At 64.7% G+C, this 54,765-nt stretch carries 59 protein-coding genes and 2 tRNA genes (2 of these 61 only partly in view); 8 read left to right on the top strand and 53 right to left on the bottom strand.

Annotation, left to right across the window (positions count from 1 at the left end):
* From HV765_RS19735 to HV765_RS19700, 8 genes are all read right to left on the bottom strand, one after another.
* A protein-coding gene (locus HV765_RS19735; RefSeq protein ID WP_175170692.1) for a metal-dependent hydrolase family protein crosses the window boundary here: on the bottom strand, positions 1–1,120 show its 5' portion. Its footprint begins 89 nt before the window's first position; the window shows 1,120 of its 1,209 coding nt (coding positions 1–1,120); it begins with the start codon at positions 1,118–1,120; the stop codon falls past the left edge of the window.
* A gap of 25 nt (positions 1,121–1,145) precedes the next feature.
* Positions 1,146–2,876 (bottom strand): ABC transporter ATP-binding protein, encoded by a 1,731-nt coding sequence (locus HV765_RS19730; protein ID WP_054421015.1) that lies wholly within the window; start codon positions 2,874–2,876, stop codon positions 1,146–1,148.
* A gap of 7 nt (positions 2,877–2,883) precedes the next feature.
* Entirely contained in the window at positions 2,884–3,810 is a 927-nt protein-coding gene (locus tag HV765_RS19725; RefSeq protein ID WP_054421016.1) for an ABC transporter permease, read from the bottom strand.
* A 10-nt stretch (positions 3,811–3,820) separates the two neighbouring features.
* On the bottom strand, positions 3,821–4,792 hold the full coding sequence (locus tag HV765_RS19720) for an ABC transporter permease (protein ID WP_054421017.1): 972 nt from the start codon (positions 4,790–4,792) through the stop codon (positions 3,821–3,823).
* 131 nt (positions 4,793–4,923) lie between these two features.
* Positions 4,924–6,531, bottom strand: a complete 1,608-nt coding sequence (locus HV765_RS19715) for an ABC transporter substrate-binding protein (protein WP_054421018.1) — start codon at positions 6,529–6,531, stop codon at positions 4,924–4,926.
* A 356-nt stretch (positions 6,532–6,887) separates the two neighbouring features.
* On the bottom strand, positions 6,888–8,276 hold the full coding sequence (locus HV765_RS19710) for a GTPase/DUF3482 domain-containing protein (protein ID WP_175170691.1): 1,389 nt from the start codon (positions 8,274–8,276) through the stop codon (positions 6,888–6,890).
* Positions 8,269–9,699 (bottom strand): DUF2868 domain-containing protein, encoded by a 1,431-nt coding sequence (locus HV765_RS19705; RefSeq protein WP_175170690.1) that lies wholly within the window; start codon positions 9,697–9,699, stop codon positions 8,269–8,271. The genes HV765_RS19710 and HV765_RS19705 overlap by 8 nt, the downstream gene beginning before the upstream one ends.
* Positions 9,700–9,837: 138 nt before the next feature.
* Positions 9,838–10,728, bottom strand: coding sequence for a helix-turn-helix domain-containing protein (locus tag HV765_RS19700; RefSeq protein WP_175170689.1), 891 nt, complete (start codon positions 10,726–10,728; stop codon positions 9,838–9,840).
* 162 nt (positions 10,729–10,890) lie between these two features.
* Here HV765_RS19700 and HV765_RS19695 point away from each other — a divergent pair, with 162 nt between their 5' ends.
* Positions 10,891–11,790, top strand: a complete 900-nt coding sequence (locus HV765_RS19695) for a DMT family transporter (RefSeq protein ID WP_175170688.1) — start codon at positions 10,891–10,893, stop codon at positions 11,788–11,790.
* Between the two features lie 8 nt (positions 11,791–11,798).
* On the opposite strand, the gene HV765_RS19690 is transcribed toward HV765_RS19695, so the two are convergent.
* The 5 genes from HV765_RS19690 to HV765_RS19670 form a co-directional block, all read right to left on the bottom strand.
* Positions 11,799–12,995, bottom strand: a complete 1,197-nt coding sequence (locus HV765_RS19690; RefSeq protein WP_175170687.1) for an aminotransferase class V-fold PLP-dependent enzyme — start codon at positions 12,993–12,995, stop codon at positions 11,799–11,801.
* A gap of 66 nt (positions 12,996–13,061) precedes the next feature.
* On the bottom strand, positions 13,062–13,535 hold the full coding sequence (locus tag HV765_RS19685) for a RidA family protein (RefSeq protein WP_054421024.1): 474 nt from the start codon (positions 13,533–13,535) through the stop codon (positions 13,062–13,064).
* Between the two features lie 94 nt (positions 13,536–13,629).
* Positions 13,630–14,562: a transcriptional regulator GcvA gene (gene gcvA, locus HV765_RS19680; RefSeq protein WP_175170686.1), complete on the bottom strand. Its 933-nt coding sequence runs from the start codon at positions 14,560–14,562 to the stop codon at positions 13,630–13,632.
* Positions 14,563–14,719: 157 nt separating this feature from the next.
* Positions 14,720–14,795: transfer RNA gene (locus HV765_RS19675), tRNA-Asn, on the bottom strand.
* A 66-nt stretch (positions 14,796–14,861) separates the two neighbouring features.
* Entirely contained in the window at positions 14,862–15,662 is an 801-nt protein-coding gene (locus tag HV765_RS19670; RefSeq protein ID WP_175170685.1) for an IclR family transcriptional regulator, read from the bottom strand.
* A gap of 181 nt (positions 15,663–15,843) precedes the next feature.
* Between HV765_RS19670 and HV765_RS19665 the strand changes: the two genes are divergently transcribed.
* From HV765_RS19665 to HV765_RS19655, 3 genes are all read left to right on the top strand, one after another.
* Positions 15,844–17,265, top strand: coding sequence for an amidase (locus tag HV765_RS19665; RefSeq protein WP_175170684.1), 1,422 nt, complete (start codon positions 15,844–15,846; stop codon positions 17,263–17,265).
* Between the two features lie 30 nt (positions 17,266–17,295).
* The gene (locus HV765_RS19660) at positions 17,296–18,261 is read left to right on the top strand and encodes a Bug family tripartite tricarboxylate transporter substrate binding protein (RefSeq protein WP_175170683.1); all 966 of its coding nucleotides are present in this window, start codon (positions 17,296–17,298) and stop codon (positions 18,259–18,261) included.
* A gap of 135 nt (positions 18,262–18,396) precedes the next feature.
* Entirely contained in the window at positions 18,397–19,785 is a 1,389-nt protein-coding gene (locus HV765_RS19655) for a GntP family permease (protein WP_054421028.1), read from the top strand.
* Positions 19,786–19,881: 96 nt separating this feature from the next.
* Here the strand turns inward: HV765_RS19655 and HV765_RS19650 are convergent, their stop codons facing one another.
* Positions 19,882–20,721 carry an MBL fold metallo-hydrolase gene (locus HV765_RS19650; RefSeq protein ID WP_175170682.1) on the bottom strand — a complete coding sequence of 280 codons (840 nt, stop codon included), beginning with the start codon at positions 20,719–20,721 and terminating at the stop codon, positions 19,882–19,884.
* 27 nt (positions 20,722–20,748) lie between these two features.
* Positions 20,749–21,276, bottom strand: coding sequence for a sugar ABC transporter (locus HV765_RS19645; protein WP_175170701.1), 528 nt, complete (start codon positions 21,274–21,276; stop codon positions 20,749–20,751).
* Between the two features lie 166 nt (positions 21,277–21,442).
* On the opposite strand from HV765_RS19645, the gene HV765_RS19640 reads away from it, so the two are divergent.
* On the top strand, positions 21,443–22,336 hold the full coding sequence (locus HV765_RS19640) for a LysR substrate-binding domain-containing protein (RefSeq protein ID WP_175170700.1): 894 nt from the start codon (positions 21,443–21,445) through the stop codon (positions 22,334–22,336).
* Between the two features lie 53 nt (positions 22,337–22,389).
* Here the strand turns inward: HV765_RS19640 and HV765_RS19635 are convergent.
* The 6 genes from HV765_RS19635 to petA all read right to left on the bottom strand — a co-directional run bounded on the left by HV765_RS19635 (position 22,390) and on the right by petA (position 26,814).
* A tRNA-Thr gene (locus HV765_RS19635) sits at positions 22,390–22,465 on the bottom strand.
* A 125-nt stretch (positions 22,466–22,590) separates the two neighbouring features.
* Complete coding sequence (locus HV765_RS19630; protein WP_054421031.1) at positions 22,591–23,043, bottom strand: ClpXP protease specificity-enhancing factor; 453 nt, start codon at positions 23,041–23,043, stop codon at positions 22,591–22,593.
* A gap of 12 nt (positions 23,044–23,055) precedes the next feature.
* On the bottom strand, positions 23,056–23,667 hold the full coding sequence (locus HV765_RS19625; protein ID WP_006388039.1) for a glutathione S-transferase N-terminal domain-containing protein: 612 nt from the start codon (positions 23,665–23,667) through the stop codon (positions 23,056–23,058).
* 153 nt (positions 23,668–23,820) lie between these two features.
* Positions 23,821–24,684, bottom strand: coding sequence for a cytochrome c1 (locus tag HV765_RS19620; protein ID WP_054421032.1), 864 nt, complete (start codon positions 24,682–24,684; stop codon positions 23,821–23,823).
* 24 nt (positions 24,685–24,708) lie between these two features.
* Positions 24,709–26,097, bottom strand: coding sequence for a cytochrome b (locus HV765_RS19615; protein ID WP_006224519.1), 1,389 nt, complete (start codon positions 26,095–26,097; stop codon positions 24,709–24,711).
* Between the two features lie 75 nt (positions 26,098–26,172).
* On the bottom strand, positions 26,173–26,814 hold the full coding sequence (gene petA, locus HV765_RS19610) for a ubiquinol-cytochrome c reductase iron-sulfur subunit (protein WP_054421033.1): 642 nt from the start codon (positions 26,812–26,814) through the stop codon (positions 26,173–26,175).
* Between the two features lie 140 nt (positions 26,815–26,954).
* Here petA and mscL point away from each other — a divergent pair, with 140 nt between their 5' ends.
* On the top strand, positions 26,955–27,404 hold the full coding sequence (gene mscL, locus HV765_RS19605; protein ID WP_175170681.1) for a large conductance mechanosensitive channel protein MscL: 450 nt from the start codon (positions 26,955–26,957) through the stop codon (positions 27,402–27,404).
* A 28-nt stretch (positions 27,405–27,432) separates the two neighbouring features.
* On the opposite strand, the gene HV765_RS19600 is transcribed toward mscL, so the two are convergent.
* Positions 27,433–28,209 carry a Nif3-like dinuclear metal center hexameric protein gene (locus tag HV765_RS19600; protein ID WP_054421034.1) on the bottom strand — a complete coding sequence of 259 codons (777 nt, stop codon included), beginning with the start codon at positions 28,207–28,209 and terminating at the stop codon, positions 27,433–27,435.
* Between the two features lie 19 nt (positions 28,210–28,228).
* Between HV765_RS19600 and HV765_RS19595 the strand changes: the two genes are divergently transcribed.
* Positions 28,229–29,389: a trypsin-like peptidase domain-containing protein gene (locus HV765_RS19595; protein ID WP_054421035.1), complete on the top strand. Its 1,161-nt coding sequence runs from the start codon at positions 28,229–28,231 to the stop codon at positions 29,387–29,389.
* Positions 29,390–29,503: 114 nt separating this feature from the next.
* Here HV765_RS19595 and HV765_RS32210 read toward each other — a convergent pair whose 3' ends face one another.
* The 26 genes from HV765_RS32210 to HV765_RS19465 form a co-directional block, all read right to left on the bottom strand.
* Positions 29,504–30,043 (bottom strand): helix-turn-helix domain-containing protein, encoded by a 540-nt coding sequence (locus HV765_RS32210; RefSeq protein WP_175170680.1) that lies wholly within the window; start codon positions 30,041–30,043, stop codon positions 29,504–29,506.
* Positions 30,044–30,126: 83 nt separating this feature from the next.
* Positions 30,127–30,918: a twin-arginine translocase subunit TatC gene (gene tatC / locus HV765_RS19585; RefSeq protein ID WP_054421037.1), complete on the bottom strand. Its 792-nt coding sequence runs from the start codon at positions 30,916–30,918 to the stop codon at positions 30,127–30,129.
* Complete coding sequence (gene tatB / locus HV765_RS19580; protein ID WP_054421038.1) at positions 30,915–31,568, bottom strand: Sec-independent protein translocase protein TatB; 654 nt, start codon at positions 31,566–31,568, stop codon at positions 30,915–30,917. Before tatB ends, tatC begins: the two co-directional genes overlap by 4 nt.
* Before the next feature lie 72 nt (positions 31,569–31,640).
* Positions 31,641–31,868, bottom strand: a complete 228-nt coding sequence (tatA, locus tag HV765_RS19575) for a Sec-independent protein translocase subunit TatA (RefSeq protein ID WP_006216828.1) — start codon at positions 31,866–31,868, stop codon at positions 31,641–31,643.
* A 14-nt stretch (positions 31,869–31,882) separates the two neighbouring features.
* Entirely contained in the window at positions 31,883–32,251 is a 369-nt protein-coding gene (locus HV765_RS19570; RefSeq protein WP_006224531.1) for a histidine triad nucleotide-binding protein, read from the bottom strand.
* A gap of 17 nt (positions 32,252–32,268) precedes the next feature.
* Positions 32,269–32,619 (bottom strand): phosphoribosyl-ATP diphosphatase, encoded by a 351-nt coding sequence (locus tag HV765_RS19565; RefSeq protein WP_054421039.1) that lies wholly within the window; start codon positions 32,617–32,619, stop codon positions 32,269–32,271.
* Positions 32,616–33,020, bottom strand: coding sequence for a phosphoribosyl-AMP cyclohydrolase (gene hisI / locus HV765_RS19560; RefSeq protein WP_054421040.1), 405 nt, complete (start codon positions 33,018–33,020; stop codon positions 32,616–32,618). The genes HV765_RS19565 and hisI overlap by 4 nt, the downstream gene beginning before the upstream one ends.
* 2 nt (positions 33,021–33,022) lie before the next feature.
* Complete coding sequence (gene hisF / locus HV765_RS19555) at positions 33,023–33,847, bottom strand: imidazole glycerol phosphate synthase subunit HisF (RefSeq protein ID WP_054421041.1); 825 nt, start codon at positions 33,845–33,847, stop codon at positions 33,023–33,025.
* On the bottom strand, positions 33,844–34,584 hold the full coding sequence (gene hisA, locus HV765_RS19550) for a 1-(5-phosphoribosyl)-5-[(5-phosphoribosylamino)methylideneamino]imidazole-4-carboxamide isomerase (RefSeq protein WP_006224535.1): 741 nt from the start codon (positions 34,582–34,584) through the stop codon (positions 33,844–33,846). Before hisA ends, hisF begins: the two co-directional genes overlap by 4 nt.
* Before the next feature lie 57 nt (positions 34,585–34,641).
* Positions 34,642–35,340: an imidazole glycerol phosphate synthase subunit HisH gene (gene hisH, locus HV765_RS19545; protein WP_054421042.1), complete on the bottom strand. Its 699-nt coding sequence runs from the start codon at positions 35,338–35,340 to the stop codon at positions 34,642–34,644.
* Positions 35,341–35,388: 48 nt separating this feature from the next.
* Positions 35,389–35,976, bottom strand: coding sequence for an imidazoleglycerol-phosphate dehydratase HisB (gene hisB, locus HV765_RS19540; protein WP_006216836.1), 588 nt, complete (start codon positions 35,974–35,976; stop codon positions 35,389–35,391).
* 1 nt (position 35,977) lies between these two features.
* Positions 35,978–37,084, bottom strand: coding sequence for a histidinol-phosphate transaminase (gene hisC, locus HV765_RS19535; RefSeq protein WP_175170679.1), 1,107 nt, complete (start codon positions 37,082–37,084; stop codon positions 35,978–35,980).
* Positions 37,081–38,385: a histidinol dehydrogenase gene (gene hisD / locus HV765_RS19530; protein WP_054421044.1), complete on the bottom strand. Its 1,305-nt coding sequence runs from the start codon at positions 38,383–38,385 to the stop codon at positions 37,081–37,083. Before hisD ends, hisC begins: the two co-directional genes overlap by 4 nt.
* A gap of 54 nt (positions 38,386–38,439) precedes the next feature.
* The gene (gene hisG / locus HV765_RS19525; protein ID WP_054421045.1) at positions 38,440–39,114 is read right to left on the bottom strand and encodes an ATP phosphoribosyltransferase; all 675 of its coding nucleotides are present in this window, start codon (positions 39,112–39,114) and stop codon (positions 38,440–38,442) included.
* Positions 39,115–39,265: 151 nt separating this feature from the next.
* Positions 39,266–40,534: a UDP-N-acetylglucosamine 1-carboxyvinyltransferase gene (gene murA / locus HV765_RS19520; protein WP_054421046.1), complete on the bottom strand. Its 1,269-nt coding sequence runs from the start codon at positions 40,532–40,534 to the stop codon at positions 39,266–39,268.
* Positions 40,534–40,779: a BolA family protein gene (locus HV765_RS19515; RefSeq protein WP_006216842.1), complete on the bottom strand. Its 246-nt coding sequence runs from the start codon at positions 40,777–40,779 to the stop codon at positions 40,534–40,536. The genes murA and HV765_RS19515 overlap by 1 nt, the downstream gene beginning before the upstream one ends.
* A 5-nt stretch (positions 40,780–40,784) precedes the next feature.
* Positions 40,785–41,597 (bottom strand): ABC transporter permease, encoded by an 813-nt coding sequence (locus HV765_RS19510; protein WP_054421047.1) that lies wholly within the window; start codon positions 41,595–41,597, stop codon positions 40,785–40,787.
* The gene (locus HV765_RS19505) at positions 41,594–42,406 is read right to left on the bottom strand and encodes an ABC transporter ATP-binding protein (RefSeq protein WP_054421381.1); all 813 of its coding nucleotides are present in this window, start codon (positions 42,404–42,406) and stop codon (positions 41,594–41,596) included. The genes HV765_RS19510 and HV765_RS19505 overlap by 4 nt, the downstream gene beginning before the upstream one ends.
* A gap of 175 nt (positions 42,407–42,581) precedes the next feature.
* Entirely contained in the window at positions 42,582–43,211 is a 630-nt protein-coding gene (locus HV765_RS19500; protein ID WP_054421048.1) for an MlaC/ttg2D family ABC transporter substrate-binding protein, read from the bottom strand.
* Positions 43,212–43,249: 38 nt separating this feature from the next.
* Entirely contained in the window at positions 43,250–44,050 is an 801-nt protein-coding gene (locus HV765_RS19495) for an MlaA family lipoprotein (protein WP_054421049.1), read from the bottom strand.
* Positions 44,051–44,130: 80 nt separating this feature from the next.
* On the bottom strand, positions 44,131–44,622 hold the full coding sequence (gene mlaD, locus HV765_RS19490) for an outer membrane lipid asymmetry maintenance protein MlaD (protein ID WP_054421050.1): 492 nt from the start codon (positions 44,620–44,622) through the stop codon (positions 44,131–44,133).
* Between the two features lie 12 nt (positions 44,623–44,634).
* Entirely contained in the window at positions 44,635–45,423 is a 789-nt protein-coding gene (gene mlaE / locus HV765_RS19485; protein ID WP_054421051.1) for a lipid asymmetry maintenance ABC transporter permease subunit MlaE, read from the bottom strand.
* Positions 45,420–46,256: an ABC transporter ATP-binding protein gene (locus HV765_RS19480; RefSeq protein WP_175170678.1), complete on the bottom strand. Its 837-nt coding sequence runs from the start codon at positions 46,254–46,256 to the stop codon at positions 45,420–45,422. Before HV765_RS19480 ends, mlaE begins: the two co-directional genes overlap by 4 nt.
* Before the next feature lie 362 nt (positions 46,257–46,618).
* A complete protein-coding gene (locus tag HV765_RS19475) occupies positions 46,619–47,680 on the bottom strand; it encodes an NAD(P)H-dependent flavin oxidoreductase (RefSeq protein WP_175170677.1) in 1,062 nt (353 codons plus the stop codon).
* Positions 47,681–47,697: 17 nt separating this feature from the next.
* On the bottom strand, positions 47,698–48,675 hold the full coding sequence (locus HV765_RS19470) for a Bug family tripartite tricarboxylate transporter substrate binding protein (protein ID WP_054421053.1): 978 nt from the start codon (positions 48,673–48,675) through the stop codon (positions 47,698–47,700).
* Between the two features lie 25 nt (positions 48,676–48,700).
* Positions 48,701–50,017 carry a YbfB/YjiJ family MFS transporter gene (locus HV765_RS19465; RefSeq protein ID WP_175170676.1) on the bottom strand — a complete coding sequence of 439 codons (1,317 nt, stop codon included), beginning with the start codon at positions 50,015–50,017 and terminating at the stop codon, positions 48,701–48,703.
* Between the two features lie 64 nt (positions 50,018–50,081).
* On the opposite strand from HV765_RS19465, the gene HV765_RS19460 reads away from it, so the two are divergent.
* Complete coding sequence (locus HV765_RS19460) at positions 50,082–50,951, top strand: LysR family transcriptional regulator (RefSeq protein WP_175170675.1); 870 nt, start codon at positions 50,082–50,084, stop codon at positions 50,949–50,951.
* A 42-nt stretch (positions 50,952–50,993) separates the two neighbouring features.
* On the opposite strand, the gene HV765_RS19455 is transcribed toward HV765_RS19460, so the two are convergent.
* From HV765_RS19455 to HV765_RS19435, 5 genes are all read right to left on the bottom strand, one after another.
* Positions 50,994–51,632 (bottom strand): OmpW/AlkL family protein, encoded by a 639-nt coding sequence (locus HV765_RS19455; protein WP_054421056.1) that lies wholly within the window; start codon positions 51,630–51,632, stop codon positions 50,994–50,996.
* 135 nt (positions 51,633–51,767) lie between these two features.
* Positions 51,768–52,295, bottom strand: coding sequence for a chromate transporter (locus HV765_RS19450; protein WP_175170674.1), 528 nt, complete (start codon positions 52,293–52,295; stop codon positions 51,768–51,770).
* Positions 52,292–52,864 carry a chromate transporter gene (locus tag HV765_RS19445; protein ID WP_054421058.1) on the bottom strand — a complete coding sequence of 191 codons (573 nt, stop codon included), beginning with the start codon at positions 52,862–52,864 and terminating at the stop codon, positions 52,292–52,294. Before HV765_RS19445 ends, HV765_RS19450 begins: the two co-directional genes overlap by 4 nt.
* A 193-nt stretch (positions 52,865–53,057) precedes the next feature.
* Positions 53,058–54,524 carry a glutamate synthase subunit beta gene (locus HV765_RS19440; protein ID WP_054421059.1) on the bottom strand — a complete coding sequence of 489 codons (1,467 nt, stop codon included), beginning with the start codon at positions 54,522–54,524 and terminating at the stop codon, positions 53,058–53,060.
* 8 nt (positions 54,525–54,532) lie between these two features.
* A protein-coding gene (locus HV765_RS19435) for a glutamate synthase-related protein (protein ID WP_175170673.1) crosses the window boundary here: on the bottom strand, positions 54,533–54,765 show its end. Its footprint extends 4,507 nt past the window's final position; the window shows 233 of its 4,740 coding nt (coding positions 4,508–4,740); its start codon lies off the right edge, out of view — the gene reads right to left on this strand; its stop codon occupies positions 54,533–54,535.

Genomic DNA, 54,765 nt, shown 5'->3' with positions numbered 1-54,765 from the left:
TGGGGTCGCCCTGCACCAGCAGCAGATCAGCGACCTTGCCATCGGCGATGACGCCGTGTTCCGTCAGGCCCATCAGGTCGTGGCCGCGTGATGTGCCGGCAATCAGCGCATCGATGGGCGTCATGCCGAACTCCACCATGTAGGCCAGCTCCATGGCGTTTTCGCCATGCAGGTTGAAGGGCGTGCCCGCGTCCGTGCCCATCGCGATGCGGCCGCCAGCCTTGTAGTACATCTGGAACGACTCACGATGGCGCTGTTCGACGGCGCGCGCCTTTTCCACCGCGTAGGCGGGGATGCCGTTGTCGGCGTTGGCGATGATGTTGCGCACCGCCGCGATGGTGGGCACCAGATAGGTTTCGGCCTCCAGCATTTCGCGCAGGCAATCGTCGTCCATGAAGATGCCGTGTTCGATGGAATCAATGCCCGCACGCACCGCGTTCAGAATGCCCTGCGTGCCTTGTGCGTGGCTGGCCGTGCTTTTGCGAAAGCGTTTGGCTTCATGCACGCCCGCCTTCATTTCGTCGAAGCTGTAGTGCGCATCCATCGGGCTCACGCCTGGCGTCATGACGCCGCCGGTGGCCATGATCTTCACGAGATCGCAGCCGGCGTGGACTTGTTCGCGCACGGCCTTGATGACGTCTTCACAGCCGTCGGCGATGCGGCCGATGCGGTTGCCGTGCCCGCCCGTCATGCAGATGATGCGGCCAGACGCCTTGATGGTGGGGCCGGGAAACACGCCGCGCGCAATCGCGTCGCGCACGCCGAATTCCAGATAGTCCTTGCCGCCGCAGTCGCGCAAGGCTGTGACGCCGCCGCGCAAGCTGGCTTGTGCGTTCTCCAGCGCGGTCAACGTGATCTGGGCCGGCCCTTGTTTGCTTAATTGCGCATTGGGATCGGCGCCGCCCGTGTAGACCAGATGCACGTGGCAGTCCGCCAGGCTGGGCATCAGCGTCATGCCGGTGGTGTTGATCTGTAGCCCGGCATAGCCTTCGAAAGCGCTGGCGGGCGCCACGCGCGCCACCCGCTTGTCTTCGACCAGCACGCCGTGATCGCGCAATACCTTGCCCTCGCCATCAAATACCTGGCCGCCGATGAAGAGGGTCTGTCGTGTCGCCGTCATGTCTCGCTCCGGTTGCGCTCGGGCGTCAGCCTTCCACTACATCCAGCCCCTTACGGGACATGGTTTGCAGGCGGGGCATCAGCCCAAGCAGGTGTTGGCTGTAGGGGTGTTGCGGGTGATCGAACAGGCTTTCCGTTTCGGCCACTTCCAGCAATTCGCCGTAGCGCATGACGCCCACGCGATCGCACATCTGGCGAATCACGGGCAAGTCGTGGCTGATGAACAGCATCGTCAGGCCCAGCTCTTCTTGCAGGTCTTTAAGCAGATTTAGAATCTGCGCCTGAATGGAAACGTCCAGCGCCGATGTGGGTTCATCGCAAATCAGGAATCGCGGACGCGTGGCGAGCGCGCGGGCAATACAGATGCGCTGACGCTGGCCGCCCGAGAACTCGTGCGGGAAGCGTTCGGCGGCGCGGTCGCCCAGGCCGACGACGTCAAGCAGGTTGGCGACGATGCGGCGCGTTTCAGCTTCGTTGGCCGCCAGCTTATGGAAGCGGATGGGTTCGGCAATGATGTCCAGCACGCGCATGCGCGGGTTCAACGACGAGAACGGGTCCTGGAAGATCATCTGGATCTGCCGGCGGAAGGGGTTCAGCTGCTTCTCGCCCTTGAGCGCCGTGAGGTCAGTGCCGCCAAATGTGACTGAGCCTTCGGATGGCGTGTACAAGCCGGAGATCAGCCGCGCCACTGTGGATTTGCCCGAGCCGGATTCGCCCACCAGTCCGAAGACTTCGCCTTCGCCAATGGAAAAGTTCACGCGCTTGACGGCATCCAGCGTGCGCTGGTTGCGCTTGAACAGCGCGCTCTTCAACACGAAGCGCATGGACAGGTCGCGCACCTGCACCAGCGGGCCGCCCGTCTGCACGCCGAAGTCGCGTCGCTGGCCCAGCCAATGCGTGGCCAGGTCCAACGGCTGCGATGGCGTCTTCACGTCTTCGATGTAAGTCACCAGCGGAAAGCGCTTGAGCTTGATGTCGGGGCGCGGCACGGCCGAAATCAGGCTGCGCGTGTAGGGATGATCGGGGTCGCCCAGAATCTTGGCGGTGGGGCCTTGCTCGACAAGCTTGCCGTGATATAGCACTGCCACGCGATCGGTCACATCAGCAATCACGCCCATGTCGTGCGTGATGATGATCATGCCCACCTGCTCTTCGCGGCACAGCTTCTTCAAGAGCTCAAGAATCTGCGCCTGGATGGACACATCCAGCGCCGTGGTGGGTTCATCGGCAATGATGACTTCGGGCTCGCAGCACAGCGCCAGCGCAATCACCACGCGTTGCCGCATGCCGCCCGAGAACTGATGCGGATATTGCTTGACGCGCAGTTCCGGCTGATCGATGCCCACTTGCACCAGCAGCTGCACCGCGCGTTTTTTCGCTTCGGCGTGCGACAGGTTCAGGTGCACCTGCATGGTTTCCACCAGCTGGCTTTCCACCGTTTGCAAAGGGTCGAGCGAGGTCAGCGGGTCTTGAAAGATCATGCCGATGCGGCGACCGCGCACCTTGCGTTTCTGCGCAGGGGTGAGCGTGTCGATGCGTTCGCCGTTCAGCAGCACGGAACCGCCGGCCAAACGCCCGGGCGCTTCCAGCAGGCCGATCACCGCGTTGCCGATGGTGGACTTGCCCGCCCCGGACTCGCCCACCACGCCCAGGATCTCGCCCTTTTCCAGGGACAGCGATACGCCATCCACCGCCACCAGCGTGCCGCGGCGGCTGGGGAATTCGATGCGGATATCTTCAATGTTCAACAGGGCCATGACGTCCTCAGCGCAGCTTGGGGTTGAGCGCGTCGCGCAGCCAGTCGCCCAGCAGGTTGACCGATAGCACCAGCGCCACCAGCGCAATGCCGGGGAAGATCGAAATCCACCACATGCCCGAGAACAGATAGCTGTTGCCAATGCGGATCAGCGTGCCCAGCGACGGCGCCGTAGGCGGCACACCAACGCCCAGGAACGACAGCGTGGCTTCGGTGATGATGGCGATCGCCAGGTGAATGGTGGCGATGACCAGCACCGGGCCCATGACGTTGGGCAGGATGTGGCGGCGCAGGATGGTGAAGGGGCCGATGCCAATCAGGCGCGCCGCCTGCACGTATTCCTTGTTGCGCTCGACCAGCGTGGAGCCGCGCACGGTGCGCGCGTACTGCACCCAGCCCGAGATGCCGATGGCGAAGATCAGCACATACAGCGCCAGCTGGTCGTGCATGTCGCGCGGCAATAGCCCGCGCGCCACGCCGTCGATCAAGAGCGCCACCAGGATGGCCGGAAACGACAGCTGCACGTCTGCAATACGCATGATGAAGCTGTCGATACGGCCCCCGGCGTAGCCGCTGATGAGGCCGAGCGTGACGCCCAGCACCATCGAGAACAGCACCGACGCAAACCCCACCAGCAGCGACACGCGCGAGCCATACATCACGGCCGACAGGATGTCGCGGCCCTGGTCGTCGGTGCCCAGCAGGAAGTCAGGGCTGCCGCCCTCTTCCCAGGCCGGCGGCGTGTTGGCGTCCATGATGCTGAGCGACGCCAGGTCAAACGGGTTGTGCGGCGCGACGACGGGCGCGAACAGCGCACCCAACAAAATGATCAGCGTGACGATGGCGGCGATGATGGCGCCGGGCGAACGCTTGAAGCTGTGCCACAGGTCGCTGTCGGCGGCCCGGGCGAACATTGGAGCGATGCGAGCAATCATGTTGATTCCCTTATTTGCTCTGCACGCGCAGACGCGGGTCCACGGCGAAGTACAGCAGGTCGACGACCAGGTTGATGACCACGAACATGAAGGCGATCAGCACCAGATAAGCCGCCATCACGGGGATGTCGACCATGCTGATGGCCTGGATGAACAAGAGGCCCATGCCGGGCCACTGGAACACCGTTTCCGTGATGATGGCGAACGCGATGATCGAGCCCAGCTGCAAGCCCGTGATGGTGATGACGGGCACCATCGTGTTCTTTAACGCATGGCGGAAATTGATGAGCCGTTCCGGCAGGCCGCGGGCGCGCGCGAACTTGATGAAGTCGGCGCGCAGCACTTCCAGCATTTCGGCGCGCACCAGCCGCATGATCAAAGTCATCTGAAACAGCGCCAATGTAATGGCCGGCATGATCAGCGCGAGCCATCCTGATTTGGTCAGAAAGCCCGTTGTCCACCAGCCCAAACTGACGACGTCGCCGCGTCCGAAGCTGGGCAGCCATCGCAGCTGCACGCCGAACACAAGAATGAGCAGAATGCCGATCAGGAACGTGGGCAGCGAGATGCCGGCAAGCGACACCGCCATGAAGGTCTTGGACAGAATGCCGTGGCGTTTGAGCGCGGTGTAGATGCCCATCGGAATGCCCAGCGCCAACGCCATCACGGCGGACACGAAAGACAATTCCAAGGTGGCGGGCATGCGTTCTTCAAGCAGCTCGCTGACGGGCCGGCGCTGACGGTACGAGATACCGAAGTCGCCTTGCACCGCGTTGCCGACAAAGCGCGCGAACTGCACCACGAAGGGGTCGTCCAGGCCGAGCTGTTCGCGCAGTTGCGTGCGTTGTTCAGGGGTGGTGTCCTGGCCGACCATGCTGGCGATCGGGTCGCCGACATAGCGGAACATGGAGAACGCGATCAGCGCCACCGTCAACATCACCAGCACCGACTGGATAAGCCGTTGCGCAATAAAGGAAAGCATTATCGGGTGCCCTCGTTTGCAGATAACGCCGGGCCGCGTTTGCGTAGAACGCTTGAAAGCGAAGCTGGGCCAGGTGCGCCCGGACGGCTTGCGCCATCCGGGGCATACAACGTCAAAGGTTTACGGCAGGTTTACGGCAACACCACATCGCGCAGGTCGAGCACGTCGTCGGCGCGTTGAATGACCTTGATGTTGTCCTTCACGCCCCACGACATGGGCTGCTGGTGCAGCGGCAAATAACCGTAGTCGCTGCGCACGATCTCGAAGGCTTCCTTGATCATTGCGTTGCGCTTGGTCTGATCGGTTTCAACACCGATCTTGTTGGTCAGGTCGTCAACCTTCTTGTTGCAGTAGCCGCCCAGGTTGAACTGGCCAGCCGCCGTCTTCGCATCACGGCACGCCGCCAGGTTCAGCAGCGCGTTGTGCGCGTCAGTGGAGCTGGGGGTCCAGCCCAGCATGTACATGCTGGTCTGGTTACCGGCTTGCAGCAGGATTTTGCCGAAGTACTTGGACTTGGTCTGCGCCAGCAGGTTGATCTTGATGCCCACGCGCGCCAGCATGCCGGCCACCGCCTGGCAGACCTTTTCGTCGTTGACGTAGCGGTCGTTCGGGCAATCCATGGTGACGGTGAAGCCCTTCGGGTAGCCCGCTTCGGCCAGCAGCTTCTTGGCGCGTTCGGGGTCGGGCTTGTACGGTGCGCCATAGGAATCGGCGTAGCCGTTGATGGCGGTAGCCACCAGCGAGCCCAGCGGCTTTGCTGCACCCCGCATGATCTTGTCGTTGATGGCCTTGGTGTCGACCGCCAGCACGACGGCTTCGCGCACCTTCGGGTCCTTGAACGGGTTCTTGCCCTTGACGTCCGAGAACAGCAGTTCGTCGCGGTCCTGGTCCATGCCGATGAAGATGGCGCGCGCTTCGGGCGCCGTCAGCGGCTTCACGCCCTTGGCGTCTTCCAGGCGCTTCCAGTCTTGCACGGGCACCGGCTGCACCAGGTCCATTTCGCCAGAGATCAGCGCGGCCACGCGCGTGGCTTCCTGCGTGATGGGCTGGAAGATGACCTCGTCGACGTTGGTCTTGATGTTCTTGTTCCAGTAGCCGTCATAACGCTTGAGCACCGTCTTCACATCCGGCTGGCGCGACACCAGCATGAAGGGGCCGGTGCCGTTGGCGTTCAGGTTGGCGTAGTTGCCCTGGTTGTCGCCTTTGACGTTGGTGGCTTCAGTCGTCTTGTTCTTCTCGGCCCACGTCTTGCTCATGATGTACAGGAACACCCATTCGCGCGGCAAGATCGGGTTGGGCGTGGGGGTGGTGACTTCGATGGTGTAGTCGTCCACCTTCTTGATGTCGGAGGCCTTGGCGCCGTAGCCCTTCATGTCGGAGCCAGGGGTCAGGCTGCGCTTCCACGAGAAGATGACGTCGTCCGCCGTGAAGGGCGAACCGTCGTGGAACTTCACGTCTTTGCGCAGCTTGAAGACCCACTTGGTGGGCTCGGGGTTTTCCCAGCTTTCGGCCAGCAGCGGCGTCAGTTTCAGGTTGCCGTCGTAGCCCGCCAGCGTTTCGTAGATGTTGCCCTGGAAGCCCAGCGTGAAGGTCTCGTTCAGCGCCATCGGGTCCATGGATGTGGCGTCACCTTGATACGCCCAGTGGAAGGTCTTGGCGGCCGCGCCGGCGCTGAACGCCAGCGATGCGGCAATGGCGGCCGCCAGCGCAGCTTGCTTTAGGTGGGGAAAAGTACGCATAGCCCTCATGCTCCGTTGGTGCGCGTGTCGCGCGACAGAAGTGACAGGGCCCCGGCCCCTGTGGGACTCGGGGCATGGCGTTGCTGCTTACGACGAAAGACGGTGTTGGACTGGGCGGCGCGCGGCGCGAACTGCGCACAGGCCGTGGAGGGCGATGCCGGAAATCACTGCCGAAGACTTCGACTTCACGATGGACCCAACCCCTTGTGATTGTCATGACGGGGACGGACCCGCGCCGATGCAGATCGAATCTTATAGAGCGATTCGTTTAAGCGTCAATCGGTTTGGATTGGGGTTAGTCCGTGCTTGCCGTCAGCGTTGAATGGTGCGTTTGGCGCGGCTTGCGGCGGGGCGGATCAGGGGGCGGATGGCGGCGCGCTAGCAAGGGTTTTCGCCAAGTCGCGCACCACGCGCTTGCGGCGATCGCTATCTTCGTAGTGCTTGCCCAGCGCCGACCATTCGGGCCGGCTGCGCGCTTCTTTCAGTGCTTCGGGCAATGGGCCTTTGCGCCACGCGTCATCATCCGGAAGACGTAGTGTCAATGGTTCGCGCGCGGCGTGGCCGCGGCGTTCCAAGGCGTCGATCAGTTGCCGCTGGCGTAGCGCCAGCAAGCGCAGCACGGCGTCGTCCACGCTGATCTCGCGCCAGCCGCGCAGCTTGCCGGCCATGCGCTTGCCCAGCTTCTCAACGCCCTGCCACAAGCCGCCTGCCGCCGCGCCAATCAGCATGCCGGTGCCCAGGCTCAAGCCTGCACTGAACAGGTCCACCGCCGCGCCCGCCATCGCACCCGCCGCCGCACCCATGCCTACCTGCACGCCCATGTCTTTCAAGGCCTGCGGATGAAAGAGGTCCATGCCCCAGCGCTCGCCTTGCAGCGGCAGCGCGTCGTCGGTGACATCGGCGGGGCGGAAGTTGTAGAGCGCAAGCAAGGCGTTCACGCAGGCTTGCTCGCGCTGGCGCACCTGATCGCGCAATTGGTTCGATGTGGCGGCAAGCGCGTCGTCGTCGCTGGGGCTGGACAGATGCAGCGCCGCCACATCGATGAGCAGATCGGCCAGCAGTTCGTAGGCGGCGTCGTGGCGTTGGCGGCGTTGCGCGGACAGGCTGTCGGACAGCTTTGCCAGCGCGGCGGCATGGCGGTCGAGCAAGACGCCCAGCTTGGCGTACAGCTGTTGCTCGCCATCCAGCGGCGGCGCAACGGTGTCGAACTCCACCACCGCATGCAGGCCCAAGCGCGCCATCGCGCCACGCCATTCATCTGCGCGGTGCGCGGGCGCGTTGACGAAGTTCAGCACGGGCAGCAGAGGCCGGCCGCAAGCGGCCAGAATCGAGAGTTCGTCGCGATGCTTGCCCAGCACGGGGTCGCGCGCATCAATGACGTACAGCGCGGCGTCGCAGTCCAGCATCTTCGTCAACACGCGAGCTTCTTGCTCGAAGCGGCCGTGCGCTTCGGGCGTATCCAGAAAGCGGCGGATGCGCGCGGGGCCGTCCAGGCGTTCGTCGGGGCTGGCGAGCCGTTCCAGGTATTCCAGCAACGCGATGCTGTCTTCCATGCCCGGCGTGTCGAACCATTCCAGCACGGCGCGTCCGTCCAGCCGCAGGCGCGCGCCTTCGACATGGCGCGTGGTGCCGGGGCTGTCGGCCACTTCGCCAAACGTGGTGTCGCGCGTCAACGTGCGCAAGAGCGAGGTCTTGCCCGTGTTGGTGTGGCCTACCAGCGCGATCTTGATCAAGTCGTCAGCCATGGCCGGACTCCAGCCACGCGAGCGGCGCGGCAGGCGTTTGCAGGATGGCGTCGGCGGCAAGGCCTAGCGCCAGCAGCCGCTCGCGCCACAACGCGGCGCGTGTGGTGGTGTCGGACGGCGCGATAAGCCAGACGCGGGTGTGTTGCGCGTGCGCGGACAGTTCGGCGATCAGCGACAAGGTGCCGCGGTCAGGCGTCTGGCGCGCATCGCAGGCGATGACCAGGCGCGAGGCCGCGGCCTGCGCCAATGCATCCAGCACGCGGTTGCGTTCTTCGCGTGTGTCCAGGTTGCCGGCGACCTGGATGGGCGCAGGCACGTCGGCGGGCGGCCAGGGCAGGTCGGTTGGCAGTTCCAGGCCCAGCAGCACGGGCTGGCCCGCCAGGCCCGACAGCGGCGCCGATTGCACGCGCGGTTCGTGCAGCGGGTCTACAGGGCGGTCGATGCCGGTGGACTGCGCGGGCGGCTCAAGACGATCACGCAAGGGCGCGAAACCGGCCAGCGAAGGATCAATGCGCAAGGCCCGCAGCGCGCGCAGCGTGGCAACGCCGCACAGCGCGCCGGCCAGCAGGCGGGGCAGGATGCCGTAGACAACCACCACGCCGATCAGCCATAGCGACCATTGCACCTGCGCCTCGGCGGCGAGTGTCTGCGTGCCGTCGCTGGCGAGGATGATGGCGGCGTCGGGCATCGGAAAGCCCAGATGCGCGGGCAGCCAGCCGATGGCTTGCGTCAGCCAGACGAAGGAGTCGGGCGCCAGCAGCGTGGTGGCCCAGATGAAGCGGTAGCTGGCGGTGGACAGCACCACCAGCAAGGCCGCCAGCGCGGCGCACAGCGCGGTCAGCCACAGCAGATGGCTGATGGCGCCGAACAGCCAGCGCAACGCGCCTGCCCGCGCCAGCAGATTCAGGAATGCTTGTGGCACCAGCGCGCCGTCGGGGCCGCGCGCGAGCTTGCGGGTGGCCCAGAGCCACAGACGGCCAAGACCTGTCATGGCGGAGGCCCGAAGCAGGAAGCTGGCCAGCCACAACAGGAAGGTCAGCGCGTGCAGGCCGAGCAACGCGCCCAGCGCCCACAACACATTGACGGGCCGGGCGCCGTCGCCCAGCGCGCCCAGGGCCACGCCAATGCCCGACAGCAGCGCAATCACGAACAACGCCGCCAGCATCGCTTTGGCGCTGCGGCTCCAGGTGTCGACGAGCGATGTCAGGTTTTCGCGCTGCGCGAGCAAGCCGGCGCGGGCGAGGATGCGGGAAGGCAGATCGGTGTCCAGCTGCCGCACGCGGCGCACGGCGTCGGCGTCATCCAGCGGACCCCAATGGGTTTCGCGCAGGCGGATGAGTTCAGCCAGCCAATGCGCGCGCAACGGACGCGGCGCGGCGGGGCCGGCCAGAGGATCAAAATCGCGAGAGATCGAAGACGGCATCGCGTCGGGAGCAAGCGCGGTCGGGCCGCGGCGTCAGGCCGTTGAGGCGGTGGGCCATTGTAGACCGCGCAAGTCAGGAGCCGGGGCTGAGCGGGGGAATGGACGCGGGGCTGGACGGGACCCGGACGGCGGCGGGTTTCAGTGCTGGCGGCGGGCGCTGCGGTATTGGCCGGGCGTGACGCCGACTGCGTCGCGGAACACGCGGGACAGGTGGCTGGCGTTGCCGAAACCGCTGGCCTGCGCGATGCCGGCCAGGTCGCCCTTGCCGGCCGCCAGCAAGCGCCGCGCGTGCGCTAGCCGGCGTGCCCGCACCCACGCGTGCGGCGGTTCACCGAACGAGGTGTGGAACATGCGGGCGAAGTGATAGGTGGATAAGGCGGCCACGCCGGCCAGCTCGTCCAGCGTCAGCGCCTCGTGCAGGTGCGCGTCCACATAGTCCATGATGCGGCGGCGCACGGCCGGCGCCAGGCCGCCGCGCGCGGGCTGCGCGGTCTTGCGGGTCACGCCCTGGATCAGCAGGTGGTGCAGCACGGTTTCGGCGGCGCTGCTGGCGGCCAGCCGGTCTGACGGCTGCGTCCAGTCGGTGCCCAGCAGCTGCCGGCACACATCGATCAGCGAGTCGTCCTGGATGTAGGTGCGGTCGCGCAGTTCCAGCGTGCGGGGTTCGCAGTCCAGCCGCATCACGGCTTCGCGCGCCAGCCGTTCGGGCGAGATGTACAGGTGCAGGAAATGCACGGTGTCGTTCATGCACCAGCGCGAATAATGTTCCGCCGGCAGCACGCAGAACTTGCCGGCGCCGCCATGCAGCGTGTCGCGGCCGACGCGGAAGGATTTGTCGCCGCCATGCAGGTAGAGCGACAGCGTGTGGTGGCCGGGCGAGTCATAGCCCAGCGTCTCGTGCGCGCTGCGCGCCCATTGCGAAATGGCCATTCCTTCGCCCAACGGCGCGGCGCGCTCCAGCGTGGCGGTGGAGCGCGAGAGGGTGCGGAAAACGGAGAAATCGGCCGGGGCCGAGGCAGCGGAACCCATAGGGTTCAAATGCTACTGCGATCTGGCTCGGGCCGCGCGAACCTTGACGGAATAACCGCAAGAATCGGCAATCGCGGATGAGTGGCCAGGCGCACACTCGCGGCCAGGCGATCCAGGTTTGACGGGTCGGCCTCACGTCCCCTTTTTCTTGCGTATCGCATCGTGAATCTCTTTCTGTATTTCCTGACCGTCGTCATCTGGGGCACCACCTGGATCGCCATCAAGTTGCAGCTTGGCGTGGTGGCCATACCCGTGTCCATTTTCTATCGCTTCGCGCTGGCGGGCCTGGTGCTGTTCGCCGCCTTGCTGCTGACCCGCAAATTGCAGAAGCTGGACCGGCGCGGACACTGGCTCTGTGTGGGCCAGGGGCTGTGCTTGTTCTGTTTGAACTTCCTGTGCTTCTACACCGCAACGCAATGGATTCCAAGCGGGCTGGTGTCGGTGGTGTTTTCGGCGGCCACCCTGTGGAACGCGCTGAACGCCCGGCTGTGGTTCGGCACCCGGATTGCGCCGCGCGTGATGCTGGCGGGCGCGTTCGGCTTTTCGGGCCTGGTGCTGCTGTTTTGGCCGGAGCTGTCCAGCCAGGCGGCCAGCCACGAAACGCTGCTGGGCCTGGGGTTTGCGCTGCTGGGCACGTTCTGCTTTTCCACGGGCAACATGCTGTCATCCTTGCAGCAGCGCGCCGGCATCCGCCCGCTGACCGGCAATGCGTACAGCATGTTGTACGGCGCGTCGATCTTGCTGGCGGGGTGCCTGGTGGCGGGTCTGCCGTTTGAATTCGACAGCTCTTCGCAGTATGTCGGCGCCCTGCTGTATTTGGCGATTCCAGGCTCGGTGATTGGCTTCACGGCTTACCTGACCCTGGTCGGCCGGATGGGTCCGGCGCGCGCGGCGTATTGCACGGTGCTGTTTCCGGTGGTGGCGCTAAGCGTGTCGACGGTGGTCGAGGGCTATCAGTGGACACCGGCTGCATTCGCGGGTTTGGCGCTGGTGATGGTGGGCAACCTGCTCGTCTTCACGAAGTGGTCGCCGTTTTTTCGCCGGCCGTGCGTCGCGCGGTGACGTAAGGCTTATCGCGCCAGCTTGCGCAAGCCATCCAGCAGCTGGCTGATTTCGTCGTCGCTCGTCAGGTAGCTGACGGAGGCCCGCGCAATCTGCGTCAGACCGCGCGCCTGCATGTCCAGCGGCGTGTAGGGCACGCCATTGCTGCCGATGGTGATGCCTTGCGCCGCCAGTGCGCGCTGCACATCGGCCGCGTCCTGGCCCGCCAGATTGAAGGCGACCAGCCCCGATTGTTCGCGGCCCTGATCCAGCACGGTGATGCCGTCAATGGCGGCAAGCTCCGTGCGCAGCGTGCGGGCGGTGGCGTCGATGGTGGCGCGGATCGTGTCCAAGCCCAGGTCCAGCGCTTCCTGCAAGGCGTTAGCCAGGCCGCAACGCATGGCCAATGAGCTTTCGGCGCCTTCCAGGCGCGCGGCATCGGTGCGCAGCACGGGCTGGCCGTCGGCGTTCAAGGGGGCGGAGTGGGTGTCGACGAAGGCGGGCGTGAGCTGATCCAGGAACGCGCGGCGCACATACAAGAGGCCGGTGCCGCGCGGGCCGCGCAACGCTTTGCGCCCCGGGCCGGTCAACACGTCGCAGCCAACTTGCTCCACATCAATGGGTAGTTGGCCGAGCGCTTGCGCGGCGTCGACGAAGTACGGAATGCCGTGTTGGCGCGCCACGCGTCCGATGGCGGCGGCCGGGTTGATCAGGCCGCCGTTGGCCGGCAGCCACGTCAGCGCAATGAGACGCACGCGCTCATCCACCATGGCGGCGAGCGCATCGGCGTCCACGCAGCCGCTCGCATCCGACGGAATCGTTTCAAGCACCGCGCCGGCGCGTTCGGCGTGAAGCCGCATCGTGGCCAGATTGCCTCCCCATTCGTGGCGGCCGACCAGAATGCGGTCACCGGGCTGCCAGCGCGGCAGCGCCGCGAAGGCCGCGCCCCAGCCATGGGAATTGCCGGTGGTCAACGCAATCTCTTCAGGCTGCGCGTTAAGCAACTGCGCGCCCAGCGTGCGGGCGCTTTCGGTCAGCGCGCGTGACCGCACTCCGGCTTCCATCGGCCCTTGCGTGGCTTCGCGCAGCAGGTGCTCGTGGACGGCATCCACGGTTGCGGCGGAGGGTAGCGACGAACCGGCGTGGTTGAAGTGGACGCAGCGTTGCGCACCGGGCGTGCGGCCGCGCAAGGCGAGTCGGGCGTCGGAAGTCAGAGGGGCAGACATTGGGGGGGCTCGGAGCGTGTCGCAGGCGCAGGCTCAGACGAGCCTGCGATGGATGTTGTCGAAAAATCAGGCGGGCGTGAGCGCGATTACGGCTTCAACTTCCACGGCCACGCCTTGCGGCAACGAGGCCACACCCACCGCGCTGCGCGAATGGCGGCCGGCGTCACCGAACACGTCCACCATCAGGTCGGACGCGCCATTGGCGACGGCGCTTTGGCGGTTGAAATCCGGCGTGCTGGCCACGAATACGCCCAGGCGCACGACGCGTGCAACGCGGTCCAGGCGGTCGCCGGTGGCGGCGGCGATTTGCGACAGGATGCCCAGGCCGGACAGCTTGGCGGCTTCAACGCCATCGGCATCGGAAATCTGGTTGCCCAATTGGCCCAGGTACTGGGGCTTGCCGCCTTTGCGCGAAATTTGGCCCGAGATATAGAGCAGGTTGCCTTCCAGAACAAACGGAACGTAGTTGGCGGCGGGGGCGGAGGCGGCTTCCAGGGCGTAGCCCAGTTCGGCCACGCGGCCAGAGATCGAGCGGGTCATGTCGGTGCACCTTAAACGGTTGGAGATAGCGTTGATGCTATCGGTGCGGGCTGCGTCTGACCAATCAATTCTTGCGCTTTACGTATGAGTAAAACTAATGCGTTCCGGTGCCAGTGCCGGAGCCAGTGGATTCGGCGGCGGCCTGCTTCAGCCAGTCATGCAGCATTTGCGCTGCGGGGGTGAGCGCGCCGCGCGGCGCGACGAACCACCAGCCGATGCGCGCATCTTCCAGCACGGCGTCAGGCAGCGCCTGCACCAGCGCGCCACTGGCCAGGTGCGGGGCGATCAGCCGATGCCGCCCCATCGCCAGGCCCTGCCCCGCCAACGCCGCTTCGACGACGATGTTGTAGTCGTGCAGGCGCACGGTCTGCGCGCGGCCCAGGTCCATCCCATAGCGCCGTGCCCAGGCGTCCCATTCAAAGGGCTGCTTGGCGTGCGAGGTCAGTAGCGGATGGCGCAGCAGATCGTCCGGCGTGCGCGGGCGCTTGCGGCCAGCGACAAGGCTGGGCGCGCAGACCACAGACAGCCGCTCGGTCATCAACAGCCGCGATTTCACCCCGGGCCACACGCCGCGCCCATAGCGGATGGCGACGTCCACATCGCCGCCCGCCACGTCGGCCAGGCTGATGTCGGGTTGCAGTTGCAGGTCGATATCGGGATGCGCGGCCGCGAAGGCTGGCAAGCGCGGCGCGAGCCAGCGGGTGGCGAACGAGGCCAGCAGCCCTACCGTCAGCGTCGTACGCGCCACAGCGGGTGCGCGGATCGCGTCGGTGCCTTGCCGCAGCAATTCGAACGCGGCATGCACATGGTCGTAATATGCCTGCCCCGCGGGCGTCAACGCGACGGCGCGCGTGCGCCGTTCAAACAGCGCCAATCCCAATTCGCGTTCCAGCCGCTGGATATGGTGGCTGATGGCGCTTTGCGTGACGAAGAGTTCCTGCGCGGCCAGCGAAAAGCTCAAGCGGCGCGCGGCCGCTTCGAATGCGCGCAGGGAAACCAGGGCAGGCAGGGATCGCGTGGAACGCATGGAATCAGCCGTGAAGCATCAGGACGGGATGCGTGTCATCCTACGCTGATCGAAAGGCGCGGGGCAAAAGCCCAATGCAAAAAGCCCGCAACCAAAGTTGCGGGCTTTTTTAGGGGTACTGCGAGCAATGCGGATGAAGCTTGCATTGCTGAATTCTTGGCTCCCCGAGCTGGGCTCGAACCAGCGACCTGCGGATTAACAGTCCGTCGCTCTACCGACTGAGCTATCGGGGAACAGGTAGAGGGGCCGAATTATGCACAAAAAATCGAAAGAATGCAAAGCGGGTGGAAAATTTTCTGTCAGGCGTGCTGAATCGCCTGGGCCGTGCGGAACAGTTGCGGCACGATATCGCGCAGCAAACGGTCGCTGGGATAGTCGTGGCGGGGCGCGCTGACGCTGATTGCCGCCAGTGGCACGTCTCGCGCATCGCGTAGCAACACGGCCGCGCCAACCTGGTTTTGCAGCACCTGATCTTCGGTCAATGCATAGCCGTCGTCGCGCGCTTGCCGGATCAGCGCCAGCAAGGCGCCGGGCTCGACCACGGTGCGCGGCGTGAACGCGCGCGGGGGCGACCGCTGTAGGGTCTGGCCGATGGCGCTGTCGTCCAACTGCGTCAGCAGCATGCGCCCGCCGCTGTTGCACCAGGCCGGCATGCGGCGGCCCGGCAGCATTTCGGCCAGCGTCAACTGCCGGCTGGGCAGGCGCAGCAGATAGATCATGTCATCGTCCGCCAGCACGCTCATGTGCACGGCCAGGCCGCAGCGATCACGCAGCGCGACCAGATGCGGTGCGGCCATGGATACCAGGCGGTCGCTGCGCAGAAAGTAATAGCCCAGCTCCACCACGCGCGGCCCCAGGCGGTAGCGGCGTGTGGCCGCGTCCTTGACCAAGTAGCCCAGGCGTTCCCACGTATGCGCAAAGCGTTGCGCCGCGCTTTTGCCCAGGCCGGTCAGGGTAGCGATGTCGGTCAGCCCCAAGGAGTCCGAGGCGTCACGAAAAGCGTCCAGCACGCGCATGCCCTTTTCCAGCGACGCGACGAACAAGGGGTCGTCGGCATCGGGAGTGGGGATGTCAGCAACCGGATTTTGGCGAGGGGTCATGAGCGTCTGGCCGAGGTCTTGCACAAGGGAAATGGCGGGGTGGCGCGGGTTTGGCGCGGCGGTGGCGCGGCGGTGGCGCACGTGGCGGGGCTAGTTTCCCCGAATTGTTCGCGCACCAAATACGCACTATAAAGTTGATTATTCAATACTTTGTATCGCATAGCAATACAACCAAGCCGCAATGACTTCGACTTCCCCCCTTTGCGAGATGACCGCCGTGGCCCTGCGCGCCGAGATCGCCGCCGGCCATGTCAGCGCCCGCGACGTCACCGCCGCCCATCTGGCGCGCATCGACGCCTGCAACCCCAGTGTGAACGCGATTGTGACGCTGGACGCCGAAGGCGCGCTGGCCCGCGCCGCGCAAGCCGACGAACGCCAGGCCGCCGGCCACCCGCTGGGCTTGCTGCATGGCTTGCCGATCGTGCACAAGGATTCGTTCCTGACGGCCGGCATGCGCACCACCTACGGCTCGCCGCTATATCGCGATTTCGTGCCTGAGCGCGACAGCCTCATCGTCAGCCGCGAACGCGCGGCCGGCGCCATTACGCTGGGCAAGACCAACCTGCCCGAATTCGGCGCGGGCTCGCAGACGTTCAACACGGTCTTCGGCGCCACCCGCAACCCCTACGACCTTCGCCTGACTGCGGGGGGCAGCAGTGGCGGCGCGGCCGCCGCGTTGGCCGCACGCATGACGCCGCTGGCCGACGGCACGGACATGGGCGGCTCGCTGCGCAACCCCGCGTCATTCTGCAACGTGGTGGGCCTGCGCCCGTCGCCCGGCCGCGTGCCGCAATGGCCCACGGCCAGCCCGTACAACGCGCTGACGGTGGCCGGCCCCATGGCCCGCACGGTGGCCGATGTGGCGCTGCTGCTGGCCGCCACCGCGGGCAACGACGCGCGCGACCCGCTGGCCATCGACCAAGATCCCGCGCGCTTCCTGGACAGCTTGGCCCGTGATTTCAAGGGCGTGCGCATCGCCTACGCGCCGACGTGGGGCGGCCTGCCTGTCGAACGTGCGGTGTTGGAAGTGCTGGACCGCCAACTGCCCGTCTTCGCCGAGTTGGGCGCGCACGTGGAACCCGCCTGCCCCGACTTCACCGGCGCGGACGCGTCGTTCCAGGCCTTGCGCGGCCAAACCTTCGCGGTGGGCTACGAGGCCGTGCTGCGCGAGCACCGGCATCTGTTGAAAGACACGGTCATCTGGAATATTGAACTGGGCTTGCAGCAATCGGCTGCGGCCGTCATCCAGGCCGAGCGCGACCGCGCCGCGCTGTTTGCGCGCATGCACGCCTTCATGCAGACGCACGAATTCCTGATCGGCCCGGTCAGTCAGGTGTTGCCGTTTCCGGTGGAACACGAAACCGTGAGCCGCATTGAAGGCACGCCGATGCACAACTACATCGATTGGATGCGCTCGGGCTACTACCTGTCGTTGACGGGGCATCCGGCCATCTCCGTGCCCTGTGGTTTTACCGGCGAGGGGTTGCCAGTGGGCATCCAGATCGTTGGCCGGTATCGGCAGGAGCACGCCCTGCTGCAACTGGCGCACGCGTTCGAACACGCCACGCAGCACTGGCGCCGCGCGCCGGCATTGCCCAACTGACCTTCACACCTACAACACAAGGGGAAATCCATGAACCAGAAAGTCCTTCGCACGCTTGCGCTGTGCGTCCTGGCCGCCGCGCCGCTGATGGCGTCGGCGCAGAACTATCCGGCAAAACCGATCACCATGGTCGTGCCGTTCCCGCCGGGAGGCTCCACCGACGTCATCGGCCGTCTCTTCGCCGCCAAGCTGGGCGAACGCCTGGGCCAGACCGTCGTGGTCGAGAACAAGCCCGGCGCCAACACCAGCATCGGCGCGGTTGCCGTGGCGCGCGCCGCGCCTGACGGCTACACGTTCATGATCACCGGCGCGCCCACGTTCACGTTGAATCCGCTGTTGTATTCGAACCTGAACTACGACCCGATCAAGAGCTACGAATACGTCGCCATCGCGGGCAGCACGCCGTTCGTGATTCTGACGAATCCGCAAACCCGCATCGGCACGGTGGCCGACATCACCAGCAAGTCAGCCGCGCAGCCGCTTAGCTTTGGCTCGTTTGGCAACGGTTCCACGCCGCACATCGCGGGCGAGTCGCTGGCGCAGCGCACGGGCGCCAAGCTGTTGCACGTGCCCTATCGCGGCAGCGCACCGGCCATGACGGACTTGATCGGCAATCAGATTCCGCTGTCTATCGACACCCTGGTGGCCGGCCTGCCGCAGATCAAGGCAGGCAAGGCTCGCGCCGTTGCGCTGACGGGCAACGCCCGTTCGCCGCTGGTGCCCGACGTGCCCACCGTGGCCGAAAGCGGCGTCACCGGCTACGACTTCGAAACCTGGTTCGGCGTGGTCCTGCCGCACGGCACGCCGGCCCCCATCGTCAGCCGCTTGTCCAAGGAGATCCAGGCGGTCATGGCTGAACCGGATACCCGCGCCAAACTGCAAGATCTGGGCTTTGACGCCACCTATCAAGACCCGGCCGCGTTCCGCCGCAAGGTGGAAACGGAGCTGGAGCGCAATGTGGCGATCATCAAGGCGGCCGGGATCAAGCCGGATTGATGCGGATTTTGGGACGATAGCGGTTGCCAACGGCGGCAGCGCCCCACGAGCGGGATGCAGGTTGGCGACAGGCTGCATCCCTTATCATGGCACCCAGAAGGTTCGCGGCCTCTTTCGTCTTTTCTGGGTTCATCCATGTCTTCGTTCGACATTCAATTGCTGCTCACCGCCTTGGTGAGCGTCCTGGTGCTGGTCGCACTTATCGTCTCGCGCATCCGCATGCACCCGCTGCTGGCGCTGTTGATCGTCTCGATCGGCGTCGGTTTCGCCACAGGCATGGAGCCTGTGGCCATCGTCAAGAACCTGACCGATGGCGCGGGTAAAACCCTGGGCGCAGTAGGGGTAGTCATTGCGCTGGGCGCGATGCTGGGCAAGATCCTGGCGGACTCGGGCACCACCGAGCGCCTGGCCAACGCCATCTTGCAGCGCACCTCTACCCGCATGATCCCGTGGGCCATGACGCTGGTGGCTTTCGTCATCGGCATCCCGATGTTCTTTGAAGTGGGTCTGGTGGTGATGCTGCCGCTGATCTTCAGCGTGGCGCGCAAGCTGGAAAGCCAGCAGCGCTTCAAGGGGTCGGCCTATGTGTATGTGGGGGTGCCGGTGATTGCTGCGCTGGCGGCCATGCACGGCATGGTGCCGCCGCATCCGGGCCCGCTGACCGCCATTGCCACCTTGAAGACGACGGTCGGCCCGACCATGATCTACGGCTTCATCGCCGCCCTGCCCGCCATGATTTTCGGCGGGCCTCTGTATGGCGCCTTCATCGCGCCGCGCATGACGACTCGCCCCGACGCGGCGCTGCTCGATCAGTTCACCGCCACCAAGGAAACCGCGGGCGGCCACGCCGCACCCAGCGTCGGCCTGGGCGTGCTGGCGGCATTGCTGCCCGCCTTGCTGATGCTGGTGCATGCGGTGGCCGAGATGCTGCTGCCCAAGGGCTCAAGCACGCTGCACGTGGCCGCGTTCCTGGGCAACCCGATCGTCGCCATGCTGCTGGGCGTGCTGTTTGCGGCCGTGACGCTCGTCTTCATGCGCCAAGGCGATGCCGAGAAGCTGCGCGACGCGCTGGGCCAAAGCCTGAAGCCCATCGCCGGCATCATGCTGATCATTGCGGGTGGCGGCGCGTTCCAGCAGGTGCTGACCAGCGCCAAGGTCGGCGACGCCATCGTGCACCTGACGCACCAATTCGCCTTCCCGCCGCTGATCCTGGGCTGGCTGATCGCCATGCTGCTGTCGGTATCCACCGGCTCGGCCACCGTCGGCATCGTCGGCGCGGCGGGTCTGCTGGCACCGCTGGCAGGCGCCGACCCCAACCTGAACCTGCCGCTGCTCGCGCTGTCGATCGGCTGCGGATCGCTGTTCTTCAACTACGCGAATCACGCCGGCTTCTGGATGGTGAAAGAGTCCTTTGGCATGACGATGGGCGAAGCCACGAAAACGATCTCGGTCGTGCAATCGATCGTGTCGGTGGTGGGCTTGGTGATGGTGCTGTTGTTCAACATGCTGCCGGCGTTGGGGTGATTGTGGGCCTGACGCATCGACGGGCTGCCTGAACGGCGCGCACAGGCCTTCCAAGCGGGGCATCCGACAAGGCTGCTTCGCGTCGCCATCCCAAGCTCAGGCCTCGTAAAGCAGACCGTAGCCGCTGCCCGTTCGCTTGATTCGCGCGAAGCCGAGTTCGCCCAGATGCATGCCGGCGATCAACATACCTTCCGAGCTGACCATGTCCAGAAGCCGTGATCGTGTGGCGGCTGCCTGGGCTGCGTCTTGGTCGAATGCAATCGAGACGTCCGGCCGTTCAATCTGGATATGAGGGAAATGAACAATGTCTCCCCAGACAAGCAGGCTCTGAGCGGCGGATTCGAAAAGATAGCCGGAGTGTCCATCCGTGTGTCCCGGTAATGGCATCGCTTTGACACCGGGAAGCACGTCCCCTTCAGCGAACGTGCGAAGCGTGTTGCGGTAGCCGCTGAAGACCTGGCGTGCGATCAGGAAGTTGCCCCGGGCGCGCTCGCTGGCACGGCTTAAGTTGCCGTCGTCCTGCCAGAAGGCAAGCTCCCGCTGATGAATAACCAGTTCTGCATTCGGAAAGATGATGTGCCCGGCGGCGTCCACCAGCCCGCCGACATGGTCGGGATGGGCATGGGTGAGCAGAATGGTGTCGATGTCGCCGGGTTCGACGCCAGCGAGCGACAAATTCCTTATCAGGCGGCCGCCCCATTGCTTGATCCCTCCGGCCCCTGCATCGATAAGAATGGTGCGGCCCGCTCCGCGCACCACATAGCAGTTGATATGCACGGCGGCGGGCTCCTGCTGCCCGGCTTCGCTTTGCATTCTGGCGGCCTCGAATGGGTCGATATTCGAGAGAAAGTCCAGGCTGGCGGTGAGGTAGCCGTCGCTGATGGCGGTGATCGTGAAATCTCCGGCTTGCTGACTGGGAAAGGGAATGGCGGGCATTGCTATCTCCGGAAAATTTTGTTCGCTTCAAGCGCTGCGGGCGCTTGTCAGTTGGTCCGTCATCGGCGAATAGAGGTGGACGCCGTCGGGCAGCCTCTCGACAAGCTGAGCGGTTTGCCGAGGCAGTGTTGCGAGCCAACGGTGTTCCGGAAACTGTTCCAGCGCAACCGCTTGCATGCCTAAGGGCGTGAGGCCCATCTGGATCAGAGGGTCTGGGCCGCTTGCACAAAGCACGAGAAGCTCGGATGCGCTGACCGCCGGTGCAAGGCCGATATCGCTGTACAGATTTCGGTGCCAGTCAGTGATGTGTTGCTGCCACGTTGCGAAATTACCGCCGCCTTTCTGGCGATATTCCTCGCCCGTCAGCACATCGAGACCGTCGATGGTGTGGACGGCCAGGTAGGTCGGACAACCGTCGCTTAACGCCTTGAAGCGCTGCGACGTATGAAAGCCGGTTACCGAGATCAGGGCGGGAAGTTTTTCAAGGCTGTAGAAGGCGTTCCATTCGGCTTCGCTGGCGGGATCGGCGAAGCTGCATTCCACGGTGTAGATCATCAGATTGTCCTTCGTCACGGGCGAGGCGCTTGCGGCAGCCATCCCGTTTTCATTGCGGTAACGTAATGCTAGGTGGACAATCCCGGCCTATATAGCGATATAAAGTCAGCCTTCGGTGACATTTACTCAAGCTGATATCGAACCCATCCCCGTTGTCGAAACCCTTATGCGACGTAAGATTCCAAGCAATTCCGCGCTCCTTGCTTTTGAAGCCGCGGCTCGACATGGCAGCTTCGCGCGCGCAGCCGCGGAATTGGCGCTGACGGAAGGCGCGGTCAGTCGTCAGATCGGACGCCTTGAGGCATTTTTGAATGTCGCGCTATTCGAGCGCGTGGGAAATCGGGTTCGGCTTGCGCCCAACGGCAAGCGATACGCGGTGCAGGTGCGTGAGATTCTGGATCGGCTGGAACGGGACAGCCTCTATCTGATGGGGCAGCCCATTGAGGGGGGCAGCATTGATATTGCCGCCATTCCGACCTTCGCCACCCGTTGGTTAATTCCCCGGCTGAAGCGCTTCCAGAATGCGCATCCGAACATTACCGTGCATATCGCCGAGCGTATGGAGCCCTTCATTCTTGCTGGCAGCGGATTCGACGCAGCCATTCATTTTGAGCATCCGGCATGGGCGGGTATGCATTTGCATCCGCTGCTGGAGGAGGTGCTTGTGCCCGTCTGTAGTCCGGCGCTGCTGGCGGAGGCCGGTGCGAATGTGTCGCTCGACCAATTGCCACGCCTTCACCGCAGGCAGAACCCGGACGCGTGGCAGCTTTATGCAAAAGAGGCCGGCATCGTGCTGACCAATTCGGCGGTAGGTGCGCGCTACGATCTGCATTCCATGCTGATAGCGGCGGCGGTCGCCGGCCTGGGAGTCGCGTTGGTGCCGCGTCTTTACATCGGGGCCGAGCTGGAACAAGGCCGTCTGGTCGCGCCTTGGGCGGACGGCAAAGCGATTACCAAGACCTTCTGCCTGGTTCTTCCTGAGCCGCTCGAGTTGAGTGCGGCGCCACTACAGGCATTTGCGAAATGGATGCTTCATGAAGCGCGGGGCTTGGCGTCGTGACGTAAGCGCCAGCGGTTTCGCGTACCCCTATGACGCTATCGCAATAGGGGTGTTGGTGCCGGTGAAAGGAATCGAACCCTCGACCTTCTCATTACAAGTGAGCTGCTCTACCAACTGAGCTACACCGGCACGGCGTGCCGGGGGCACGCGCAGGGACTGCATTGTAATGAAAAATCGGCGGGGCTGCGTGGCACCGGGGAAGATAGCGATGGCGGGGACGATGTGCCAGGCACGCCGTCCCCGCGTAGCAGATGCTATTTGACGATGGTCAGACGCGGACGCTTGGGTTCGTCGTCATCACCGCCGTCGTCGCCAGGCGCGGCGTCGGCGTCGGAGCCTTCGGGCGCGGCAGCGGTATCCGCCACGCCTTGAGCACCGGCTGCCGGCGGTTCATAGGGCTGCACTTCGAAGCCCATGCCTGCGCCGGTTTCACGCGCGTAGATGGCGCTGACCGCGCCGACGGGAACGTAGACGTTCTCGGTCACGCCGCTGAAGCGGGCTTGGAATTCGATGAATTCATTGCCCAGCACCAGACGGTTGGTGGCCAGCGTGCCGACGTTCAGAGTGATCTGACCGTCACGCACATGCGCGACGGGCACCATGGTGTGCTCGTCAACTTGCACAGTGATGTATGGCGTGTAGCCGTTATCAGTGCACCATTCATGCAACGCGCGGATCAGATACGGTTTGGTCGAAGTTTCACCCATCACGCAACAGCCTTAACGACGCATCACTTTTTCCGAAGGCGTCAGCGCTTCGATGTAGGCCGGACGCGAGAAGATGCGTTCGGCGTACTTTTGCAGCGGGGCCGCATTCTTGGGCAGTTCAATGCCGTAGTGATCCAGGCGCCACAAGAGCGGAGCCACGGCCACGTCGAGCATCGAGAATTCTTCGCCCAGCATGTACTTGTTCTTCAGCAGCATCGGAGCCAGCTGAGCCAGGCGGTCGCGAATGTTCTGGCGCGCGTTGGCCAGCTTCTTCTCGTCGGGCTTGGCGCTGCGGTCTTCCAGCGTCGAGACGTGAACGAACAGTTCTTTCTCGAAGTTGTAGAGGAACAGGCGGGTACGGGCGCGCATCACCGGATCAGCGGGCATCAGCTGCGGGTGCGGGAAGCGCTCGTCGATGTACTCGTTGATGATGTTCGACTCGTACAGAACCAGGTCGCGTTCGACCAGAATGGGCACCTGACCGTACGGGTTCATCACCGAGATGTCTTCGGGCTTGTTGTACAGGTCGATGTCGCGGATCTCGAAATCCATACCCTTTTCGAACAACACGAAGCGGCAGCGTTGCGAAAACGGACACGTGGTTCCGGAATAGAGCACCATCATGGTGTAAGTCCTTTATTGAAAAACGAAAGGCCAGCGCCTAAATCTAGCAGGCGCTGGCCCCAATTGCCAGACGGGATAGGCGTACAGCCCTATCCTCCGCTACCGTCCCTTTTTATAGGGGGGACGGTCAAATTGCCTGGCGGGGCGTTGCGGTTAGCGCACGTGTTTCCAGTACGAGGCGTTCAAGCGCCACGTAACGAGGAAGAACAACAGCAGGAACAACATGACGCCGACGCCGATGCGGACGCGCAATGTCTGGACGGGCTCGGCCATCCAGGACATGAATGCGGTCAGATCAGCGACGTCGTTGTCGTATGTTGCGACTTGGGCCGGGTTGGCGGCCTTAAATTTGGCATCAAAGGTGGCATGGCCGTGGTAATCAGCTACCGGTTCGGCCTTGACCGTGGAAAAACCTTGAGCATCGTACACCGTCGTGACACGTTCCCAGGTTTTGGGTGTGCCTTCCTTGGCATCCTTGACTTCCACTTCATGCATCGCGGTGGTTGTCAGTTCGCGCGGACCTTGGCGTTCCCAGAGCGCGTGAGGCATGCCGACGGCGGGGAAAACCAGGTTATTCCAGCCGGTGGCGCGCGACGTGTCGCGGTAGAAAGTGCGCAGGTAGGTGTAGATGTAGTCGGCGCCGGACGGGCCGGCGTTGACCGATTTGGCGCGGGCGATCACGGACAAGTCCGGGGGCGTCGTGCCAAACCACTTCTTGGCGTCCTTGGGTGACATGGCGATATTCATCATGTCGCCCACCTTTTCGCCGGTGAACAGCAGGCTTTCCTTGATTTGCTGGTCGGTCAGACCGATGTCCTTCAGCTTGTTGTAGCGCATCGAAGAGGCGCTATGACAGTTCAGGCAGTAGTTGACGAACAGCTTGGCGCCGTTTTGCAGCGACGACATGTCGTTGACGCGGTACGGCGCCTTGTCCAGCGGGAACCCGCCCTCGGCGGCGAATGCGGCGGTGGTGCACGTGAGCATCAAGGCTACGGCACCAATCAGCTTCTTGATCATGGTTAATCCGTTATCTGGTGGGGCTCAGTGGGCGTGGAACGTAACGCGCTCAGGCACTTGCTTGAAGGTGCCAAGGCGGCTCCAGACCGGCATCAGGAAAAAGAATGCCAGGTACAGCAGCGTGCCAATTTGCGACGTGATGTTCAACGGCGGACTGGGCGGCTGCGTACCGATGTAGCCGAGCACCAGGAAGTTGACCATGAAGATGCCGTAGATCCACTTGTGCCACGTGGGCCGGTAGCGGATCGACTTGACCGGGGAATGGTCCAGCCAGGGCAGGAAGAACAGGATGACAACCGTGCCGCCCATGGCCACCACACCCCAGAACTTGGCGTCGATCACGCGCAGCAGCACGGCCACGACGATCAGGATGCCGGGGATGGCGACGCGCAGGATGCCCTTCAGGTTGCTCTTGACGAGCAACGCGATGGCGCCCAGCACCGATGCACCCGCCAGCACCCACGTGAATTCGTCGGTGGTGGCGCGCAGCATCGAGTAGAACGGCGTGAAGTACCAGACCGGCGCGATGTGCGGAGGCGTCTTCAGCGAGTCAGCAGGGATGAAGTTGTTGAACTCGAGGAAGTAGCCGCCCATCTCGGGGGCGAAGAACACGATGAACGCGAACACGAGCAAGAAGCCCGCCACGCCCATCAGGTCATGCACCGAGTAGAACGGGTGGAACGGAATGCCATCCTTCGGCCGGCCGTATTTGTCTTTCGGGCCCTGCTTGATCTCGATGCCGTCCGGGTTGTTGGAGCCCACTTCGTGCAGCGCCACCAGGTGAGCCGCCACCAGGCCCACGAGCACCAGCGGAATCGCGATGACGTGGAAGGCGAAGAAGCGGTTCAGGGTAGCGTCCGACACGACGTAGTCGCCGCGAATCCAGATCGACAGTTCAGGGCCGATGAACGGAATGGCCGCGAACAGGTTGACGATCACCTGGGCGCCCCAATACGACATCTGGCCCCACGGAAGCAGGTAGCCGAAGAAGGCTTCGGCCATCAGACAGAGGAAAATCGCCACGCCGAAAATCCACACGAGTTCGCGCGGCTTGCGGTAGGAACCGTAAAGCAGCCCGCGCAACATGTGCAGGTAGACGACGACAAAGAACATCGACGCGCCGGTGGAGTGCATATAGCGCACCAGCCAGCCCCACGGGACTTCGCGCATGATGTATTCGACGGACTGGAACGCGCGTTCGGCGTCCGGCTTGTAGTGCATGACCAGGAAAATCCCGGTCACGATCTGCAGCACCAGGACCAATAAGGCCAGAGAGCCAAAGAAATACCAGAAGTTGAAATTCTTCGGTGCGTAGTACTCGGACAGATGGGCTTTCCAGGTGGAGGTCACCGGAAAGCGCCGGTCCAACCAGCCCAGCAGGCCTGTCGTCTCGACGGTTTTCTCGCCAGCCATGTAACGGCTCCTTCTCTAATACGTGTGCGTATTTGTTTTACTTACGTAATTCGGGAAAAAAGCGCGACGCGAGCGTCAGGCCTTGTTGTCTTCATCGACGCCCACAATGATGCGGGTATCGCTCAGATACTGGTAGGGCGGTACTTCGAGATTATCGGGAGCAGGCTTGTTCTTGTAGACCCGGCCGGCCAGGTCGAACGTGGAGCCATGGCACGGACAGAGGAATCCGCCTTGCCAATTGGCGCCCATGCCGCCACCGCCGCCTGTCTCGAAGTGCGAGGTGGGCGAGCAGCCCAGATGAGTACAAATGCCGACACAGACGAAGATCTCGGGCTTGCGCGAACGAGCTTCGTTTTCTGCGTATTTGGGAGTGAAACCAGGCCGCTTGGATTCGGGATCGGCCAGTAAAGGGTCGAGCGCTTTGAGACCGGCGAGTTGTTCGGGAGACCGGTGAATGATCCATACCGGCTTCCCACGCCATTCCACTGTTTTCATGGTGCCGACGGGTATATCGCCGATATCCACTTCTACAGGGGCCCCGGCCGCGCGGGCCTTTTCAGAGGGAGAAAATGTGCTCACAAGCGGCACTGCCGTTGCGACACCTGCTACGCCACCCACAGCACAGGCGGTGGTAACCCAGAAACGTCGCGAAGGATCAGGTGGCAGGTTGGGATCAACCGCACCGTCATCATCGTGCACCAGCGTATCCTGACTCATCTTCCTATCCTTGTTGATGCGCCCGCTCTACGAGTAGCATCACTTCTGCGGCATCGGGTTCGCGGGAATATGTAACAACATAGCAACCGCGTATTATAGCGCCAGCCCACTGACGGGCGTATCACGAAGGGAGTGCTTTTATGAGCAAAGCAACTGGTTTCGTCAAAGAATTCCGAGATTTCGCTGTTAAAGGCAATGCGGTTGACTTGGCGGTGGGTGTCATTATCGGCGCAGCGTTCGGCAGAATTGTTGATTCGCTAGTCAAAGACATCGTCATGCCTCTGGTCAACTTCATCCTGGGTGGTTCGGTCGATTTTTCGAACAAATTCTTGGTGCTGTCGATGCCTGCTGGCTACAACGGCCCGATGACGTATGCCGACCTCTCGAAAGCCGGCGCGAACGTGTTCGCGTGGGGGAATTTCGTCACCATCATCATCAACTTTGTGTTGTTGGCGTTCGTGATTTTCTGGATGGTGAAAGCCATCTACAAGGCCCGCACCAAGGCCGAGGAAGCGCCGGCCGCACCGGCCGCAACGCCCGAAGATGTGGCGCTGCTGCGCGAGATCCGCGACCTGCTGAAAAAGCCATGAAGAAAGCGCCCCGTGGGGCGCTTTTTTATTAGGCTGGATTATCAAGGTCGACAAATTCGACCTTGATGCCGAAGTGCTCGGCAACCGCCTGGCCCAACGCTTGCGCGCCATAGCGCTCGGTGGCGTGATGACCGGCGGCGATGAACCCTACGCCGGTTTCGCGCGCCAGATGCACGGTGGATTCCGAGACTTCGCCTGTGATGTAGGCGCTGACGCCCGCGTCCACGGCGTCAGCCAGCATGCCTTGCGCGCCGCCCGTGCACCACGCCACGCGCGACACGGGTTGATCGGGGTCGCCCACGACTAGCGGCTGGCGGCCCAGGCGTTCGGCCACGCGCGCGCCAAGTTCGCCAAGCGTTTGCACACCGGTGGCGTCGCCCAGCCACACCAGATTGTCCTGACCACAGGTTTGCGGTGAACCGTCATCGCGGCGCGCGGGTGTCAGGCCCAGCACGCGGGCCAATTGCGCGTTGTTGCCCAGTGTGGGGTGGGCGTCCAGCGGCAGGTGGTAGGCGTACAGGTTCAGGTCGTTTTTCAACGCCAACGCCATGCGCGTGCGGCGCGTGCCGATGACGCGGCGGTCTTCGTTGCGCCACATCCAGCCGTGATGCACCAGCACCGCGTCGGCGCCGCGTTCGACGGCCGTGCGCAACAACGCTTCGCTAGCGGTGACACCGGTGATAATGTGTCCGACTTCGGATCGGCCCTCCACCTGCATGCCGTTGGGGCAGTAGTCCTTGAAGCGCGCGGCTTGCAGGGTGTTGTCCAGCCAGCTGGCCAGCACGTGGGAGTCCACTTTTTTCATTGTTTGTCCTATCAGAATCATGCGCCGATATTGGCTGATCTTCGCTCAGGCCGTCACGGTCTGCCTGGGTATTCTATTCGTCGTCACGACGCTGCGGCCCGACCTGCTGCGCCTGGCCGTGCCGGGTGCGGCGCCTGCCGCGGTGGCGGCGGCCTCGCGGCCGGCCGCAGGCACGGGGACGGGCCCGGTGTCTTATGCGGATGGGGTGGCTCGCGCCGCGCCTTCTGTCGTGAATGTCTACACGACCAAGCACGTCAATGTGCCACTGATCCCGCTGCCGGATGATCCGGTGCTGCGCCAGCTGTTTGGCCAGTTGCCGGGCGTGAGCCGGCGCGAGGCCACGACCAGCCTGGGGTCCGGCGTTATCGTGAGCCAGGACGGCCATGTGCTGACCAACTATCACGTGGTGCAGGCGGCCGACGCCATTGAAGTGGCCTTGAGCGATGGCCGCCGCGACACCGCCAAGGTGGTGGGCGCCGACCCTGACACTGACCTGGCCGTGCTGAAGCTGGCCTCGTTGCGCACCCTGCCCGCCGCTGCGCTGGCCGCTGACCGCGGCTTGCGCGTGGGCGATGTGGTGCTGGCCATTGGCAACCCGTTTGGCGTGGGACAAACCACCACGCAAGGCATTGTGTCGGCGCTGGGCCGCAATGGGCTGGGCTTGAACACGTACGAGAACTTCATTCAGACGGATGCGGCCATCAACCCGGGCAACTCGGGCGGCGCGCTGGTGGATGCGGAAGGCAACCTCGTCGGCATCAACACGGCGATCTACTCGGAATCGGGCGGGTCGATGGGCATTGGCTTTGCGACACCGGTGGAGATTGCGCGCAAGGTCATGGACGAAATCGTCAAGACAGGCGGCGTCAAGCGTGGCTGGTTGGGCGTGGAGCCGCAAGACGTCACGCCGGAACTGGCGCGCGCATTCGGGCTGGGCGGTGACGCCAAGGGCGCGATTATCGCGGGCGTGATGCGCGACGGCCCTGCCGCGCGCAGCGGCATGCGCGTGGGCGATATCGTGCAAAGCGTCAATGGCAAACGCATGGCCGACACGGCCCAGCTGTTGGCCGAGATTGCGCAGCTGCCCCCGGGCCAGCGCGCCACGCTGGGAATTCTGCGTTCAGGCAAGCCGCAGGACATGACGGTGGTGGTGGGCACGCGGCCGGGTAAGCCGCGCTGAACCGGATTCGCCTGTGAAGGCCTAGGAAGGTCTATGAAGGCCTAGGAAGGTCTATGAAGGCCTAGGAAGGTCTATGAGGGTCTATGAAGGCCCGTTCAGCCTCTTGAAGCCGCGCTAAGAAGAGGCGAGCGAATTCAAGGCCTGCGAACTTGCGCCCGTCGCCTGGCTGTCGACCATCAAGCGCACCATCGACAGCACGGTCTTCTTGGTGCTGTCGGGTTGCTGGCGCAGCAACACGCATATTTCGGCGCAATAGCCATCGACCTCCGGGGCGGACGCGGGTACTGCCGCGTGCATGAACGCATGCGCCGCCGTGCGCGTGTCCGCTTGCATGGCGGTATCAGTGCGTGGCACACCGTGTGGCGAACCGTGCGACACCGCATGTGGCGCCCCGAGTGGCACCGCATGTGGCACAGCATGTGGCACCCCATGCGGCTCGACCGCGCTGATGACGCCGTCTGACAGCCACGGCACGCTGGTATCCAGCGCGGCGGCCAGGCGTATCAACGTGGCGCGAGACGGCGAGTAGCCATCGGCACGAGTAAGGATGCGGTGAATGCAGGACTGCGGCACGCTGGAAATGCGTGCGAGCTGGTTCTGGCTATGGATACCGCGCCACCGCATCAGGGCGCGCAGTCTTTTGGCGAGGGACATGTCTGCAATGTAGGTTTGCAGCCATGTCCCGGCAAGAGTGAAACAGTCCTATATTGGCCGTCGCGGTGACGGCCGGGGCTGTCTTAATGGCGCTCGGTCAGCGAATCGGAACCAGCCTCTTCAGCCGCGCCCGCCTTGGGCTGCACCATGCGGGCGCAGATCAGCCCCACTTCGTACAGCAGGCACAGCGGCACGGCCAGCATGAACTGGCTGACCACATCTGGCGGCGTGACCACGGCGGCGATGATGAAGGCGCCGACCACGACATAGCCTCGCGCCGACCTCAGCTTGGACAGTTCAACAATGCCCATCTTCACCAGCAACACCACGGCCACCGGCACTTCGAAGGTGATGCCGAAGGCCATGAACATCGTCATCACGAAGCTCAGATAGGCCTCGATGTCCGGCGCCGGCGTGATGGATTGCGGTGCGAACGTGGCGATGAAGTGGAACACCGTGCGGAACACCACGAAATAGCAGAACGCCATGCCCGCGATGAACAGGAAGGTGCTGGAGATGATCAGCGGCAGCGCCAGGCGCTTTTCGTGGCGGTACAGGCCGGGCGCAACAAAGGCCCAGGCCTGGTACAGCACGACGGGCAGCGCCACGATGAAGGCGGCCATCATCGTGACCTTGACGGGCACCATGAACGGCGTGATGACGCCGGTGGCGATCATGCGCGTGCCTTCGGGCAGCGAGGCCAGCATGGGCGCCGCCAGCACGTCATAGATGGCCGATGCGCCCGGGTAGATGAACAGCACAATGAACACAGCCACCACGGCGCCTACGGCGCGCAGCAGACGGGTGCGCAATTCAACCAGGTGAGAGATGAAGGTCTCTTGCTGGCCTTCTTCTTGGGAGGCGTCCTGGGTCACGTCGGTGTTCCGGAGGGCGGGACGGGCTTGGCGGCGAGCGCAGCGTCGTCAGCCTGGGGCGCGCGAGGCGCCGGGGCGGGTTGTTGGGATGCGGCCGGCGCGATAACGGGCCCGTGAACCGGACCCGTCGCGGACGCCCGGACGGTAGCCGGAGCGGCAGCAGAAGCCGAGATGGCAGCAGCGGGGCGGGGTTCGGATACGGCAGGCAGGTCCAGATCCAGGCTGTGATTCTGCCCTGGCGGCGCGATGGTGCGGGCGGCTTCGGCGGGGGCGGTGGAGGCGTTACCGACTGAGGCGTCCCCGACTGACGCGTCACCCACGATCACCGGCGCGGCCTTGCCGCTGGCTTCACGGGCCACTTCGTCGAGTTCGGCGCGGAATTGCTGCACGGGTTCTTGCAGCGACGCATGCGTGTCGTTCAGCGATTGCTGCACACCTTGCGCGGCGTCTTCCATTTCGGTTTTGAACTTGCGCAGTTCATCGAGTTCGATTTCGCGCTGGATATCGGACTTCACGTCGTTGACGTAACGCTGCGCGCGCCCAAGCAGGTGGCCGACGGTGCGGGCTACTTTGGGCAGGCGTTCGGGGCCAATGACGATCAAGGCGACGACGCCGATCACCATCAGTTCAGTGAGGCTGACATCAAACATTCGACGGCCGCTCGGGAATTGAAGCAATAAGGGCCGGCCCGTTCAGGGCTGGCCCGGGAGACGAGCGGGAGCTCAGGAGTTGGTCTTTTCCTTGGCCTGCACGTCGATGGTTTCGCCGGACACGCGCTGCTGCGCGATCGGGTCAGCCGGCTTTTCGCCGTTGGCGTCCTTCATGCCTTCCTTGAAACCCTTCACTGCGCCGCCCAGGTCCGAGCCGATGTTGCGCAGTTTCTTGGTGCCGAAAATCAGCGCCACGATGACCAGAACGACCAACCAATGCCAAATGCTGAAACTACCCATGATGTTTCTCCGAATTACGCGGTGGGGGCCACGCGTCCTTTCCAGGGTCGCGAGCCGCCAATGATGTGGAAATGCAGATGCGGGACTTCCTGGCCGCCTTCGACGCCAGAGTTGATCATGATGCGAAATCCGCCATCAGGGCCCGGACGGCAACCGTTTTCGGCTGCTAGCCGCGGCGCCAACGACATCATTCTACCCAACCAACCTGCGTCCTCGCCCGTAATATCCTGCATGGATGTGACATGACGTCGAGGGATCAGCAGCAAATGTACCGGTGCTGCCGGATTGATATCGTGGAATGCAACAAAGTCCTCGTCCTCGTAGACCTTCTTGGACGGGATGTCGCCAGCGGCGATCTTGCAGAAAAGACAGTTGTCGCTCATGTTTCCGGGCTCCGTGGTCAGTCTTTGGGGCGGCTGGCCTTTTCCGCCAGGCCCGACAGGCCTTCGCGGCGGGCCAGTTCGGCCAGCACGTCTTCCGGCCGCAGGTTGAAGTGCGTCAGCGCGACCAGGCAGTGGAACCACAGGTCGGCGGTTTCGCTGACGATGCGGTCCGGCACGCCGTCTTTCGCGGCCATGACCAGTTCTGTGGCTTCTTCGCCGATCTTCTTCAGGAAGGAATCGGGGCCTTTGGCCAGCAGCTTGGCGGAATACGAGGCCGTGGGGTCGCCGCCATTTTCCGGGCGGCGGGTTTCCAGCGTGTCGGCGATGCGCGCCAGGATGTCGGCGGCGCTAAGGGTTTGATCGGTCATTTGTAGATCATTTCCGGGTCTTTGAGCACCGGGTCCACCGTTACCCACGACGCCTGGTCCGTCTGGCCTTCAAGGCGGCGGTAAAAGCAGCTGGCGCGGCCGGTGTGGCAGGCAATGCCGCCTTCCTGGTGGATTTTCAGCAGGATGACATCGCCGTCACAGTCCAGGCGCAGTTCATGCACTTCCTGGATGTGGCCGGATTCCTCGCCCTTGCGCCACAGGCGTTTGCGCGACCGCGAGAAATACACGGCGCGCCCGGTGGCGGCGGTTTCGGCGAGCGCTTCGCGGTTCATCCAGGCCACCATCATGATCTGGCCGTTTTCGGCGTCTTGGGCGATGGCGGGGATCAGGCCGTTTTCGTCGAAGACGACGTCGGCCATCCAGGCGGGTTCAGTGCTCATGTTCAGGTATCCAGTCTTACGGCAATGCCTTGCTCGGCCATGAAGCGCTTGCATTCGCCAACGGTGTGTTGGCCGAAGTGGAAGATGCTGGCGGCCAGCACGGCGCTGGCGCGGCCGGTAGTGACGCCATCGGCCAAGTGCTGCAGGTTGCCCACGCCGCCCGAGGCGATGACGGGCACGGGCACGGCGTCCGACACCGCGCGCGTCAGTTCCAGGTCGAAGCCCGACTTGGTGCCGTCGCGGTCCATGCTGGTCAGCAGAATTTCACCCGCGCCGTAGGCGGCCATGCGGCGCGCCCACGCCACGGCGTCCAGCCCGGTCGCCTTGCGGCCGCCGTGCGTGAAGACTTCCCAGCGCGCGGGTTCGCCCGCCGCCGACACGCGGCGCGCGTCGATGGCGACCACCACGCATTGCGAGCCGTGGTAATCAGAAGCGGCGCGAACCAGCTCCGGATTGGCCACGGCAGCGCTGTTGATGCTGATCTTGTCGGCGCCGGCATTCAGCAGACGCTGGATGTCCGACACCTGGCGCACGCCGCCACCCACCGTCAACGGGATGAAGACTTGCGACGCTACCTGCTCGATGATGGGCAGGATCAGATCGCGGCCGTCGCTGGTCGCGGTGATGTCCAGGAACGTGAGTTCGTCTGCGCCCTGCTCGTTATAGCGGCGGGCGATCTCGACGGGGTCGCCCGCGTCGAGCAGGTTGACGAAGTTCACGCCCTTGACGACGCGGCCTGCGGTCACGTCAAGGCAGGGAATGATGCGGCGGGTCAGCGCGCTTTGAACGGGCGCGCCGGCCCCGGGGGTGCTGCTGGAGGTGGTCATTTTGCCAATTCGTCGGCGCGAGCCTGGGCTGCCTGGAAGTCGAGCGTGCCTTCGTAGATGCTGCGGCCCAGAATGGCGCCTTCGACGCCCTCTTCTTCGACGGCGCACAGGGCTTCGATGTCCTGGATGCCGGCGATGCCGCCCGAGGCGTACACGGGAATGCGCACGTGTTGGGCCAGGCGGACCGTGGCTTCGACGTTGACGCCCGACAGCATGCCGTCACGGCCGATGTCGGTGTAGATGATGGCTTCGCAGCCGTAGTCTTCGAACTTCTTGGCCAGATCCAGCACGTCGTGGCGGGTCAGCTTGCTCCAGCCGTCGGTGGCGATCTTGCCGTCGCGGGCGTCCAGGCCAACGATGATCTGGCCGGGGAAAGCGCCGCAGGCGTCTTGCAGGAAGCCCGGGTTCTTGACCGCGGCGGTGCCGATGATCACGTAGGAGATGCCGGCGTCAAGGTAGCGTTCGATGGTGTCGAGGTCGCGAATGCCGCCGCCGATCTGGACGGGGATGTCGTCGCCGACAGCGTCCAGAATGGCCTTGATGGGCGCTTCGTTCTTCGGCTTGCCGGCAACGGCGCCGTTCAAGTCGACCAGATGCAGGCGGCGCGCGCCTTGGTCGAGCCAACGGGTGGCCATGGCGGCGGGGTCTTCGGAGAACACCGTTGCATCGTCCAGGTCACCCTGGCGCAGGCGCACGCAGCGCCCGTCTTTGAGATCGATGGCGGGGATCAGCAGCATGGTGGGCAGCAAAAAAGAAAGAGGGGTTGAATGGGCTGGAGCACGTGGACGCGAGGCCTACGGCTGCCAGTCTACAAAATTGCGATACAGGCGCAAACCGTGTTCGGCGCTCTTTTCGGGGTGGAACTGCACCGCGAAAATGTTAGCTGCCGCCACTGCGCAGGTAAAGGCGACGCCATAATCGGTTTCACCAACAATCAGGCCGGAATCATCCGGATCGGCGTAATAACTATGGACGAAATAGAAATGCGTGTCGTCCGGAATGCCGTCCCAGATGGGATGAGAGCGCGTCTGGCGCACTTTGTTCCATCCCATGTGCGGAACTTTCAGGCGTTCGGGGCGGGTGTCGGCCAGGCCTGCGGCGCCGGTGTCGGCCAGGCAGGCTTCGTCGTCGGCGGGGATCAGGTCGGCAAAGCGCGGGCCTGAAAAGCGGCGCACGACGCCGGGGAACAGGCCCAGGCACGACGTGCCGCCTTCTTCAGACGAGTCGAACAGCATCTGCTCGCCCACACACACGCCCAGCAGGGGCTTGTTGCGGGCGGCGCGCACGACGGCTTCGCGCAGGCCGGATTCATTCAGGGTGCGCATGCAGTCCGCCATGGCGCCCTGCCCGGGAAACACCACGCGGTCAGCGGCGTCGATGTCTTGGGGCTGGTTGCAGATGCGGATGTCCGCATCGGGGGCGGCGAACGTCAAGGCGCGTGCGACGGAGTGGAAATTGCCCATTCCATAGTCGACGATGGCGATAGTGGTCACTTCTTTCTGCCTGGTGCGAGGATTACGCGGACGGGAGTGAGCGGAACGTCACAGCACGCCTTTGGTCGAGGGCACGACATCGCCCATGCGCGGGTCGACTTCCATGGCCATGCGCAGCGCGCGGCCACAGGCCTTGAACACGGTTTCGGCCTGATGGTGGGCGTTGAAACCGCGCAGGTTGTCGATGTGCAGCGTGATCAGCGCGTGGTTGACCAGGCCCTGGAAGAATTCACGCGTCAGGTCGACATCGAAATTGCCGATGTGGGCGCGGGTGAACGGGATGTGATATTCCAGGCCGGGGCGGCCCGAGAAGTCCACCACGACGCGCGACAGCGCTTCGTCCAGCGGCACGTAGGCGTGGCCGTAGCGGCGCAGGCCGGCCTTGGTGCCCACGGCCTTGGCGATCGCCATGCCCAGCGTGATACCCACGTCTTCCACCGTGTGATGCGCATCGATGTGCAGATCGCCTTCGGCCTTGATGTCCAGGTCGATCAGGCCGTGGCGCGCGATCTGGTCCAGCATGTGGTCCAGGAAGGGCACGCCCGTGTCGATGGTCTGCTTGCCGGTGCCATCAATGTTGATGGCCACGCGGATGCGGGTTTCGTTGGTGTTGCGGGTGATTTCTGCGGTACGCATGTTAAGCACTCAAAATCTCTTGCAAGGCAGCCAGCAAGGCGGCGTTCTCGGCCGGGGCGCCCACCGAGATGCGCAGGCAGTTCGCCAGGAGCGGATGGGCGTTGGAGAAGTTACGAATCAATATTTTGCGCGTTTTCAGCGCAAGATGCACGGCGTTGCCGTCCAGCTTGCCGGAAAAGCGGGCGAGTACGAAGTTGCCGGCGGAAGGGAATACCCTGACGCCGGGCAAGGCGGCCAATGCCGCGGCCAGTGGTGCGCGGTCGGCGCGCAGGCGCGCAGCCTGCTCGTCCAGCACGTTCTTGTGGCGCAGCACCGTCATCAGCGTGGCTTGCGTCAGCACGTCCAGGTTGTAGGGCGGGCGCACCTTGTTCAGTTCGGCGATCCAGGCGGGGTGGCCGGCCAGATAGCCGAAGCGCAGGCCCGCCAGGCCAATCTTGGACACCGTGCGCATGACGACGACGTTGGACGCGTCCAGCACCTCGGGCATCCAGCTGCGGTCGGCAAAGGGCTGATAGGCCTCGTCCAGCACCACCAGGCCGGGCGCGGCGTTGACGATCGCCTGCACGTCGGCGTCGGACCAGATCCCGCCCGTGGGGTTGTTGGGCACCGCCAGGAACACCACCTTGGGCTGGTGTTCGCGGATGGCGGCCAGCATGGCCGGCAGATCCAGCGTCAGGTCGGCCGTCAGCGGCACGCCCACGAAACGGGCGTGATCGAAGCGCGCCGCCATATCGAAATAGACGAACGACGGCCACGGTGACATCACCACGTCGCCGGGTTCGCAGCATGCCTGCACGATGATGTGGATGAGCTCGTCAGAGCCGTTGCCAAACAGCACGTCGGCCGCGTCCGGTACGCCAAAGCCGGCCTTCACCGCCTGTTGCAAGGCGGTGAGGTCGGCGGCGGGATAGCGGTTCAGCGGCGTGTCGCGCACGGCGCGCGCGATGTCGTCGCGCACCACTTCTGGCAGCTCGTACGGGCATTCCATCGCGTCCAGCTTGATACAGCCTTCAGCGTGGGCGACCGGGTACGCGGCCAGTTCGCGGATGTCGGCGCGAACCGTGCCCTGGATGCGGCCAGCGACGTCTGCCGCCGGGGCCGCGCTCATGGCTTGTCGATCCGGTACTGGGCGCTGGCGGCGTGGGCTTGCAGGCCCTCGCCCAGCGCCAGTTCGGCGGCGATGCGGCCCAGCGTTTGCGCGCCTTGGTGCGAAACCTGGATCAGGCTCGAACGCTTCTGGAAGTCGTACACGCCCAGCGGCGACGAAAAGCGGGCCGTGCGCGACGTGGGCAGCACGTGGTTGGGACCCGCGCAGTAATCGCCCAGCGATTCCGAGCTGAAGCGGCCCATGAAAATCGCGCCAGCGTGGCGGATCTTGGCCGTCCAGATTTCGGGTTGTTCGGTGGAAATTTCCAAGTGCTCGGGGGCGATGTCATTGGCGATCTCGCAGGCTTCTTCCAGGCTTTGGACCTGGATCAGCGCGCCGCGGTTGGCCAGGCTGACGCGCAGAATGTCGGCGCGCGGCATCGTGGGCAACAGGCGTGCGATGGCGGCTTCCACTTCTTCAATGAAGGCGGCGTCCGGGCACAGCAGGATGGATTGCGCCAGTTCGTCGTGCTCGGCTTGCGAGAACAAGTCCATGGCGATCCAGTCGGCCGGCGTCTTGCCGTCACAGATGACCAGAATTTCGCTGGGGCCGGCGATCATGTCGATGCCCACCACGCCGAACACGCGGCGCTTGGCGGCGGCGACGTAGGCGTTGCCCGGGCCGACGATCTTGTCCACGGCGGGAACGGTATCGGTGCCATAGGCCAGCGCGCCCACGGCTTGCGCGCCGCCGATGGCGAACACGCGGTCCACGCCGCCAATGGCGGCCGCGGCCAGCACGATGGGGTTGCGCACGCCGTCGGGCGTGGGCGTGACCATGATCAATTCAGGCACGCCCGCGACCTTTGCCGGAATGGCGTTCATCAGCACTGACGACGGGTACGCGGCCTTGCCGCCCGGCACGTACAGGCCCACGCGGTCAAGCGGCGTGACCTGCTGGCCCAGCAAGGTGCCTTCGGCGTCGGTGTACGTCCAGGTCTCGGCGCGCTGGCGTTCGTGGTAGCTGCGCACGCGGTCGGCGGCGGCTTCCAGCGCGTTGCGCGTGGCGGCGGGCAGCGCGGCCAGCGCGGCATGCCAGTCGGCCTTGGGAATTTCCAGCGTGTCGGCCGATGCGGCGGGCATGCGGTCAAAGCGCTGCGTGTATTCCACCAGCGCGGCGTCGCCGCGGGTGCGCACGTCGGCCAGAATGCCGGCGGCGGCGCGGTCGATGGACTCGTCCTCGGCGGCCTCGAAGGCCAGCAGCTTGGACAGGGCGGATTTGAATCCGGGATCGCGGGAGTCGAGACGATTGATCAGGGCCATGGCGTCATGGAGCAAAGCAGAAAGCGGCCGCCGCGGCATCGCGGCGGGCGGGGGTCAGGCGTTGCGGGAGGCGGCTCTTTCGAAGGCGTCCAGCAAGGGTTGCAGGCGGGCGCCGCGGGTCTTCAGTGCGGCCTGGTTGACGATCAGGCGCGATGAGATCGGCATGACGTCTTCCACCGCGACCAGGTCGTTGGCGCGCAGCGTGCCGCCGGTGGACACCAAGTCCACGATGCAGTCGGCCAAGCCCACGAGCGGCGCCAGTTCCATCGAACCATACAGCTTGATGATGTCCACGTACACACCCTTTGCCGCAAAGTGTTCACGGGCTGAGTGCACGTACTTCGTGGCCACGCGCAGGCGCGCGCCTTGGTGCACGGCGCCTTCGTAGTCAAAGCCGTTGCGCACGGCCACGGCCAGGCGGCACTTGGCGATGTTCAGGTCGATGGGCTGATACAGGCCGCCGGGCTGTTCCTTGGCGTGCTCGATCAGCACGTCTTTGCCCGCGATGCCCAGGTCGGCCGCGCCGTACTGCACGTAGGTCGGCACGTCGGAGGCGCGCACGATGATCAGGCGCAGGCCTGGGTCGCTGGTCGGCAGGATCAGTTTGCGCGAGCTTTCCGGGCTCTCGGTCACTTCGATGCCGGCTTCAGCCAGCAGCGGCATGGTTTCTTCAAAAATCCGGCCCTTGGACAGTGCCAGGGTCAGGGGCTTCGTCGTGGCATCGTTCATTGCACAGCCGCCTTAAAACGAACGGACCCGCTCGGGGGGCAGCAAGCCGAAGACGCAGTGTGGGGGCAGCTTCGCCGCCGGGCCGCCCCAAGGCGGGGCAGCCCCCTCGGGGGGCAGCAAGCCGAAGGCGCAGCGTGGGGGCTATTACTTTTCATGCCTGTTCCTTGGCGGTAACGCGTTGGATGTTCGCGCCCAGGGCGCGCAGTTTGACTTCCATCTGGTCGTAACCCCGATCCAGATGGTAGATGCGGTCGACCAGCGTATCGCCGTCGGCGGCCAGGCCGGCGATGACGAGGCTGGCGGAGGCGCGCAGGTCGGTGGCCATGACGGTGGCGCCAGACAGGCGCTTCACGCCGCGCACAATCGCGGTGTGGCCGTCGATGTCGATATCGGCGCCCATGCGGCGCAGTTCCTGCACGTGCATGTAGCGGTTTTCGAAGATGGTCTCAACAATCACTGACGTGCCATCGGCCACGGCGTTCAACGCCATGACCTGGGCTTGCATGTCGGTGGCGAAACCCGGGTATTCATGCGTGCGCAAGCCCACGGCCTTGGGGCGCGTGGCCATGGCGCCGCGAATCCAGTCGGGGCCGGTTTCGATGGTAAGGCCGGCTTCAACCAGCTTGTCCAGCGTGGCGCCCAGGATGACGGGGTCGGTGTTCTTCAGCAGGATGTCGCCGCCCGCCGCGCCCACCGCGCACAGGAACGTGCCGGCTTCGATGCGGTCGGAAATGACGCGATGTTCCGCGCCGTGCAGGCGTTCAACGCCGTCGATCACGATGCGGTCGGTGCCGTGGCCCTGGATGCGGGCGCCCATCTTGATGAGCAGTTCGGCCAGGTCCACCACTTCGGGTTCGCGCGCGGCGTTTTCCAGCACGGTCTGGCCGTCGGCCAGCACGGCGGCCATCAGCAGGTTTTCAGTGCCGGTGACGGTGACCATGTCGGTGCGGATGGACGCGCCCTTCAGGCGCTTGGCGCGCGCGACCACGAAGCCGTGTTCGATGCTGATCTCGGCGCCCAGCGCGGCCAGGCCCTTGATGTGCTGGTCCACCGGCCGCTGGCCGATGGTGCAGCCGCCCGGCAGGCTCACGCGCGCTTCGCCGAAGCGGGCCAGCAGCGGGCCCAGCACCAGGATCGATGCGCGCATCGTCTTGACCAGGTCGTACGGGGCTTCCAGATTGTCGACGCGGTCGGCCTGCAACATGACGACGCCATCCGTGCCGCGCTCGGCGCGCACGCCCATGCGGCCCAACAGGCGCAGCATGGTGGCCGTGTCATTCAGGTGCGGCACGTTGGCCAGCGTCAGCACATCGGCGGTCAGCAAGCCGGCGCACAGAATCGGCAAGGCCGAATTCTTGGCGCCCGAAATCGAGATCTCGCCGTGCAGCGGCGCGCCGCCGGTGATGCGGAGCTTATCCATTACTTGCCTGCTTGCTGGTATTCATCCGGCGTCAGTGTGCGCATCGACAAGGCATGGATTTCGGCCTTCATGCGGTCGCCCAAGGCGGCGTAAACCAGTTGATGGCGCTGGATCAGGCGCTTGCCTTCGAAGGCGGCGCTGACGATGACGGCATCGAAATGCGAACCGTCGCCTTGCACGTCAAGATGTTCACAGGACAGGCCGTCCGCGATGTATTGGCGGACTTGCGCGGGAGTGGGAAGCATGGACGTCAATTCCTGAGTTTGTAGCCGCTGGCCAGAAGCCGCAGTGCATAAAGCGATAGCGCCAGGAACACCCCCGTCACGACTGCCAGGCTGCGCCACGGCGAGACGTCCGACACCGAGAAGAATCCGTAGCGGAAGCCGTCGATGGCGTAGAAGATGGGGTTCCAGTGGGACACGCTTTGCCAGAAAGGCGGCAAGGTGTGAATGGAATAGAACACGCCGGACAGGAAGGTCGCGGGCATGATCAGGAAATTCTGGAAGGCGGCCAGCTGGTCGAACTTTTCAGACCACAGGCCCGCGACCACGCCCAGCACAGCCATGATGCCGCAGGACAGCACCGCGAAGACCAGCAGCCACATCGGGTTTTCGGGCACCAGCGACACAAAGCACAGCGCCACGAACCACACGAACAGGCCAACGGTAAGGCCGCGCACCACGGCCGCCAGCACGAAGGCGCCGAAGATGTCGCGGTGCGACAGCGGCGGCAGCAGCATGAAGACAAGATTGCCCGTGATGCGGCTTTGGATCAGTGATGAAGACGGGTTGGCGAATGCGTTCTGCAGCATGCTCATCATCATGAGGCCGGGGATCAGGAACGCGGTGTACGGCACGGTGCCATAGACCATCAAGCGCCCTTCCAGCACATGCGCAAAGACCAGCAGGTACAGCAACGCCGTAATGACGGGCGCGGCAATGGTCTGAAAACCGACCTTCCAGAAGCGCAGCAATTCCTTGCGCAGCAGGGTCGGAAAGCCGGAGCCCGCGTCCAGGCGGGGCTGCACCAGCGGTTGGCTGGCGGTCGCGATGGGCGGCGTCATGACGAAATCTCTTCAGGTTGCAGGGCGGGCTCGGCGGGTTCGTCGCCTTGGTGCATGATGCGCACGAACGCGTCTTCCAGGTCGACGCCGCCGACGCGGGCCATCAGCGCCTGCGTGGTGTCCAGCGCCACGACGCGGCCGCGCTTGAGCATGGCGATGCGGCCGCACAGGGCTTCCGCTTCTTCCAGGTAGTGCGTGGTCAGCATGATGGTGTGGCCGGCCTTGTTCAGGCGCGAAATGAATTCCCACAGCGTGCGGCGCAAGTCGACATCCACGCCTGCGGTGGGCTCGTCCAGCACGATGACCGGCGGGCGGTGCACCAGCGCCTGCGCCACCAGCACGCGGCGCTTCATGCCGCCAGACAGCGCGCGCATGTTGTTGTTGGCCTTGTCGGCCAGGCCCAGGTTGAACAGGATCTCGTCGATCCAGTCATCGTTGTTGCGCAGGCCGAAGTAGCCGGACTGGATGCGCAGCGTTTCGCGCACGGTGAAGAACGGGTCGTAGACCAGCTCTTGCGGCACGACGCCCAGCGCACGCCGTGCCGACTTGTAGTCGGACACGACGTCGTATCCACAGACGCTCGCGCGGCCGGACGTGGCGTGGGCCAGGCCGGCAAGAATCGAGATCAGTGTGGTTTTGCCCGCGCCATTGGGGCCGAGCAGGCCGAAGAACTCGCCGTGCTCGATGTTCAGGCTGACGTTGTCCAGCGCCTGGAAGCCGGGGGCGGGCGTGCGCCCGAGCAGCTTCTGCCAGCCGCGAGTGCGCGGCGAGTAGATCTTTGAGACGTTTTCGAGACTGACGGCTGACATGACGGCGGGGGGATGCCCGGAAAAGAGCGAATTGATCATTATATAAGCGCGCCGTGACGGCAAGCGCCTATGGCCCCGGGAGCCGTGTGGGAGTCGGGTGTTATCCGTCCCCGAAATAATCGGCCCGGCGGGCCTTGAGGGGCGCGCCGGGCCGGAAGCAGCCGGAACCGCGGAATTACTGATTGCGCTGGTTCAGCGCCTTGATCAGGCCGTCGATACCGTTCTGGTTGATCTGCTGCGCGAACTGGTTGCGGTAGTTCTCGATCAGCCAGATGCCTTCGACGTTCATGTCGTAGATCTTCCAGCCTTGCGGCGTTTTTTCCAGGCGGTAGTCCACGCCCGTCGGCTGGCCGTTGCCCTGGCTGATCAGCGTGCGAACGACGACGTCGTCGGCCTTGGGGTCGCCACGGAACGGCAACGCCTTGACCGTGGTGCTGGGCGTGACGCGGGTCAGCGCGCCGCTGTAGGTACGCACCAGCGTGCCGCGAAACGCGTCGGCCAGCGCCGTCTTTTGCGGATCGGAAGCCTGGCGCCAGTAGCGGCCAGCGGCCAGGCGCGTCGTCTTCTGGAAGTTGACGTACGGCAGGATGTGCTGGTTGACGACTTCGTTGATGCGCGCGGTGTTGCCGGCTTTGACGGACCCGTCGGCTTTGAGCACGTCCAGCGCTTCGTTGGCGGTCGCGACGACGAATTGGTCAGGCGGGCCGTTGGGGTCGGGTTTGGCCTGTGCGGCGCTGGCGGCGGCAAGGCCGACGAGGCCTGCGAAAGTCAGGCGCTGCAACAGGGAAACAAAAGCAAATCGCATTAAAACTCCTTACTGTACCGATGAACGCAAGCCACAGCTTACTTGGTGGCGGGCGCAGGCACGGGGGCGGCCTTGCCGGCGGCAGGGGCATCGCCCTCGTCGTCTTCGTAGTTGGGCAGCGCATCTTCGTCGTTCACGCGCTGGCCCAGGACCATGGCGTTGCGGCGTTGCAGATACGCGTCGCGGATGAAGCTGTACGGGTCGAGCGCCACGCGGTCGATGGTGTCGGTGGCGTTCAGCAGGCTGGCGCGGGTGTCGACCAGACGCAGGCCCCACAGCGAGTTGCGCAGGCGCACGTTGTCGATGGAGTCGATGCCCATGTAGCCGTAGGTGGTGCCGGCGAAATCGCCGACCAGGCCCGCGCCGTCACGTACCGTCGACGAACCGAAGAACGGCAGCACCAGGTACGGGCCTTGGCTGAAGCCCCACACGCCCAGGGTCGTGCCGAAGTCGTTCGGGATCTTGCGCGCGCCGTTGGCCGAGGCAACGTCAAAGCAGCCGCCCACGCCCATGGTGGTGTTGAACAGGAAGCGGCCCAGCGTGTTCACGAAGTCGTGTCCGCGGCCTTGCAGGAAGCTGTTCGTGCCCGACCAGAGGTCGGTCATATTGCTGAAGATGTTGTGCACACAGCTGCGCACGGGCTGCGGCGTGACGAAGGTATAGGCCTGAGCCACCGGCTTGAACACTGCGCGGTCGACCGTGTCGTTGAACTTGTAGACGCCCCGGTTGAAGCCTTCCCACGGATCGCGCGGATCGGGGTTCTGCGGCGCGGCGCAGCCGGCCATCAGGGCACCCGCCGCCGCGATGGTGGCAATTCGGGAAAGTGCGTTCTTGTTCATGATCAGGACATCCCTATCAACGATTCTTATGATATTGCGAAGGCGAAGCGAGGCCTGTTACGGCGTCTTTCGCATCGTCTTTAATTTGGTGCTTTAGCGGGCTCGGACGACGCCCCTTGCTTCTCGGCGGAGCCATACAGGAACTGGCTGATCAGCTGTTCCAGCACAACCGCGCTCTGTGTATAGCGGATTTTTCCGCCGTCGGTAAAGTTCTCTTCTTCGCTGCCCGCCGTCAGGCCCAGGTACTGTTCGCCCAGCAGACCCGACGTGAGAATCGACGCCGACGTGTCCTTGGGGAACTGATAGGCCTTTTCCAGATTCACCGAGACGACGGCCTGGAAGGTCTTGTCGTCGAACGTGATGCTGGACACGCGGCCCACCACGACGCCAGCGCTTTTCACCGCGGCGCGCGGCTTGAGGCCGCCTACATTATCGAAGTTGGCCGATAAGGTATAGGTCGGGGCGAAGGAAAAGGTGCTGAGGTTGCCAGCCCGCAACGCCAGGAACACCAGCGCGACCGCGCCCAGCAGTACAAACAGGCCTACCCAGAAGTCGGTTTTTTCGCGTGACATGATCGATCCGTTTCAATTTCCAAACATCAAGGCGGTGAGCAGGAAGTCCAGCCCAAGTACCGCCAGGGAACCCACCACCACGGTGCGCGTGGTGGCGCGCGCCACGCCTTCGGGCGTGGGCTTGGCTTGCCAGCCTTCGTAAAGCGCAACCAGCGTGACGGTGATGCCGAACACCACGCTCTTGATGACGCCGTTGGCCACGTCGTTCCAGACATCCACGCCGCTTTGCATCTGCGACCAGAAGGCGCCCGCGTCCACGCCGATCATCACGACGCCGACGACCCAGCCGCCCAGAATGCCCACCATCGAGAACACCGCCGCCAGAATGGGCATGGCGATGATGCCGCCCCACAGGCGCGGCACCAGCACGCGGCGAATGGGGTCGACGGCCATGACTTCCATGGCCGACAGCTGTTCGCCCGCTTTCATCAAGCCGATTTCTGCGGTCAGCGACGTGCCGGCGCGGCCGGCAAACAGCAGCGCCGTCACGACGGGGCCCAGTTCACGCACCAGTGACAGCGCAACCAGCAGGCCCAGCGCTTCTTCGGAGCCGTAGCGGTTCAGCGTGTAATAGCCTTGCAGCCCCAGCACGAAGCCCACGAACATGCCGGACACGGCAATGATGAGCAGCGAGTAGTTGCCGATGAAGTGAACTTGTTGCGACACCAGGCGCGGCCGCGAGAACACGATGCCGCTGCGCGCCAGCATGCCGCCAAAGAACCGGGTGAAGTAGCCGATGCCGCCGACTTGCTTGCGCACCCAGCCGCCCATTGCGCCAATGGCGTTGTTGGAACCGCTCATGTTTTGCGCCCTTTCTGTGCGGAAAGCCACTTTTGAAAAGCGGGCGTTTCGGGGTACTGGAACGCGACCGGGCCGTCGGGTTCGCCTTTCAGGAACTGCTGAACATACGGGTCTTGCGACGCCGACAGCGTTTCGGGCGTGCCCGAGGCGGCCAGCTTGCCCTGCCCGACCAGATACACCCGGTCGGCAATGGCGAAAGATTCCTGGACGTCGTGGGTGATCAGCACCGACGCGCAGCCCAGGCGATCGGCCAGGTTGCGGATCAGATTGGCGGTGATGCCCAGCGAGATCGGGTCCAGCCCGGCGAACGGCTCGTCGTACAGAATGAGTTCGGGTTCCAGCACGACGGCGCGGGCGAGCGCCACGCGGCGCGCCATGCCGCCAGAGATTTCGGACACCTTCAGGTGCGCGGCGGCGCGCAGGCCAACCGCGTCAAGTTTGTCCAGCACGCGGTCGGTGACGTCGGCTTCGGTCAGCTTGGTGTGCTCACGCAGCGGAAACGCCACGTTTTCGAAGACGTTCAGGTCGGTGAACAGCGCGCCCTGCTGGAACAGCACGCCCATACGCTTGCGCAGGGATTGCAGTTCGTCGGGCGTGGCGCGGGCGATGTCCTGCCCAAACGCGATCACCTGGCCCTGCTGGGCGACGAGCTGGCCGGTGGCCGCACGCAACAGCGTGGTCTTGCCCGAGCCAGAGCCGCCCATGATGGCGACCACCTGGCCCGCGCGCACGTCCATGGATATGTCGCGCAACACGGTGAAATCACCGTAGCCGAGCGCCACACCGTCCAGGCGCAGGGCAAATTCCGGGGTGCTGCTTGATTGAGCGGGCATGGGCAACGAAAGGGTGTTTCGGTGGCGGAGCTTGCCCTGTTGCCTTGCAGGCTCGCGAGACGGAAAACCGATGCGGCGGGGCAAGACAGGCGGCTGCGGGAAGCGCCCGGTTACTCAGGTGCCGGGGCCAAGGCGGACTCGGGCTCCCAGCGGCGAGGCGCCATTGTAGCCCGACGCTTTGCAATCACAACGCGACAGGCCGCCGGTGGAACAGTGTTTTCGGCATCAGGGACAATCCGGCCGGCCCCGATCAGCCGTGATGCGCCCAGATCCGCCCTGATTCACCCATATCCACCCCTATCCGCCCAGATCCGCGCCGTGGGCGCGCCAGGGCGAGGGGGCTGCGGCCAGAGATCGAGCCCCTAGCGGCGCGTTTGCGCGGCCTGGGTTTCCCGGGCCAGACGCTGGATCAGGCTCGCCGTGGATTCGCGCCGGGCCAGCGGTGCGCCCTGGCCCGCCCACAGGGACAGTACGTTGATATTGGCCGCCTTGCCGCCCGCCGTGCGCATGGGCCGCGTCAGGGCGTTCTGCAAGGGATACGGCAGGATATCGCCGGCGATGGCGTCGGCGTCGCGCATGAAGGCGTTGGCTATCCCCCGCGCCGGCCGGCCGGAAAATGCCCGGGTCAGGCGGGATTGCTCGGACCGGGACGCCGGCAGCACCGCCTTATAGGCGTCGATGATGCCGCACTCGTCTGTCGTCAGGAAGGCCGTCCCCATTTGCGCGGCCTCTGCGCCCAAGGCGAGCGCCGCGGCGATACCGCGGCCGTCCATGATGCCGCCCGAGGCAATCACCGGTATCGACACCGCATCCGCCACTTGGGGCACCAGCGCCATGGTGCCGATCAGCGATTGCTCGAATTCATCCAGGAAGGTGCCGCGGTGCCCGCCGGCTTCCGCGCCCTGGGCCACGACGGCATCCACGCCGTCCTGCTCCAGCGCCACCGCTTCGCGCACGGTCGTGGCGGTGCCGACGGTCAAGATGCCCAATTCCCGGCAACGTGCCAGCACGCCCGGCGCTATGCGGCCAAAGGTGAAGCTGAACACCGCCGGGCGCAGCCGCAGGATGGCGTCGATCTGGCCGGGCAGCGGGTCGGCTTGCGGGCCGGGCATGGCCGGGGCCGGCAGCCCCAGCTGTTCGTGGTAGCGGGCCACCAGCGCCAGCATCCGGCTGGCGTCGCCCTGCATCGGCACGTCCGGCACCGACGCGAATAGGTTGATGGCGAACGGCCGCGCGGTGCGGGCGCGGATGCCGTCCACGGCGGCTTCGATCTGCTCGGCGGTCAGGTAAGCCGCCCCGAGCGATCCCAAGGCCCCCGCTTTCGATGCTTCAGACACCAGCTCCACCGTCGTGGCGCCGCCCGCCATGGGCGCCTGGATGATGGGGTGGTCCAGCTTCAGAAGATCAAGCAATCGGGTGGCCATGGGAAGACTCCTCGTGGTTATTGAAGCTGGATGTTTCCAGCCTTGATGACGTGGGCCCACTTATCGGTTTCGCTCTTGATGAAAGCCGCGAACTCCTCGGGCGTGCCGCCGCCGGCCTGGCTGCCGGTGTCGGCGATGGCTTTTTGCACATCCGGCTCTTTCAGAATCCGGTTGAACTCGCTGTTCAGGCGGGCAATGATCGGCGCGGGCGTACCGGCCGGGGCGACGATGCCCTGCCAGTTGTATGACTCAAAGCCGGGCAAGCCGGATTCCGCCATTGTCGGCACGTCGGGCAACACGGCCAGACGCTTGGCGGACGTGACGGCAATGGGGTGGATCTTGGCGCCCTGGATGGCCGGCAAGGCCGAGTAGCCCATTTCGAACATCATCGAGATGTGGCCGCCCATCAGGTCGGTTGCGGCCAGGCTGCCGCCCTTGTAGGGCACGTGCACGATATCGATCTTGGCCTGCTCACGGAACATTTCGCCCGACAGGTGATGCGCGCCGCCCACGCCCGACGAGCCAAACGACAGCTTGTTCGGTTCCTTCTTGGCCAGCGCGATCAGGTCGGCCAGCGTCTTGACCGGCAGCTCGTTGTTCACGCTTAGCACTAGCGGGCTGTTCTCGATCAGGATGATCGGGGCCAGGTCCTTTTGCGGGTTGTACGGCATTTCCTTCATCAGCGACGGGTTCACCGCCATGGGGGCCAGGTTGCCCGTGCCGATGGTGTAGCCGTCAGGCGCCGCCTTCGCGATCAGGTTGGTGCCGACCACGCCGCCTGCGCCCGCCTTGTTCTCGACCACGATGGGCTGGCCCAGCGATTCGCCCAGCTTGCGCGCCAGCAGCCGCACGCGCGTGTCGGCAAAGCCGCCCGGCGCGTAGGGCACGATCATCGTGATGGGTTTGGCGGGCCAGTCGGCGGTCTGGGCTTGCGCGGCGCCGCTGAAGGCGGCAACGGCCGCCAACGCGGCGATCAGGGGGCGCAGTGATTTCATGCTGGGTGACTCCTCTTTCTCTTCTCTAATGTGTACGGCCTTGGGGGCCGATCGCATTATGCCCAGCACCACTGCCGGCTGTCGTGACTTTTCCCAAGCCCCAGGCCGATAGCGCCAGCAACGCCGCGCCCGCGCCCAGCACCTGCGGCAGCCCCGCGCCCCAGTGCGCGGCCCATGAGGCCAACAGCGGCCCCAGGATCTGGCCGGCGGCAAAGGCGGCCGTCATGACGGCGGCGGCGCGCGGTGCGGCGGCGCCTGCGGTGCGCCGCGCGGTCAGAATGCCGGCCTGCGTGATCACCATGAAGGTGCCGCCCACCAGCAATGCCGCCACGATGACAGCGGCGATGTGGTGCCACAGCGCCACCGTCAGCATGCCCAGCGCCATCAGCGCCTGCGCTGCCTGCCAGACACGCTTTTCATCGCGCGCCCGCGCCAGCCGGGGAACCAGCAGGCATGACACCGCCGCCGCCAGCCCGAACAGCGGCCATGCCCAGCCAAAGATGGCGGGGTCCGGAAAGATCTCCTTGGCCATCGCCGGCAGGAAGGTGGCCGGAATGATGTAGCCGACGCCGAACACGCCGTAGTGCAGCGCCAGTTGCCCGATGGCGGGCGGCAGGCGGGTGGCGGCGGGCGTGGGGTGTGACGTGGGGTGTGACGTGGAGTGGGGCGTGGAGTGTGGCGTGGAGTGGGTCGCGGCGTTGGGCGTGGTTGCCGTGGAAGCCGCCGCGCGCACCGGCGCCACAGGCTGGCGCAACCCCGGCCACGCCATCAGGGACAGAGCCAGCGTCAACCCGCCCAGCGTCAGCCACATGCCGTCGGCGCGCACCTGCCCCGCCATCAACGCCAGACAAACCAGGCCAGTCAGCGCGATGCCCGCGCCCACGCCGGCGTAAGTCACCGCTGACGCGCCCGCTTCGCGCGGGTCTCCCGCCGGCACGGGCCGCCACGCCGCGACGCAAATGAAGGCGCTGGCGCTGGCGTAGCCCGCCGCCAGACGCAGCGCGCACCAGACGGCCACGTTGTGAAACAGCGGCATCGCCAGCGTCAGCACGGCCACCGCCAGCAGGCTGACCGCCAATTGGCCGCGTAACCGGCGCACGGGCCATGCCACGGCCGCCAGCGCGCCCAGCAGATAGCCGGCGTAGTTGGCCGAAGCGATCCACCCGCCCTGCGCCAGCGACAACCCTCCTTCCTGCGCCATCAGCGGCCACACCGGCGTGAAGGCGAATCGCCCAATGCCCATCGCGGCCGCAAGCGCCAGCGCGGCGGGCCAGGCCAGGCGGGCGGGGCCACGCAGGTCAGCAACGGAATCGGACACAGAAGGGTAAGCAGGCGTTGACATACGCCCACTCTACGGCTGTACTTATATCTTGAATAATGAATTATTCAGAACATAGGTTCTTGAAATGAGAAACTTGGATCTCGACGCGTTGCAGATTTTCAAGGCGGTGGCCGATCAGGGCGGCGTGGCGCGCGCCGCCCAGCACCTGAACCGGGTGCAGTCCAACGTGTCGACCCGCTTGAAGCAGTTAGAGGCTTCGCTCAACGCCCCGCTCTTTCGGCGTCAAAACCGTCGGCTGGTGCTGTCTGACCAGGGCCGCGTGCTGCTGTCATATGCCGACCGTCTGCTGCGTTTGTCAGACGAAGCACAAGCCGCCGTGCGGGATGGCGCGCCTCAAGGCGTGTTGCGCATTGGCACCATGGAAAGCACGGCGGCCGCGCGCCTGCCGCCCATTCTGGCGGCCTATCACGCGGCCTGGCCGCAGGTGGGCATTGAACTGGTCACGGGCACATCGGGCGCGCTGGCGGCCAAGGTGCGCAACTTTGAGATCGAAGCGGCGTTCGTGGCCCAGCCATTTCCGGCCGAGGGGCTGGCCACCCTGGACGCCTTCCAGGAAGACCTGACGTTGATTTCACCCTTGGCATGGGGCGCCATTGCCAGCCCGCGCGATCTGGGCGACCGCAGCGTCATTGCGTTTGCCGCGGGGTGTTCGTACCGCCGCATTCTGGAATCGTGGCTGAACCACGAAGGCGTGGCGGCGGGCCGGGTGATGGAGTTTGCGTCGTATCACGCCATCGTGGCGTGTGTGGCGGCGGGGTCAGGCGTGGCCATCGTGCCGCGTTCGGTGCTGGCCGTGCTGGGGGCGGAGCATTCCGTTTGCGTCAGCGTACTGACGGGCCCTTACGCCACCGCCCTGACCCAGCTGGTCTGGCGCGCGGACGATGACTCGCCCGCCCTGCAAGCCCTGCGCCAACAGTTGCAGGCGCCGCGCTGACGCCACGCGGTTGCAAGCGGCATCAGCGCGCAACCGCAATCGTTAGAAGCGATAGCCGACGCCCAGCGTCGCCACCCACGGATCGATGCGCGCGGTGCCGATGTGCTGGCCGTCCAGCTTCACCTTCGACTTGATGTCGATGTAGCGGATGTCCGCGTTCATGAACCAGCGTTCATTGATCTTGAAGTCCGCGCCCAATTGCGCGGCCACGCCCCACGAGTCGCCCATCTTCAGGTCGGAACCCTTCAACGCGCCTTCGGCCTTGGTGTCGAAGAAGTGCGTGTAGTTGATGCCGACGCCGATGTACGGCTGGATCATGCTGTCGGGCAGGATGTGCCATTGCAGGCTGAGCGTGGGCGGCAGTTGCTTGCTGGAGCCGATCTTGCCCAGGCCGCTGCCGCTGACATCGTGCTGGAACGGCCATGCGCCCAGCAGTTCGATACCGATGTTGCGCGTCACCATGTAGCCCAGCGTGAAGCTCGGGCGCACATTGTTGTTGGCGTCGAGCTTGACGCTGCCGTCGAGCACGGTGCCGTTGTTGGAGGCGGGGCGAACCTGCGTCACGCCAACTCGGAACAACACGTCGCCGGCCTCATGGGCATGCGCGGGAGCGGCGAGTGCGCCAGCTGCGATCAGGCCGGCGATGGCGGTGGCGCGGATACGCCCATTCAGCGAAAACATTTTTCTTCTCCGATCTTTCCATGAGGGTGAGACGACAGGTTCTCAGAGCGGGCGCCGGGCCCGATTGATATGTGTCAAACCGTGAAAAGATGCGGAACGCGCCGTGGCGGCTCGGCAACAGGAATCAGACCAGTCCTACCCCAACGCCACGAAAAATATCCCCGCGCCCAATCCCAACATGATGAACGGGCTGACCCGCGTATACACAAGCGCCACGGTCGACAACGCCGCCACGGCCCACGCCCACGCGCCGCCTTCGGCTGCACGCAAGATCGTGCATGACGACGCCAGGATCATGCCCGCCGCCACCGGCACCAAGCCTGCTTCAATGGCACGAATGCACGTCGTGCGCCGGTACCTTGCCCACACGCGCGCCAGCGCATAGATCAGCAGTGAACACGGCAGGAAGATGGCTATCGACGCGGCAATTGCGCCCGCCCAGCCGCCCACATGCCAGCCGATCAGCGTCACCAGCAACGATGCCGGGCCGGGCGTGATGCGCGACAGCGCGAAGTAATCCAGGAACTGCGCGTCGTTGATCCAGCCATAGCTGTCGACCGCCTGGCGATGGATATCGGGCAGGATGCTCTGGCCGCCGCCCACCGTCAAAAACGACAGCGGCGTAAACACCGAAAACAGATCATGCAGCGTCGCCATATTCATTTGCGCGGCTCCTGGCGGCGGATGCGCGTGTAGGCAATGAAGATCGACAGCGGCGCCATTGCGCCCACCACCCACAGCAGCGGCAGACGCAGCAGAAAGATCGCGGCGAAGGTCGCGCCCATGATTGCCGCTGGCACCCAGCCGATCAGCGCACGGCGCGCCGCACGCAAGCCTGTTTGCAGCGACACGCCCACCGCCGCCGCAGCCACGCCGGCCATCGCTACATGCAGCCCGTGCGACTGCGCCATGCTGGCAAATAGCGCCGCCAGCGCAATCGCCACCAGCATTGGCGGCACGGTGATGCCCAGCCCGCCCAGCAATGCGCCTGGCCCGCCGCGCAAGCGGAACCCGATCCATATCGCCAGGTTCACGACATTCACGCCGGGAAAGGACTGCGCCAGCGCCAGTCCCGACAGGAAATCGGATTCCGACATCCACCGCCGCTGCTGCACGAATTCACGCATCATCCAGCCGCTTAAGCCGCCGCCAAAACTGGTCAGGCCGACTTTGGTGAACGCCAGAAAAATCTGCGGCAGCGTGGGCGGAGCAGCGAGTGTGTCGTGGGACATGGTGGCCAGAAAAGCGCGCGATGGCGCAGGGTTCCCACGTGCGTGCACGCAGGGGATTCCGCAGGGGTTTTCCGCGGTGGCTTGGTACGGCCTCACATCTTACGGAAACGAAAATGTCGGCTGCCTGAAAAGCATTCGCCGCCTTGGCGCAGGGGGCGCGAAGGCGGCGAATGGGGTTCATCAGAACCGAAGATCAGCGCGGCAGTTCGCTGCTGCCCATCAGGTAAGCGTCCACCGAACGTGCGCACTGGCGGCCTTCACGGATGGCCCAGACCACCAGCGACTGGCCACGGCGCATGTCGCCTGCAGCGAACACCTTCTCGACGTTGGTGCGGTAGTCGTCGGTGTTGGCACGCACGTTGCCGCGCGCATCGCGATCCACGCCGAAGGCATCCAGCACGGTTTGCACCGGCGACACGAAGCCCATGGCCAGCAGCACCAGGTCGGCCTTGATCTCAAACTCCGAGCCTTCGACTTCGCGCATCTTCATCTGGCCGGTGGCCTCGTCCTTGAACCACTCGACGCGCGCGCCGACCAGTTTTTCGACCTTGCCATTGCTGCCCTTGAGCAGCTTGGTGGTCACGGACCAATCGCGGTCGCAGCCTTCTTCGTGCGACGACGACGTGCGCATCTTCAGCGGCCAGTACGGCCACGTCATGGTCTTGTTTTCAGACTCGGGCGGCTGAGGCATCAGTTCGAATTGCGTGACCGAGGCCGCGCCGTGGCGGTTGCTGGTGCCCACGCAATCGGAACCCGTATCGCCGCCGCCAATCACGATCACGTGCTTGCCCTTGGCCAGCGTCTGGTCGGTCAGGCGGTCGCCGGCGACGGCCTTGTTCTGCTGGCGCAGGAAGTCCATGGCGAAGTACACGCCCGACAATTCACGGCCCGGCACCGGCAGGTCGCGCGGGGTTTCCGAACCGCCGGTCATGACGACCGCGTCGAATTCCGCCTTCAGCGATTCCGGCGTGCGCACCGTCAGGCCATCGGCCACGGGGTCTTTCGGGTTGCCGATGTAAGTGGACGGCGCAAACTCTACGCCTTCGGCTTCCATCTGCGAGATGCGGCGGTCGATCTGGTGCTTTTCCAGCTTGAAGTCGGGGATGCCATAACGCAGCAGGCCACCGATGCGGTCGCTCTTTTCGAACAGCGTCACGGAGTGGCCCGCGCGCGCCAGCTGCTGCGCGCACGCCATGCCGGCGGGGCCGGAGCCCACCACCGCAACCTTCTTGCCCGTCTTGCGCGCCGGCACCAGCGGGGCGACCCAGCCTTCGGCCCAACCCTTGTCGATGATGGCGTGCTCAATGGACTTGATGCCCACGGCGTCGCTGTTGATGTTCAAGGTACAGGCGGCTTCACACGGCGCCGGGCAGATGCGGCCCGTGAACTCCGGGAAGTTGTTCGTGGAGTGCAGCACGTCCAGCGCGCGGCGCCAGTCCTGCTTGTAAACCAGATCATTCCAGTCGGGGATGATGTTGTTGACCGGGCAGCCGTTATTGCAGAACGGGATGCCGCAGTCCATGCAGCGCGCAGCTTGCTGCTTGGCCTGGTCATCGGTCAGGTGCAGCACGAATTCGCGCCAGTTCTTCAGCCGCTTCTGCGGGGCCTCGGAGGCCTCCTGCAGACGCTGAAATTCCATAAAGCCGGTAATCTTTCCCATGGTATCCCTCACGCAGCCAGTTGTTGCTGGTTGGCTGCACGCCACATTTCACCCAATGCGCGACGGTAGTCCGTCGGCATGACCTTTACGAATTTGCCGCGCGAGGCTTCCCAGTCGCCCAGGATCTCGCGGGCGCGGTAGCTGCCGGTGTAGCGGAAGTGATCTTCCACCAGGCGGCGCAGGATGGTTTCATCCGTCTCGCGTTCGCCACCGCGCTGCGCGCTGTGCCAGATGTCGATAT

Source organism: Achromobacter kerstersii (assembly GCF_902859595.1).
Lineage (GTDB): Bacteria > Pseudomonadota > Gammaproteobacteria > Burkholderiales > Burkholderiaceae_B > Achromobacter > Achromobacter kerstersii.
Note: the sequence above shows the minus strand (reverse complement) of the source record. Positions and strands in the feature narration are given on the sequence as shown.

Bases quoted from the DNA above. Each gene is read 5' to 3' on its own strand.
- HV765_RS19730 (WP_054421015.1), bottom strand. From the start codon at position 2,876: ATGGCCCTGTTGAACATTGAAGATATCCGCATCGAATTCCCCAGCCGC.
- HV765_RS19725 (WP_054421016.1), bottom strand. From the start codon at position 3,810: ATGATTGCTCGCATCGCTCCAATGTTCGCCCGGGCCGCCGACAGCGAC.
- HV765_RS19720 (WP_054421017.1), bottom strand. From the start codon at position 4,792: ATGCTTTCCTTTATTGCGCAACGGCTTATCCAGTCGGTGCTGGTGATG.
- HV765_RS19715 (WP_054421018.1), bottom strand. From the start codon at position 6,531: ATGCGTACTTTTCCCCACCTAAAGCAAGCTGCGCTGGCGGCCGCCATT.
- HV765_RS19710 (WP_175170691.1), bottom strand. From the start codon at position 8,276: ATGGCTGACGACTTGATCAAGATCGCGCTGGTAGGCCACACCAACACG.
- HV765_RS19705 (WP_175170690.1), bottom strand. From the start codon at position 9,699: ATGCCGTCTTCGATCTCTCGCGATTTTGATCCTCTGGCCGGCCCCGCC.
- HV765_RS19700 (WP_175170689.1), bottom strand. From the start codon at position 10,728: ATGGGTTCCGCTGCCTCGGCCCCGGCCGATTTCTCCGTTTTCCGCACC.
- HV765_RS19690 (WP_175170687.1), bottom strand. From the start codon at position 12,995: ATGTCTGCCCCTCTGACTTCCGACGCCCGACTCGCCTTGCGCGGCCGC.
- HV765_RS19685 (WP_054421024.1), bottom strand. From the start codon at position 13,535: ATGACCCGCTCGATCTCTGGCCGCGTGGCCGAACTGGGCTACGCCCTG.
- gcvA (WP_175170686.1), bottom strand. From the start codon at position 14,562: ATGCGTTCCACGCGATCCCTGCCTGCCCTGGTTTCCCTGCGCGCATTC.
- HV765_RS19670 (WP_175170685.1), bottom strand. From the start codon at position 15,662: ATGACCCCTCGCCAAAATCCGGTTGCTGACATCCCCACTCCCGATGCC.
- HV765_RS19665 (WP_175170684.1), top strand. From the start codon at position 15,844: ATGACTTCGACTTCCCCCCTTTGCGAGATGACCGCCGTGGCCCTGCGC.
- HV765_RS19660 (WP_175170683.1), top strand. From the start codon at position 17,296: ATGAACCAGAAAGTCCTTCGCACGCTTGCGCTGTGCGTCCTGGCCGCC.
- HV765_RS19655 (WP_054421028.1), top strand. From the start codon at position 18,397: ATGTCTTCGTTCGACATTCAATTGCTGCTCACCGCCTTGGTGAGCGTC.
- HV765_RS19650 (WP_175170682.1), bottom strand. From the start codon at position 20,721: ATGCCCGCCATTCCCTTTCCCAGTCAGCAAGCCGGAGATTTCACGATC.
- HV765_RS19645 (WP_175170701.1), bottom strand. From the start codon at position 21,276: ATGATCTACACCGTGGAATGCAGCTTCGCCGATCCCGCCAGCGAAGCC.
- HV765_RS19640 (WP_175170700.1), top strand. From the start codon at position 21,443: ATGCGACGTAAGATTCCAAGCAATTCCGCGCTCCTTGCTTTTGAAGCC.
- HV765_RS19630 (WP_054421031.1), bottom strand. From the start codon at position 23,043: ATGGGTGAAACTTCGACCAAACCGTATCTGATCCGCGCGTTGCATGAA.
- HV765_RS19625 (WP_006388039.1), bottom strand. From the start codon at position 23,667: ATGATGGTGCTCTATTCCGGAACCACGTGTCCGTTTTCGCAACGCTGC.
- HV765_RS19620 (WP_054421032.1), bottom strand. From the start codon at position 24,684: ATGATCAAGAAGCTGATTGGTGCCGTAGCCTTGATGCTCACGTGCACC.
- HV765_RS19615 (WP_006224519.1), bottom strand. From the start codon at position 26,097: ATGGCTGGCGAGAAAACCGTCGAGACGACAGGCCTGCTGGGCTGGTTG.
- petA (WP_054421033.1), bottom strand. From the start codon at position 26,814: ATGAGTCAGGATACGCTGGTGCACGATGATGACGGTGCGGTTGATCCC.
- mscL (WP_175170681.1), top strand. From the start codon at position 26,955: ATGAGCAAAGCAACTGGTTTCGTCAAAGAATTCCGAGATTTCGCTGTT.
- HV765_RS19600 (WP_054421034.1), bottom strand. From the start codon at position 28,209: ATGAAAAAAGTGGACTCCCACGTGCTGGCCAGCTGGCTGGACAACACC.
- HV765_RS19595 (WP_054421035.1), top strand. From the start codon at position 28,229: ATGCGCCGATATTGGCTGATCTTCGCTCAGGCCGTCACGGTCTGCCTG.
- HV765_RS32210 (WP_175170680.1), bottom strand. From the start codon at position 30,043: ATGTCCCTCGCCAAAAGACTGCGCGCCCTGATGCGGTGGCGCGGTATC.
- tatB (WP_054421038.1), bottom strand. From the start codon at position 31,568: ATGTTTGATGTCAGCCTCACTGAACTGATGGTGATCGGCGTCGTCGCC.
- tatA (WP_006216828.1), bottom strand. From the start codon at position 31,868: ATGGGTAGTTTCAGCATTTGGCATTGGTTGGTCGTTCTGGTCATCGTG.
- HV765_RS19570 (WP_006224531.1), bottom strand. From the start codon at position 32,251: ATGAGCGACAACTGTCTTTTCTGCAAGATCGCCGCTGGCGACATCCCG.
- HV765_RS19565 (WP_054421039.1), bottom strand. From the start codon at position 32,619: ATGACCGATCAAACCCTTAGCGCCGCCGACATCCTGGCGCGCATCGCC.
- hisI (WP_054421040.1), bottom strand. From the start codon at position 33,020: ATGAGCACTGAACCCGCCTGGATGGCCGACGTCGTCTTCGACGAAAAC.
- hisF (WP_054421041.1), bottom strand. From the start codon at position 33,847: ATGACCACCTCCAGCAGCACCCCCGGGGCCGGCGCGCCCGTTCAAAGC.
- hisA (WP_006224535.1), bottom strand. From the start codon at position 34,584: ATGCTGCTGATCCCCGCCATCGATCTCAAAGACGGGCGCTGCGTGCGC.
- hisB (WP_006216836.1), bottom strand. From the start codon at position 35,976: ATGCGTACCGCAGAAATCACCCGCAACACCAACGAAACCCGCATCCGC.
- hisC (WP_175170679.1), bottom strand. From the start codon at position 37,084: ATGAGCGCGGCCCCGGCGGCAGACGTCGCTGGCCGCATCCAGGGCACG.
- hisD (WP_054421044.1), bottom strand. From the start codon at position 38,385: ATGGCCCTGATCAATCGTCTCGACTCCCGCGATCCCGGATTCAAATCC.
- hisG (WP_054421045.1), bottom strand. From the start codon at position 39,114: ATGAACGATGCCACGACGAAGCCCCTGACCCTGGCACTGTCCAAGGGC.
- murA (WP_054421046.1), bottom strand. From the start codon at position 40,534: ATGGATAAGCTCCGCATCACCGGCGGCGCGCCGCTGCACGGCGAGATC.
- HV765_RS19515 (WP_006216842.1), bottom strand. From the start codon at position 40,779: ATGCTTCCCACTCCCGCGCAAGTCCGCCAATACATCGCGGACGGCCTG.
- HV765_RS19510 (WP_054421047.1), bottom strand. From the start codon at position 41,597: ATGACGCCGCCCATCGCGACCGCCAGCCAACCGCTGGTGCAGCCCCGC.
- HV765_RS19505 (WP_054421381.1), bottom strand. From the start codon at position 42,406: ATGTCAGCCGTCAGTCTCGAAAACGTCTCAAAGATCTACTCGCCGCGC.
- HV765_RS19500 (WP_054421048.1), bottom strand. From the start codon at position 43,211: ATGCGATTTGCTTTTGTTTCCCTGTTGCAGCGCCTGACTTTCGCAGGC.
- HV765_RS19495 (WP_054421049.1), bottom strand. From the start codon at position 44,050: ATGAACAAGAACGCACTTTCCCGAATTGCCACCATCGCGGCGGCGGGT.
- mlaD (WP_054421050.1), bottom strand. From the start codon at position 44,622: ATGTCACGCGAAAAAACCGACTTCTGGGTAGGCCTGTTTGTACTGCTG.
- mlaE (WP_054421051.1), bottom strand. From the start codon at position 45,423: ATGAGCGGTTCCAACAACGCCATTGGCGCAATGGGCGGCTGGGTGCGC.
- HV765_RS19480 (WP_175170678.1), bottom strand. From the start codon at position 46,256: ATGCCCGCTCAATCAAGCAGCACCCCGGAATTTGCCCTGCGCCTGGAC.
- HV765_RS19475 (WP_175170677.1), bottom strand. From the start codon at position 47,680: ATGGCCACCCGATTGCTTGATCTTCTGAAGCTGGACCACCCCATCATC.
- HV765_RS19470 (WP_054421053.1), bottom strand. From the start codon at position 48,675: ATGAAATCACTGCGCCCCCTGATCGCCGCGTTGGCGGCCGTTGCCGCC.
- HV765_RS19465 (WP_175170676.1), bottom strand. From the start codon at position 50,017: ATGTCAACGCCTGCTTACCCTTCTGTGTCCGATTCCGTTGCTGACCTG.
- HV765_RS19460 (WP_175170675.1), top strand. From the start codon at position 50,082: ATGAGAAACTTGGATCTCGACGCGTTGCAGATTTTCAAGGCGGTGGCC.
- HV765_RS19455 (WP_054421056.1), bottom strand. From the start codon at position 51,632: ATGTTTTCGCTGAATGGGCGTATCCGCGCCACCGCCATCGCCGGCCTG.
- HV765_RS19450 (WP_175170674.1), bottom strand. From the start codon at position 52,295: ATGAATATGGCGACGCTGCATGATCTGTTTTCGGTGTTTACGCCGCTG.
- HV765_RS19445 (WP_054421058.1), bottom strand. From the start codon at position 52,864: ATGTCCCACGACACACTCGCTGCTCCGCCCACGCTGCCGCAGATTTTT.
- HV765_RS19440 (WP_054421059.1), bottom strand. From the start codon at position 54,524: ATGGGAAAGATTACCGGCTTTATGGAATTTCAGCGTCTGCAGGAGGCC.